Origin of the sequence: Streptomyces sp. Wb2n-11, assembly GCF_001049855.1 — a bacterium.
In the GTDB taxonomy this organism is placed as follows: Bacteria; Actinomycetota; Actinomycetes; order Streptomycetales; family Streptomycetaceae; genus Streptomyces; species Streptomyces altiplanensis.
In genome coordinates, this window is sequence record NZ_CVPB01000001.1 from 2,267,854 (window position 1) to 2,325,049 (window position 57,196).

Below are 57,196 nucleotides of genomic sequence, written 5' to 3' on the forward strand. Positions count from 1 at the left end.
TGGGAGAGCCAGAAGCCGAACAGGGCGATCACGACGGCGACCCAGAGGCGGACGCCGAGGAACTTGATCGCGGCCCAGGCGATGACGCCCAGGACGAAGACGAGCGGGAGCGAGACGGTCACGGAGTCTCCTCAGCGGATCAGCGCATCAGCGGACGCGGCAGCGGTGGGTGCGGGCGGCCAGCTCGGCGGCGGCGCGGCTGTCGTAGTCGGCGGAGAAGCCGCAGCGCGGAGCCGTGCACACGGCGGCGTGCTTCTCACGGCCCCGGCCGTCGTAGTACGTGCCGACCTTCACGGGGCCGATACGGACGACCCGGCGGAAACGCGGGTTGGCGGGCATCAGGGCAGCTCCTTCGAGTCGGGGTGGTTCTCGCCGGTGAAGTCGGCGACGTGGTCGAGCAGCCACCGCCGGATCTCCTCGCCCTCGTACTCGTCGGCGGTGATGATCACGGGTTCGGCGATGAGCATTGCTTCGGTGAGGCGGTTCTGGCGGGTCAGCTCGGCAGCGCGGTTGAGGGCGCGGAGCGTGGACGGACGCATGGGCGGAAGTGCTCCCGGTTCAGGTGAGTTGGGCGGCGATGGCTTCGGCGAGTGGTAGCGGGACGCCGAGCCGGGCGCGAAGGGTCGGAGTGTCGATGGGGGTTCCGGTCCGGGCGCGGTGGTCGTCGGCGACCTTGCGGGCGTGGGTGACGAGGGCCGGCGGAACGGGGGCGGCAGGCGACGGAGCCGGTTCGGGCACCGCTTCGACAGCGGGCCGCACAGGCGTCGAGGCCGAGGCAGGGGCAGGGGCCGCTTCAAGCTCTGTGGTCGGGCCGTGGGCAAGGAGCGTGCCGCCGAGGAAGGCGACCGCGGGCCATCCGGCGACGAGGATGCGCAGCCAGGCGGGTACGGCGTCCAGGTCGAGAAGGCCGGCCGTGGCGACGTTGGCCCCGAGCGACGCGGTCAGCGCGACGAGGAACCAGCACCACCCGGCCGCCTTCGACCCACCGGAGCGCAGTCGCCGCCAGGCCGCCACCAACAGCAGGTCGACGGAGACCGGGTAGGCCCACGCCTTCCAGCCGTCCTGTCCGGCGGCTGCGGCCAGGTCGTGCAGGTGGGCGAAGGACAGCGCGGCAGCGATCAGGGCTTGGACGAGTACGGCGTCGAGGCGGACGCACAGGGAACGCACGGCGCCACTCCTTCCGGTTCCGGGCATGGTGGGGTAGGGACACGGCGCGGTACGTCCACGCCGACCGATGGGGGCGTACGGCTACTCGGTCACCGGGCGGGGAACAGTCGCCGTCCTGGAGGCCTCTACGGGCACAGGCGGGACGTACGGCCGAAAGGGCGTGAGCGCCGGTACTTCCGGAGCGAGGTGCGCCGATTCCCGGCAGGTGGCCGCAGCATCGGCGAGGGACAGGTACGGGGTGCGGATGCGGGACCAGCCGCCGGAGGTGTCGCCGACGACGGCGAGGCCGGGCAGTTCGGGCGCGATGGAGCAGGCCGCATCGACCGCTTCGGGCGCGATGTCGCCGAGGGCCATCTTCGCGGAGGCTTCATCGTTGACGCGGTGGCAGACGCGGCCGGTGAGCTGGGCCCGGAGCATGGTCGCGCCCTTGCCGAGTTCGGCGCCGAAGCGCTGCCCGCACACTTCGAGGTAGATGCCAGCCGCGCGGCCGAGCTGGGCGAGGCGGATGAGCTGGGTGACCATCTCGTCTCGTCGTTCCTCATCCTTGCGGGTGGCAACGAGGAAGAGTTCCGCCACCTCGTCGACGAACAGCACGATGGGAACGGGGCGTTCACAGTCGGGCAGGCCCCAGACGTCCGAGGTGATCTCCTCGTCCGGGGTGCCGGGCGCGATGCCCTGCCGGGCCTTGATCAGGTCGTATCGGTCCTCCATTGCCTTGACCAGGACCGGCAGCAGCTCGGCCGCCTCGTCCGGGGCGGTCGCCAGCGCGGAGAGCCGCGGGGCGAAGGGCGCCAGCTCGACACCTCGCTTGCAGTCGATGCCGACCAGGGAGACGGGTTGCGCCGCGAGGCCGGTGACGAGGTGGCGCAGGTACATGGACTTGCCGGACAGCGTGGCGCCGAGGACGAGTTCATGCGGTACGGCGCGGTAGTCGCGGACGAAGGCGGTCGCGTCCTCCCGCAGGGCCACCGGCACTCGCAGAAGCCCGCTGTCGATGCGGCGCGGCATTCGCACCTTGCGTAAGACGTCGTAGCCGACGAGCCGGAGTTCGACGACACCGGGCTTGACGTCCCGCACGTACACGGCGTGAACACCCCAGGCATGCCGCAGTCGTTCGGCCGAGGCGGCCACGTCCGCCGGTTCCTGCCCGGGGGCGAGCCGCAGCCGTACGTGGAGGCCCGTCGAGTTGGGCCGGATCACTCCGCGGCGCGGGGGAACCGGCCGGATCTCCCGCCGGGTGGTAGCCCGGACGGCCAGCGCCCGCCAGCGGGACGGTTCGACGGTCAGCCCGCACGCGTCCATGGTCGAGGAGTACGAGGCCAGGAGCCGGGCCGCCGAGAGCGGCAGACCGACTGTGGACCAGTACGCCGCCGGGTGGGCGTGCCGGGCGTAGGCCGCGCCGCCTATCGCAGCGAGCGGTCCGCCCAGCTCTGCCAACGTCACCAGGTCGGTCACCTCGATCAGCCCGCCTGAGCCATCTGGAACGCGCCGGGCATGACGGCCGTGGCGCGGTAGGCGATGCCGTGCCGCTCCCGCCCGTTAAACACGCTCTGCCAGGGCCGTGCGACGAGGCCGGGGAGGGAGACCGGGGCGCCGACGGTCAGGCCGTCCGTCACACCGCTCTCAGGGATGGTGACCTGGATCAGCGACGACTCACCCTCGTCGATGTAGACGACGCCGATGGTCATCAGCGCCTCACCACTCACGGCGTCCTTGGCGATCTCACCGGTCTGCCGGTCGCGCACCTTCGGCGCCGGCGCTTCGGTGAGCAGGATCGTGGCGGTCGAGGCGTCAACACGGATCACACGCACAGAGGTTGCTCCTTCTGAGTCGATCAACTCGCTACCTGACAAGTTGACTTAGCAAGTTCGAAGTTAAGGATGCCAAGTTGACTTGTCAAGCTAGAACCAGCGGGTCGTAGTGTCGCTCCACAAACTCGGTTTGCTGGAGGAGCACGACCGGCCAAGCTGGGGCCATGCCTCGCCGAATCATGTTCGTACAGCTTAAAACGGGCTATGACACCGATCGCGGACCTTCGTGGATCGGGTGGGTGGACTTTTCCAAGAGCTGGAAGACCGCCTACTTCCACGGACGGACGCTGCGGCGCGCGACGGGCATCGGCTTGTTCGACGCCAACTTCTACGACGTCGGAACCGATGAGGCGTTCTGGATCTCCGGACCAAAGCGCGACCGGAGTGACACGCGGTACGGACCGACGGGTCCCACCGTGGAGGATGCCGCCACAGACGCCTACCGAGCATTCCTCCGGGGCGCGCCGCTTCCCGGCCGGGAGGCCGGTTAGCCCTTGATCGGGCTCAGTTCAGGCGGTAGGTGTCTTCCAGCTCCTGCCGATCGGCAGGAAGCAGCACGTCAGAGACCTGCAGCGCCTGCCCGGAGGCGTCGCACGCGACGACCAGGACGCTGAGGACGGGCACACCCTCCGAAAGCTCCAGAAGCTCCGCTTCCCCGCGCTCGGGCAGTCGAGCCGAGACCCGTTCCGTCACGTGGTCGAAGCGGACCTTCTTCCGCGACTCAAGGTGAGCACGGGCACCGCCGCTCAAGAGGTCGGCGCTCTCCAGCTCGGTGCCGTCGACCAGGCCGGCAGGGAAGTAGGACGAGACCAGCTCGACGGGTTCGCCGTCCTCCTCGACCAGAAACCGGCGCATGAGGACTTTCGCCCGCTTCGGCAGCCCGAGCGCGGAGGCGACGCGCGCCGGAACGGAGACACGACCGACCTCGACGAGCCGCCCCGCGGTCCGGGACTCGTCACGCGCGAGCGCCTCGCTCCCCCGGCGGTCTTTCTGCTCGACCCCTGCCGGCCGCCCGCGCACGATCGTGCCGTACCCCTGCCGGGACTCCAGCCAGCCGTCACGCTTCAGCAGTTCCAGCGCCCGGACGACGGTCGGGCGGGACATCCCGAAGGACTGCACCAGCTGGTTCTCACTGGGCACGCGGGTACCGGGTGGGTACGTGCCGTCCTCGATGCGCTGCTGAATCGTCTGAGCGAGGCGGACATACTTCGGTGCCTCCACTTCATACGCCATGAACGCCGCCGCCTGTCGAGATTGGCCAAGTCAACTGGTCAACCAGACTAGCGACGAATCCGCCGACGCAGTACCAACGGAAGGTGTTCCCCTCCTCACGACGGCCAGGCATCAGCGACCACGAAGGAGACCACCGTCCCACCGAAGCAGCTGGGTCCGGAGTTCCACGATTCGGCGATCGAGTCGACGAGCAGCAGCCCCCGCCCATGCGCGTCGTCGGCGTCCGGACACCGAAGCCTCACGCTCGCGGGAAAGCCGGGGTTGTGGACGTCAACCCGAAGTGAGGTCTCCTCACGGAACCACTCCACCCGCACGAGCCACGGTTCATCCGCCCGTCCGTACCGGATGGCGTTGGTCACCAGTTCCGAGATCATCAACACGCAGTCGTCGACCGAACAGGCCGGGTTGTATGGGGCGATGAACTTGCGGAACCATCGCCGGGCCCGGGGTACGGACTCCGGGGTCGGATGCAAGGTCATCGCCCCGAGACGCGGCGACTCCTCGCAGGGGTAGCGGTCGATCGTGTACGCCATCGGCTCTCACTCCTTGCCACTGCCGTCGCAATCGAGGCAGCGCCGCTTAGATGTGGCGCGGGCACGGTCGGCAGTGGCAGCGAGCGCCAGGGACGTACGCGAACTGACACGCTTCCAGCCACGCCCCCGGCAACCCCGGCAAGGTAAGTGCGCTCCCCGACGCCGCTGCTGACCCGTCACTCCGTGCCCCTCTCCCTCAAGTGGACTTAGCCACTTACTGGATAGTGGCATTAGCCACTCGGGCTCCGCAAGCAGTTCACCGAAGTGGCGACCTGTCAGGTGAGTGGGTACCCCTGCTCGAACGCCCAGCGCTGCGGCGGGTAAGTGGCTTCGGCGAACTCCAACGGCCGGTCCTGGAGGTCGAAGACGACGTGATGCACGATCAGCACGGCCGACCCCTGATCAAGCTGGAGGTCCGCCGCCTCATCGTCGGTCGCCTGCCGGGCGCACATGCGGTCCTCCGCGTAACTCCCCTGCCGTCCGGTCATGTTCTCGACGTACATCAGGGTGCCCTCTTGGATCCGTTCCGGCTCCAGAAGCTTGGGCGCCTTCCGCCCGACGCCGGGCGCGAACCACGAAGTGGACAGCGTGATCGGCCCGTCCTGGTTGTTGGTGACCCGCCGGCGGTGCACGGCACGACGGTCCTTCACCAGGCCCAGCGCCTCAACAACGTGATCCGGCGCATCCAGCCATCCGGCCGATGTGATCACCGCGTACTCGCCCGGTGTGTAGATCTTGCCTGTCTGCCGAGCACGCCCGTACAACTCGCGGGCTCGCCGGTTCACTTCGAGGCTCCGCACGTACGTGCCGGACCCCTGTCGCTTCTCGACGAGCCCTTGATGGCTCAGAGCCTCCAACGACCGTGCAGCCGTGGGCCGGGACACCCGCCAGTCCGCCGCCAGCTGCCGTTCCGAGGGAACCTCGTCCCCAGGCCGCAGGTCGCCCCGAAGGATCTGATCGCGGATGAAGTGCGCGATCTGGAGATACTTCGGCTGCGCCTCCTCAATCTGAGGCATGTCCCCTCCTCGTCCAAGTGGCTATAGCCTCTGGCCACTATAGAGTGAGTGGTCAAGGTGCTACCCCGTACTCTTAGGCCCATGACGCGGTTGATCGTCGCAGCAGGAGGAGGGGGCGACGCTGTCGCCGCCGCAATGCTTCACACCGCCCTGTACGGGGACGGCGACCAGGCGGTGATCCTCACGTACGCGTGGGACCGCTTGCTGATCGACCCGGTACCGGGCCCCCGAGGAGCCCACGACTTCACCGGCCTCGAACCGCTCACCCCGGCCGTCTGGAAGGTGCCCGGGGAAGCCCGTCCGATCGCACCGGCAGGTTCCACGCTTCCTCGACTCGCGGCGGAACTCCCGCACACCATCGCACTGATCGACCCGCGACACGGTGCCGAGGGCGTCACGCGCCAGCTCGAAGACCTGGTCACCCACCTCAGGCCGACTTCGATCGACCTCCTCGACGTAGGTGGCGACGTATTGGCCCGGGGCGATGAACCGACGCTGAAGAGCCCGCTCGGCGACTCCCTGACGCTGGCAGCGTGCTGCCAGGTGAACGCCCCCGTACGCCTGCTGGTCGCAGGCCCCGGCCTGGACGGCGAACTGTCGCACGAGGACCTGCGAGGCATACTCGGCCCCGTCGTCCATACCTTCACCGCTGCGGACACGGAGCCGATCAGCCAGGTCTTGGAGTGGCACCCCTCAGAGGCAACAGGCATGCTCGCAGCGGCAGCCCGAGGCGTACGCGGCACCTGCGAAGTCCGAGACGCCGGCCTTCCCATCCCCCTTACCGACGAGAGCCCGACGCTCCACGAGGTCGATCTGGACGAAGCAGTCAGCCGCAACGAGTTGGCCCGCGCCCTCATGTCGACCACCACCCTGGACGAGGCGGAGGCACTGAGCCGCGAGATCTGCGGCTTCTCCGAAATCGACTACGAGCGCAACAAGGCCCTCTGGCTCAAGGAACAGCGTCCGGCGAAGCTCAACGCCGAGTCGGTACTACCTAGGCTCGCGCAGTTCGAGGCAGAAGCCCGAAGCCGCGGAGTCACTCACACGACATTTCGCCGTCTCACAGAGGTCCTGAACCTCAGCGGATACCAGCGCGATGGCCTGCGCCAGCTCCTCATCGCCAGTAGTCCCGAGCAGTACGCGGCTCCCTTGTGGAGCCTGAAGCAATGAGCATGCACGCCAACCCAGCGCTGACTGAGTAACAATCTTCTCTACGGGTTCAAGGCCCGCGCACGGCGCGGGCGCGCGCCGCCTCTGCGGCGCGGCCTGCCTCCTGTCTCCGCCCCGGCTGGCCGCGCCCGGCGGCGCGCTACGTGCTGCGGGCTGAGTGGGAGAACCTCTCTGTGGCTGGGGCGGTCGGCTCCGCGGCTTTAGCCACCTCCCCAGTTCGGGTCCCGCGTCGAGCAAGACCAGGGGGCCACTCGTTCAAATTCCGGGCAGGTGCAAAGCATGCCCGAGTTGCCGGCCAGCGTACGGCCCCCTGATCATGCTCGACCCCAAACCGGGCAGGCCACCGGCCAAACCCGCTCCACCGCCCGCTGACGCAAACCTACTGCGGTCTCGTTCATCCCAGGGACGCCTCCAGGGCGGCGGAGAACTCCAACTCGCCATGATGCCGAGAGGTCCACCGCTGCCAGCGGGACGGATGCCTCGGCCCATCGCCAACCTGAAACGACCGACAGCCTGAGGCAACAAGCCTTTCAGCAACCCACCCCACTTGTTCGCGATGGTACTTCCGCGCCGCACCGGTTGGTTCGGATATGCCGAAGGCCAGCAGCACCCCATCACAGGCAGAGAATGCTGCTTCCATCTGCTGTCTAGCCTGCGCCCATCCATCTGGAGTCGCACCGAGTGTCGAGATGTCGGTGACGGTGCATGAGGGCACGGCGAACAGGTTCCTGATCGTGAAGGTCTCGAAGCCGAGAAGGTCACGAGCCAGCCCAAGCCGCGCTCTGGTGCGCTCGCCGCTCCCCAAGGGCGGATTGGCGAGGATGCACAGTAGCTCCCGCCTCGGAAGCGCCTCGTCAGTCGGTTCCGTCATTCGCATACAAGATGTCGGCGATGCGAGTGACTTCGCTGTTACGGACATCCTCGGCAAGCCTGACCAGGCCCAGACTCATAAGAGTCTCGGCGACCTCTGCCGGGTCATCACATTCCGGGTGGAATGCACGCACTAGGTCAAAGAGCTCGCCGCTTGGGTCAAAGGAGCCGACGTTCATGTTCTGCCCATCGCCGGCGCGGCCGAAGTCGCCTCCGCGTACCGGTTCAAGGTTGAGCCGAAGGGCGTAGGCGAGACCTAGGCGGACCAACTGCTGCTTCTCTCGGAATGGGAATCGGGCGCTGATCTCGTCTCGAGCGATCTCAGCGCGGCCAGTGAGGGCAATGTTCACGCGTCCGCGCGTGGTGCTTTCAGACACTGCGGAGCTCCTGGATGTTGGTCTCGTGCCCGGACGCTCCTCGAGACAACTCAAACTCGGCCAGCATTCGACCTCGGAGCAGGTCTCGTGCAGTCTCGCGAGGTAGCTCACGCTCGTGAACCAGAAGGAACACCTGGGAGCTGAGCTTGTCGAGGTTGGCGACGACGCCGTCAACATGGTGGTCGTCGAGGCGTGCAAACGGGGAGTCCATGACGAGTGGCCCGCTGATGGGGGAGCTGGCCTGCAGGCCGCCCAAGAGTGACAGCGCAACTAGGTGCTCGTAGCCAGCGCTCCGGTGTTTTACGGGGGTGCCGGATCGGTCAAGGATGCGCAAGCCGTAGGACTCGTTTATCGCAAGCTTCACGTAGTCCCTCTCGGATCGCATGCTCCGGAAGAGTTCGGTGGCCTTCTCCTGGATACTCTCCTTGAGCTGGTCGCGATAGATCACGATCGCCTTCTGGTAGAGATCCGCGAGGGCCTCCGCAGTCCGCTGCCGCTCGTAGACACTCGGGTCGGCCTGGCCCGCACCTGTCTTGCGAATCTGCTCTTCGATCTTGGCTACGTTCTTCTTGGCCTGCTCGTATTTCTCCCGCTCGTCCTTGTAAGCAGCCTTCGCTTGTCGCAGAAGAACGCTGACGTTCTTGGAGCGCTGGACGAGCTCGGTTAGCCCGGTGTCCTGCCCCTTCAGCTTGTCCTCAAAGTCGTCGATATCGTCCCGGTAATCCTCAATCTTCTGCTGCAGGTTCAGGTAGCCGTCTTCGACGGTTCTCAAATTGGCCCGAAGTTCGTGCCCGCGGCCCGATTCGCGCAGCCGCTTGAGGCTCGCCTTGAGGGCTGCCGCCTTGTCCTCTTTGACGCTCATCTCGCTAGAGTCTGACCTCTGGAGGTGTTGCTCGAGGGCAGCACGGTTGTTGGCATTCAGAAGGGACTCACACACCGGGCATGTATCCGCGCCCATGGCCTTGTAATGGCGGGCGAGGGTGGCCGCGAAGCGCAGCTCATCCAGCTGCTCTTCGATGGCCTCCAACGCCTTGGCGTCCTGTTCGATGCGGGCCTCGATCGGCTCCACGAGCACCGCCCTCCACGAGTCAGCGAGGAGGTTTTCGAACTCTTCCTTAGCCGTGTCGCACTGCGCCTTTGCCTCCTTGAGACGCTTGAGAGTCTCGTCGCGCCTGGCCTTGATTTCGAGCTTGCCTGACTGCTCCGCCAGCTGCTGGTCGAGCTGGGCCGACTCAGCTTCCAACTTCTTAGCCTTCTGGTCCTCCGCCTCGTAGTTCTGGCGGAACGCACGGAGACGAGTCTGCTCACGGCCAAGAGTCTGGCCAAGCTTCGTCGTCTTCGAGTCCCGCTTCGCAGCCGCAGCGATCAGCTCGCCGGCATGCTCAGCCACCCGAGCACTGTCTCGTGCCGCGTTCTCCAGAATGGGAAGTCCGAGGATGCGTTCGATGGCATCGCGGAGTGTGGAGCCAGCAGTGCTGTCGTCATCGAGGAGCTTCTCGTACTGATCGAGGAGCTCTCCATCGAACAGGAAGAACTGCTCAATCTCCCTGGGCATCAGTTCAGTCACCTTGCGCTCAGCATCGGAGACACTCAGAGCGACCGCATCGCGACGCAACATGAGATCGGTGAAGTACTCATCCCCCTTACGCATGAGGGAACGAGTGAGATCCCACTGCATGCCGTCCGCTTCGAACTCGAGGCGGACACGGCATCGGACTGAGTCGCCGGACGCCCCCGCAAGGGCAACCTTGTTAGTGATGTCCTCCAAGGGCAGCGGACGGGTGCTCCGCTTGCGAACTTCACCAGTCCAAGCCCAGCGGAAAGCGTTGAGCAGAGACGTCTTACCTTTGCCGTTCCGGCCGTAGATGACGACTACGCCGTCCTTGTCGGGGATGCTAATCTCCTGCTCGCCTATGAAGACGAGGAAGTTCTCAACGGTGAGCTTCTGGTATCTCAAACCTCAACGCTCCTATCCAGGTGCTCCTGGATGACGCGGGCCACGGCCTCCTGCGCGCGTGGTCTATCTTCGACGTACCGCTTCTCAATCTCCACGATGCGCTGAACCAGCACTGAATCGATGCTGCCGCCATAGAACCGTGAACGCACCGATTCGACCACTTGGGCAAGGTTGTCTCGCATGAGCTCTACTCCTACAGAAGTACTTGCGTTCACAGTGCCGCACGAAGTATGTGAAGCCACAGGCTAGTTGTCCGCCTCCTCGCCGGAGCCGAGGAACTCGTAGAGCGCCTCGAGATCGCCGCCAAGTCCTATAACTAGCCGCTCCAGCGGGTCACGAGCATCACTGTTCAGGGCATCTCGGGCGAAGTTGCCTGCGCGGGCGAGCTCACCCTGAAGCAGCGACATCCCCGACGCTTCCTCAAGGGTCTCGGGCTGCAGGATCGCGTCGTAGACGGTGGCGAGGTTCTTCCCTTCGACCTTGCGTAGCACTCGCCCGCGACGCTGGATGAACTCTCGAGGATTCCTGGACGACGCCAGGATCAAAGCGTGGTCCGCATTGGGGATATCAACACCCTCGTCCAAGCACTTGATCGAGACGATCACGCCACCGTTCTCGTCAAAGTGTCGCAGCGTTGCCGTCTTGTCTCCCGGCATGTCCGAAAAGTACTCATACGCGTCGATCCCGGCGGCGCGAAGGCTGTCAGCAACGTCATTCATCTGGCCGATATCATCACAATAGACGAGCCAACGCTGTCCAGGCTTGTAGCTCTTGGTCACCACCGACCTAGCTAGGGGCGTCTTGCCGGCAGCCTTCTTGGCGATCCGAGCTCGCTGCATCGTCAGCATCCTGATGCGTTCCGCCTGACTGCTAGTGGCACCACCAGGCGAGTTGTGGGACTGCGCGACCAGCCGTCCGATCTTTTTGCTCAATTCGTCCCATTGTCCCTGCTCCTGCGGGCTGAGCCGGACAAGCTGCGGATAGTAAAGGTAGTTGCAGAGAGCGCCGGCCTTCAGGGCGTCCCTGAGCGTGTAGCGGTGGATGACCCCACCGAAGTAGTCGAGAATCGCCGAGGTGCCTTCCGGATCTCCCGCACGTTCTGGCGTCGCCGATAGGCCTAGACGTGCCGCTGCATCAATCTCCAGAATCTTCTGGTACGACGCAGCCCCCAGGCGGTGAACCTCATCGCCGACGAGTAGGAGGTTCTTCGCGCGCGAAGCCTGGTTCACGAAGGGCCTCTGAGCTGCCGTGGGAGCAAGGGCAACTACCACGCGCTCCGAGGCAGGCTGTGTCAGCCAGTTGTGAAGCCTCGTCTTCCAGGCGGATTCACCGTCGCCACACAGATGCACCCGGCGACCCGTGTCCTCGATCTGTTCTTTCCACTGGCGCGCAACCAACCGCGAAGGGGCAACCACGAGAGCGGACCCTTCGTGTCCGACGATCGCGGTGATACCCGTGACCGTCTTGCCTGACCCAGTCGCGTGGGCGAGGATCCCTCGCTTACCGTGGAGCTCCCACTCGTTGAGTCCGGTGATCTGCTGCTCACGGAGGGGCCGACCATCTGGCGCAGTGCGGACGACGAGGTCCGGCTCCATACCCGCAGTGATCTCAGCCGCAAGCTCGCGCCAGTCAACGCCTTCGACCTGAGTCTCTAGCCAGTGCCGGAAGCGCGCGGGAAGGGCGAGGACTTCAACCCCATCGCTCTTACCGGCCCAGAGTCTCTCGAAACGTTCGATAGATCGCTGGACCCTGATGCTGTCATTGCGGCCCGTCCAGCTCGTCCACGCATCGAACGACTCGACGTTGCCGTCCGAGGCGATACCGAAGCGGGTCTCGTTCAAGGACCCACGGAAGCCTATGTGCTGCCCATCCCGATCAGTAAATAGTCCCACCTTGTCATGAAACATACGCCGATCGTCGAGTGAGGCGTTGGCGACCCGGGCAAGGCGGATATCAAGGAGTCTCTCTGAGATCAATGCGGCCAGAGCGAGCGCTGGTTTGCGGAGCTGGGTGGCGGCAAGCAACGCATCGAACTCGGCTCGCAGCACTGCAGCAAGAGAGTCGTCGTCGTGAGCTTCATAGCCGCGTTCGATGCCCTGTGCGTCTTTCTCGGTGATCCGAGGCGAGCAGAGAATCCGGATCTTTCCCCCGCGGTCCACGAACCCAGGCAGCGCTTCCCAGTACAGCGCCAGAGCGCCGCTGGCGAAGAAGCCCGTAATCCGGTCGTAGGCGACTGCCTCGCTTAAAGCACGCAGGTAAAACTCGCTGAGGATGTTCTCCCTATCGCTCGCATACTCCGGTTCGGGAGTCCATCCTGACTGGCCCCAGCCATCACCGCTCACGAGATGAGCCTCTCGATTGACAGTTGCCAACGCAGTTCTAGCGCTTCCAGCAAAGTGTCCGGACGTGACGCGACCACGGTCTCTGACTCGTCAGTGCCGCGGAGCTTCCTTGTCTGTCGAGCCACTCCAAGAGACATCGCCTCGAACAAGGTGTCCTCCAGGATCTGCACCCCCTTTGAGTAGGGCACACCTTTGCCAATGTCGTGGGCGTCCGCGTCCCACAGGGCAAAGATCTCCAAGGTTGGGTTGTAACCAGCGAGGATGATGTACGCGTCTTCGGTGGTGTCAAAGTGCCGCCCTTTGTTGGGCAGGATGAGCTGAATGCGGTAAGCACCCTGCTGCCGCTCCGACGGATGTGTCGTCATCGTAAACAAGTAGACGCGCATTAGAGGAGGCAACGGAACTGCTGCGCGCAGGTCAAACGGCCTCTTATCAAGCTCCCGAGTGTCACCAGGGCTGCAGGAGCCTGCGAGTGACGCGGCGAAGAGCCGGTTTGCGAGGCGAGTGCCAGCACCAGCTCTGGACCGCATCACCATGGGGGCCAGTGTGCCCAACGACTCCGGAAACAGGGTGAAGTCATCCTCAGCGTGCGCTGCCACGGCCTATTCCGCCGTGACGTCTTCTGCCGGGAAGTTCGTCTTGTAGAACGCCTCGAACTCTGTGAGCGCGGCGTGTGCTTGGTCCGCGAGCTTCCTCGCCTTGTTGAGCCGACGCTTCGCGTCACTGCGGGCTACGGCAACGTCGTCAGCCCACGCCTTCGCCCGCTCCACGGCAGCAGCCACGGCCTTCTCGGCATTCGCGTCGAGGGTTGCATCAGGATTCCATTCGGCGGCGAACTTGGCTTCCGCGAGGTTCTCGCCCGCACGCAGAAACTCTGCCTCGGCGGCGTCCAGAGCCGCTTCCGCAGACTCTACGGAAAGCGACGCCTCTGCAACGGCAGACTGCGCGGCAGTGGTAACGAGCGGCTGGCCAGCCTCTGGCAATGACACCGTCCCTGTCCGTGCTTTCTCGTAGAGGACCTGGGCGTCCTGAGGGTTCACTCCCGGCAAGAACCGCATTATAGAGAGCGCTGCGTAATCCCGACTGAGTTCGAACGAGTACCACTTGCGACCAAGTTGTTCCGCAACCATTCCTGTGGTGTTCGAGCCCGAGAAAATGTCGACGACGACGTCACCGGGCTTGGTGAGGAACTCGATGAAGAATCGCGGCAGCTCGCTCGGGAACCGGGCGGGGTGCGATTTGATGTCAAGCGCGCGGCACAGACGTAGGTAGTTCGAGTTCGATTCCGTGTTGGAGACCTGCAGCAGGTTCGGCGGGATGGATCCACCGTTATCGTTACCGAAATGCCTTGAGATCGAGTGCTCGCTGGGGCGGAGGGTAGCCTTGTAGTACTTTTCAGGGTCCTTGAGGAGACGCTCCATGTTCTTCGAGTACGGCAACAGCACCTGATTGACGTCTGCCTGCGGCCACTCAGTCTTCGAGAGCCACCAGACCGTATTTACGGCATCTTTAACACGAATCCGGCGCTTATTCACCCACTCGAGCGGACTGGGGAGCTTCGCTGGGTTATACCAGAAGAACTCCTCCGCGAGGTGGTACTCCAATTCGTCAACGAACTTCAGCAGGACACGGTAAGGGTAGAGGGATCGAGTCGGACTGCCCTTGCGGTAGGCGTTGCCGATGTCAACGACGAGGCTCCCTGTTGGCTTCAGGACGCGCTTCGCGGCCTCACCGAACTGGGCGAGCCAGTCGACGTACGCCTCCTGATCTTCGTTGCCGTACGCCTTCTTCCGCTGCAGGGCGAAGGGCGGGCTCGTGACGATCAAGTCCACACTCTCGTCGTCGAGGCCGTGGAGCAACCCCACGGAGTCCCCGTGCAACTGGGTGCCGTGGGGTGTCGTGTAGACCTTCTGGTCGTCCGTGAAGCTGGTCAACGCGTTCCTTGCCTCGGGTGTACTGCCCAACGTGTGTTCCGCTAGCGGAGATAGCATGCGCCAACTTCCGCAGGCAAGCAGGACCGGCCTGAGAGCTGTCCCGCAGCCAGACCCCTGCCGAGGTTCCGTTCGGCCGCCAGCCGACGATACACAACGTCCAGGTGGGCAGAGTTGGGGCTTCCATGTAATTGCCCCTGGTCTTCGCCCCGCCGCATCGGACACTTGGCCGGCAGCCCTGACCGCTAGCCTCCCACTTTCGCGAGGTGGAACGTCAGAGAGCTGACCAACAATCCCAGAGAAGCACTCCTGAACTGCAACGATAGAGTTCGTCGAGAGACCCGTACGTCGCGAGGAAAGAAGCAATCCTCAGGTGATGAATTCTAGCGGGTCCTACCCTCCTGTCCGCGTCGAGGGCGGCGGTCGGGGGTGTGGTCTCGCAGTCCGGCGGCGTGCTGCCGGTCGAGACCGTTCGAAAACCGGCCTGGATCGGGCAATACTGGCCGCGCTGGCGCCGTGGCGCCGTGCCCGGGCCATGCATGATCCAGGCAGGATCCTGTGCGATCTCGCGCTGCCGATCGCGCTGCGCGTCCCCCGTCAGACACCGAAAAGACCCTTCGGGACACCGCCAACGCTCCTATGCTCCGGTGTCCGGTCAGGTCCTTGAGCAAGCACTGCTCTGGCTAGCGTGGTGGACCTTCCGTGGACTGGTCCCGATCAGCCAACCGCAAAATCTGCTCTGACCTGCAATGTTTCGTAGGCCAGAAGCGGCCTCCGGAGCCGTGTGCGCAGGTTCGAATCCTGCCGGGGGCACAGAAGCCGGACCAGCGTGGAACACCCGCTGACTTGCGGAAGTGCCAGACATTGAGAGCCGGACCCAGTCCCACTGGGTCCGGCTCTTTGTCGTGGCGAGTGAACCTTCGGCGCCACTGCGCGGCCGCGGTACGCCTCGTTGAGCGGCGTGCGGGGGCTCGTGTCGCGGTCGCAGCGGTCGTGGTCGCCGTCCGCAAGCCGGCCTTGAGATGGTTCGGCCGGTTCAGACCGTCTTGACCGCGCCTCCGTCGATGATGTGGTCCGCGCCGGTGATGCTGCCCGCGAGGGGGGAGGCCAGGTAGGCGACGAGGGTGGCGACCTCGTCGGGGCGGACCAGCCTGCCGGTCACCATTCCCATGGCGGCCGGGAGCTGTGCCAGGAGCTGCTCCTGTTCCACGCCCATCGACCGGGCCAGCGCGGCTCCGTAGCCGTCGGGGCTTTCCCACAGGTCGGTGCGGACGGGGCCGGGCGAGACCGTGTTGACGCGTATGCCCTGAGGTCCGAACTCCTCCGCCAGCGCCTTGCCGAACGCGGTCAGTGCCGCCTTCGCGGTGGTGTAGGTGATGGGGCCGGCGTGCGGCGTCCGGGCGCCGTTGGAGGAGATGCTGACGACGGAGCCGCCGCCGTCCGCGAGGCGGGGCAGCGCCGCCCGGGTGGTGCGGACCGCGGCGAGGAAGTTCAGGTCGAACGCGTCGTGCCACTGCTGGTCGGTGAAGGTGAGGAAACCGCCCGTCTGGCCCTCGCCCGCGTCACCGCCCCCCACGTTGTTGACCAGGAGGTCCAGTCCGCCGAGTTCGGCCTCGGCCTCGGCGATGAGGCGGGCGGGGCCGTCGGGGGTGGAGAGGTCCACGGGCACGCCGATCGCGCCGGTGGCCTTGAGTTCCGGTGTGATCACCCGCGCTGCGGCCACCACCCGCATGCCCTCGCCCACCAGTGCGGAGACGGTGGCGAGGCCGATGCCCCGGCTCGCACCGGTCACGACAGCCGCCTTGCCGGTCAGTTGCAGGTCCATGGGTGCTCCTCTTAGAAAGAGTGACTTCGGGGATGCGGAAAGCTTAGGAGTTGCTACATCAGTGTTGCAAGTAATGGATGAATGGCAACTTCGACGTAGTCTTGTGGGGTGGAAGAGGGAAGGAGCTCCGTGGAACGCAAGAGTCAGCAGCGGCCGCTGCGCGCGGACGCCGAGCGGACGGTCAGGGGCATCCTGGAGGCCGCCGAACGCGTCCTCGGCGCCAATCCGGCGGCGACCATGGAGCAGATCGCGGAGGCCGCGGGCGTCGCGCGGACGACTGTGCACCGCCGGTTCACCAGCCGCGAGGCCCTGGTGGACGCCCTGACGGCATGGGCGACGCGGCAGTTCCACGAAGCCGTGACGAGCGCCCACCCCGACAGCGCCCCGCCACTGGTGGCCCTCTACCAGGCGACGGCCAACGTCCTCCGGGTCAAGATCGGCTGGGGGTTCGCGATGAGCAGGACGGTTCCGGAGGACCCGGAGGTGGCACGGGCGCACGCCGATGTGCTCGACCAGTGCGACCAGCTGTTCCGGCGGGCGCGCGACGCCGGCGTACTACGGCCCGACACGGACCTGGTGTGGGCCCGCCGCGTCTATTACGCCCTCATTCACGAAGCCGCTCTCGACCGGGCCGAGAGGGTCGACGAGGACGCCAACGATGTCGACGAGTTGGCGACTCGCGTGGTCGACACGCTGCTGCGCGGCATCGGGCGGCAGGGCGAGGGCGGCTTCCTCGGTCCTTGACGGCTTGCCCGGCTCCTGCACGGGCATGGCGCCGACCGCCGGCGCGATGGGCCGGTAGTCGGGGTGGCGTGCGCGGTCCGGCGGCTCGTACGCGGCGGTGTCGGGCAGTTCGGCGGAGCGCGGGTCGGCCGTACCGAAGTCGGAGGCCGAGGTGAGGTCGCCGCAGATCGCGCGGCGCCACGGGGAGATGTTCGGCTCGCTCACGCCGAAGCGGCGTTCCATGAAGCGGATGATCGAGGTGTGGTCGAAGACCTCGGAGCAGACGTAACCGCCGGTGCTCCAGGGCGAGACGACGAGCATCGGGACGCGCGGGCCGAGGCCGTAGTTGCCCGCCGCGTACGACGTGCCGCCCGCGTGGAGCTCGGTGGAGGTGTCGGCGGTGGACTCGCCCTGGGAGGAGGAGGTCGGCGGGCACGGGGGCACGACGTGGTCGAAGAAGCCGTCGTTCTCGTCGTACGTGACGAACAGGGCCGTCCTGCTCCACACCTCCGGGTCGGACGTCAGCGCGTCCAGGACCTGCGCGATGTACCAGGCGCCGTAGTCCGAGGGGAAGTCGGAGTGCTCGGTGGAGGCTTCCGGGGCGGCGATCCAGGAGATCCGCGGGAGCCGGCCGGCCCGCACGTCGGCCTTCAGGTCGTCGAGGTAGCCGTCGCCGTTCTTGACGCTGGTGCCGGTGCGGGCCTTGCCGTAGAGCGGGTCGCCGGGCCTGGCGTCGCGGTACTGGTGGAAGCAGAGGAGGGAGTTGTCGCCGTAGTTGCCGCGGTAGGCGTCGTTGGTCCAGCCCCAGTGGCCCGCGGCGTCCAGGCCGTCCCCGGTGTCCTGGTAGATCTTCCAGGAGATCCCGGCCTTCTCCAGGCGTTCGGGGTACGTCGTCCAGCCGTACCCCGCCTCCTCGTTGCCGAGGACGGGGCCGCCGCCGGTGCCGTCGTTGCCGGTGCGGCCCGTCCACATGGAGCAGCGGTTCGGGTCGGTGGCTCCGACGAACGAGCAGTGGTACGCGTCGCAGACGGTGAACCTGTCGGCGAGGGCGCAGTGGAACGGGATGTCCTCGCGCGTCAGGTACGCCATGGTGGTGGGTGTTTTGGCCGGCACCCACTGGTCGTACCTGCCCTTGTTGATCGCCTTGTGGCCGCCCGCCCAGTCGTGGTTGAGGCCCTGGAGGAACTGCATCCCCAGATCGTCGGCCGTCGGGTGGAACGGCAGCGTCACCTTCTTGCCGCCGTCCGTCTGGTGCCGGACCGGCTTTCCGCTCGGCAGCGTCACCGGTCGCGGGTCCCCGAAGCCCCGTACGCCCTTCAGCGGGCCGAAGTAGTGGCCGAAGGAACGGTTCTCCCGCATCAGGACGACGATGTGGTCGATGTCCTGGACGGTGCCGGAGCGGCGGGCGGCCGGGAGGCGGCCGGCGCGCCCGCGCCGCGTCGCGGTACCGGCTGTGGGCTCACCGGCGGTGGGCTCACCGGCGCCGCGTCACCGCACCGGCGCCGCGAGGGCCATGAGCCCCACCGGGCCGGTTGGTGCAGACTCGACAGCAGAGCAGACCGACGGGCAGCCGGCGCAGACAGGCACCGGCCGGCACGCACGGACACACGAGGGGACCATCGAATGATCATCTTCGGCAGCAAGAGCTACCTCTACCAACTGGCGATGCTCACGCTGGCGTGCGGGCGCTGCGGCAATCCGGCGGCGCACACGCTCAAGAAGCGCGTCAGCAAGTTCACGCTGTTCTTCGTACCGCTGTTCCCGTTCTCCACGAAGTACACGACACAGTGCACTTTCTGCGGCGCCGAGCAGCAGGTTTCCCAGGAGCAGGCGGAGCAGCTCCTGGCGCAGGGCGGCGGCCAGGGCGGGCAGGGGCACGGCAGCGGTTACGGGCAGGCGCCCCAGCAGCACCCCGGGCAGAATCCCTACCAGCGCTGAGCACGCAGAGTGACGGATTGCGATCAGCGGGTGGCGGAATTAGCGTGAACCGGGCGAGTCGAGGACCGGTTCGTCACGGACCGGATCCCCCGTCGGCCTTCGCCGCGGCGAAGGCCCCTCACCCTCCAGGAACCAGCATGCGCATGCCCCTGCTCCCCCGGTCCCCGCTTTCCGGACCTCCGCTCTCCAGGTCCCCGCTTTCCCGTTCTCCGTTCTCCAGGTCCCCGCTCTCCAGGCTCGGCCCGTACGCCGCCGCCGGTGCCGTCGCAGCGCTCCTCGCCGCGGGCCCGGCGCTCGCCGCCACGGACCCCGTCCAGCACCCGGAGCCCCCGGCCGGGAGTTCCCACACGTACAAGGGGCGTGTCACCGCCAAGTCGGGGCTGCTGCTGCGCGACAAACCCACCCGCGGCAGCAGGGTCATCGGCAGCAGGCCCTACGGCGCGGTCGTCCACATCTTCTGCAAGACCCACGGCGAGAACGTGTACGGCAACAGCCACTGGTACCTGCTCACCGACGGCACCTGGGCCTGGGGCTCGGCGCGCTACATCGCGGACATCGGGCCCGCCCCGCGCACGTGCTGACGCCTCGCGCGCCGAAGCCTCCGCGCACGTACTGAAGCCCACGCGCCGAAGCCCACGCACCGCGAAGCCCACGCACCGAAGTCTCCGCGCACGTGCCGACACCCCCGCGGCCGGCGGCTCTCCGTCCCCCGCCCGCGCCCCGAGGGGCCCGGCCCCGCCGCAGCGGGCCCCCGGGCGTGAGCGGCCGGCCGCACTCACCAGCCGGAACCCCTTGACATATACGGACATACGGCCTGCTTGCTTGCTACGTTGCCTGACATGACCGCAACGACGGTGGACGCTCCCCCGCCCGACGTACGCCTGCCCAAGCGACGCGGCGTCGAACTCTCGCTCCTCGTCTGCGCCGTCCTCATCGCCGCGTACGGCTACATCGCCGTCGGCCTCACCCAGGACGGCGCCGTGCCGCCCGGCGCCGCCGGTTACGGCGCCGGCCTCGGCGCCCTCGCGCTCCTCGCCCACCTCGCCGTCCGCTTCCGCGCCCCGTACGCCGACCCGCTGGTCCTGCCCATCGCGGTCCTCCTCAACGGCCTCGGCCTGGTCCTCATCTACCGCCTCGACCTGGAGACCCCCAGGGACCAGGCGGCCCCCACCCAGCTCATCTGGTCCACCCTCGGCGTCGCGCTCTTCATCGGCGTGGTCGTCCTGCTGCGCGACCACCGCGTCCTCCAGCGGTACGCCTATCTCTCGGTCGCCGCCGCCCTCGTCCTGATGATCGTGCCGATCTTCTTCCCGGCCATCAACGGCGCGAAGATCTGGATCCGCGTCGGCGGCTTCTCCTTCCAGCCCGGCGAGTTCGCGAAGATCCTGCTCGCCGTCTTCTTCGCCGCCTACCTCGCCGGGAACCGCAACGCCCTCGCCTACACCGGCCGCAGGATCTGGAAGCTCCAGCTCCCCACCGGCCGCGTGCTGGGCCCGATCGTCGCGATCTGGCTGCTCAGCGTCGGCGTACTCGTCCTGGAGCGCGACCTCGGCACCTCACTGCTCTTCTTCGGACTCTTCGTGATCATGCTGTACGTCGCGACCGGCCGCACCGGCTGGATCGCCGTCGGCCTGCTCCTCGCGGCAGTCGGCGCCTTCGTCGTCGGCTCGCTCGAACCGCACGTCCACAGCCGCGTCCAGGACTGGCTGCACCCCTTCGCGTCCATCGAGGCGGGCCGGGGAGCGAGCCAGCTCGCCCAGTCGCTGTTCGCCTTCGCGGCCGGCGGCATGCTCGGCACGGGGCTCGGCGCCGGCGACTCCATCCTCATCGGCTTCGCCGCCAAGTCCGACTTCATCCTGGCGACGGCGGGCGAGGAGCTCGGCCTGTCCGGGCTCACCGCGATCTTCCTGCTGTACTCCCTGCTCGTCGCCCGCGGCTACCGGGCGGGCCTCGCGCTGCGCGACCCGTTCGGGCGGCTGCTCTCGATCGGCCTCGCCTCGATCCTCGCCCTCCAGGTGTTCGTCATCGCGGGCGGTGTGACGGGGCTGATCCCGCTGACCGGCATGGCGATGCCGTTCCTGGCGCAGGGCGGTTCGTCCGTCGTCACCAACTGGATCATCGTGGCGCTGCTGATCCGGGTCAGCGACTCGGCCCGCCGTCCGCAGCCCGAGCACACCGAGACCGGCGTCATCGCCCCCGTCGTGGAGGACGACCAGTGATCCGCTACATCCGCCGCGCGGCCGGGCTGTGCCTGCTGCTGCTCGTCGCGCTGCTGCTGAACGCCGCCCGCATCCAGGTCTTCCAGGCCGAGTCGCTGAGCGACAATCCCGCCAACCGGCGTCAGACCATCGTCCGTTACAGCCAGCCGCGCGGCGACATCGTCGTGGACGGGGGGCCGGTCACCGGCTCCCGGGACAGCGGCGAGCAGCTGCGGTACGAAAGAACGTATCCGCACGGGCCGTTGTACGCGCCCGTCACCGGCTACGCCTCCCAGACGTACGGCACGACCCTCATCGAGAACGCCGCGGACGACGTCCTCTCCGGCACCGATCCGATGCTCGCCCCGATCCCCCTGTGGAACGAGGTCACGCGCTCGCAGCAGCCCGGCGGCGACGTCGTCACCACCATCAAGGGCGCGGTCCAGCGGGCGGCGTACGACGGGCTCGCCGGCAGGAAGGGCGCCGTCGCGGCGATCGAGCCCACGACGGGGAAGATCCTGGGGCTGGTCAGCAGCCCGTCGTACGATCCCGAGCGGCTCTCCGGGACCGGGAAGGCGGTCACGGACGCGTGGGCGCGGCTGACCGGCGCGGCGAGCCAGCCGATGCTCAACCGGGCCATCCGGCAGACGTATCCGCCGGGGTCCGCCTTCAAGATCGTGACAGCGGCCGCGGCGCTCGAATCGGGCGTGGTGGAGGACATCGACGCGCCGACGAGGACGCCCGATCCGTACGTCCTGCCCGGCACCACCACCAGGCTCCCCAACGAGGCGCGCGGCTGCCGCAACGCGTCGCTGGAGTACGCGGTCCGGGTCTCCTGCAACACGGTGATGGCGGATCTGGGCGTGCGGGTGGGGCTGGCCGGGATGCTGGACACCGTGAGCAGGTTCGGCTTCAACGACGACGGGCTGAGGATCCCGTCCGGGGTGTCCCGGAGCAACTTCGACACCAGCATGAGCGACGACCAGCTCGCGCTCTCCTCCATCGGCCAGTACGACACGACGGCGACGCCGCTCCAGATGGCGATGGTCGCCGCGGCCGTCGCCAACGACGGTGACCTCATGCACCCCTACCTGGTGGACAGGACGACCCGGGCGGACGGCGACGTCGTCTCGCGGACCCGTCAGAAGTCCCTGCACCAGGCGGTGAACCCGGCCACCGCCCTGCGGCTCCAGCAGATGATGGTCGACGTCGTGGAGGAGGGGACGGGCACGAACGCCGCCATCCCGGGGGTGACGGTGGGCGGCAAGACGGGCACGGCGCAGCACGGCATCGACAACACGGGCATGCCGTACGCCTGGTTCATCTCCTGGGCGCAGGAGGAGGGCGAGAGCCGGCCCGCGATCGCGGTGGCGGTGGTCGTGGAGGACGCGTCGGCGGACCGCGCCGACATCAGCGGCGGGGGAAGCGCGGCGCCGATCGCGCGGGCGGTGATGCGGGCGGCGCTGGACGGCTGACCTGCCGTCATGTCTCGGTGGGTGAAACGGCCCTGGGGGGTGTCGCCGTACGCGCTTATCGTGCGGCCATGACCACCGACTCCGCCGCTCCCGCCGCTCCCGCCGTTCCCGCCGTTCCCGCCGCGTACGAACTCGCCCAGGTGAACATCGCCCGCCTCAAGTTCCCGCTGGACTCCCCGGAGCTGAAGGACTTCGTGGACGCCCTGGACCCCGTGAACGCGGTGGCCGACGGCGCCGACGGCTTCGTGTGGCGGCTGCAGAGCGAGACGGGCAACGCGACGGACGTGCCGGTGTTCGGGGACGAGTGGCTGATCGTGAACATGTCGGTGTGGCGCGACCCCGACGCCCTGACCGCCTTCATGTACCAGGGGCAGCACCGGGAGCTGCTCGGCCGGCGCCACGAGTGGTTCGCGCGCGTGAAGGAAGCGATGACGGCGCTGTGGTGGGTGGAGGCGGGGAGCCGCCCGACGGTGGCGGACGCCGAGAAGGCACTCCTGCGCCTGCGCGAGCACGGCCCGACGCCGGAGTCCTTCACGCTGCGTACGCCGTTCCCGCCCCCCGGCGGCGCGTCCGCGTGATCAGCCGGTCCTGCGCCTGGCCTCTTCCCTGACCTCGACGGTGATCTCGGCGATCCTGCCGAGGTCCACGGACTCGGGGTCCTGCCGGGAGATCTCGGGGGTGACGACGGCCACCGAGGCGGCCGTGTTCCCGTCGGCCCAGGCGCACATCGGCAGGGTGACATCGGTGCCGTTCTGCGACGAGGTCAGGACCTGGCAGCTCAGCGTGACGGGGGAACCCGCCGGCTCGATCTCCTCGGCGGGCACGGCCAGCGTCGCTCCCCGGCCGTCCTCCGCGCCTTCCAGCATCTTCCTGCGTGCCTCGTCGGGCTCCTTGAACTGGCCGTACATGCCCGAGATCACCAGCACACTCGGCTCGGTCGGGGACCCGGAGGTGTACTGGCCGACGGCGGGCTCCGGATTGCGGACCTTCGAGTCGTACGCCCCTTCCAGGGCCTTCTCGCCCTCGGTCCGCGACATGTCCTGGGCCAGCTTGTACTCGCCGTCGAGCAGGGTCTTCGGCACGGTGAGCTCGTACTCGGCCTCGGGGAAACCGGCCCCGGAGGCCACGGCCCCGGCCTCGGACAGCTGCTTCACCGTGAACCCGAGGGCGCCGAGCGCGACCAGCGAGGCCGCGACGATGCCGATCACCATGCCGGTGCGGTTCCTGCGCGGCGGGGGCGGCCCCACGGGCGGCTGACCCCAGCCGCCCTGACCCGGCTGTCCCGGCCGACCCGGGTACGGCTGCTGCTGCGGGTAGGGCTGCCCCGGGTACGGCGGCTGCCCGCCGTACGGATTCGGCGGCTGCGGGGACCCGTACGGGCCGGGGGGCCGCTGGGGCGGCGGTGGCATGGTCATGACCGCACGCTACTTCACGCATGCGGCGAGCGCTTCGAGGCTGCGGCGGGCGGCCTGCGTGCTCGCGGTCGTGGTCATGACCGCCATCGTGCCGGGCCGGACGCCCGGCCGCACATCCCTTTCCGTACACCCCTTCGACATCCCTTCCCGCAGCCGGACGGCCCGTCCGCTCCTGCGGGGGCAGTACGATCCGCTCCGGCCGACGGCGTTTCCCCGCTCGCCCTCTGCACCCCTGTACCCCTTCGCGGAACCGGCAGTTGGCCGAATCACCCGTCGGCGGGCGGCCTGCCGGAGCGGCGGCCAACAAGTTCCGCGCGAGGGATTGACGGGCTTGCTGACAAGCAGTCTCATAAGAGGCGAGCACGGCTGTGACCGCCAGTAACCCACCCGTGAGGTGCCCCCCGCCATGACCGCAGTGACCGAACGCGACGCACTCAGGGACGCACTCGGCCTCCTCAAGGACCGCGAGCAGGTCGCCGAGCGCCTGCTGGAGTCGTCCGCCAAGCACTCCTTCGACCCCGAGACGGAACTCGACTGGGACGCCCCTGTCGAAGAGGGCAAGTGGTTCTGGCCGCCCGAGCTCGTATCGCTCTACGACACTCCGCTCTGGCGGAAGATGTCCGAGGAGCAGCGCATGGACCTGGCCAGGCACGAGGCCGCGTCGCTGGCCTCCCTCGGCATCTGGTTCGAGATCATCCTCATGCAGCTGCTGGTCAGGCACATCTACGACAAGTCCGTGACCAGCAACCACGTGCGCTACGCGCTCACCGAGATCGCCGACGAGTGCCGGCACTCGATGATGTTCGCCAAGATGATCCAGAAGGGCGGGGCGCCCGCTTACCCGGTGCCGCGGCTCTACCACAACCTCGCACGCGTCCTGAAGACCGTCTCGACGACGCCGGGTTCGTTCGCGGCCACGCTGCTCGGCGAGGAGATCCTCGACTGGATGCAGCGGCTGACGTTCCCGGACGAGCGCGTCCAGACCCTCGTGCGCGGGGTGACCCGCATCCACGTGGTCGAGGAGGCGCGCCACGTCCGGTACGCCCGCGAGGAGCTGCGCCGCCAGATGGTGACCGCGCCCGCGTGGGAGCGCGAGCTCACCAGGGTCAGTTGCGGCGAGGCGGCCCGTGTCTTCTCGACGTGCTTCGTCAACCCGAGGGTGTACGAGAACGTGGGCCTCGACCGCCGCGAGGCCGTCGCCCAGGTCAAGGCGAGCGGCCACCGCACGGAGGTCATGCAGAACGGCGCGAAGCGGCTCACCGACTTCCTCGACGACATCGGCGTGCTCCAGGGCGTCGGCCGCCGGCTCTGGAAGAGCTCGGGACTCCTCGCGTAGCCGGGCGCATACGGGGCTACGCTGCGGGCATGACCCCGGCAGCAGCCACCCCCGCGTACCGCAGGCTCAGCGTCGAGGAGCGTCGCAGCCAGCTCCTGGGCGCCGCCCTGTCGCTCTTCGCGCACCGGGCGCCCGAGGAGATCTCGCTGGACGACGTGGCGGAGGCGGCCGGGGTGTCCAGGCCGCTCGTGTACCGCTACTTCCCGGGCGGCAAGCAGCAGTTGTACGAGGCCGCGCTCGGCTCCGCCGCCGACGAGCTGAAACTGTGCTTCGCCGAGCCGCAGGCCGGGCCGCTCACCCGGCGGCTCGCCGCCGCCCTGGACCGCTATCTGGCCTTCGTCGACCAGCACGACGCCGGGTTCAGCGCGCTGCTCCAGGGCGGCAGCGTCGCCGAGACCTCCCGTACGACCGCGATCGTCGACGGGGTGCGGCGGGCCGCGGCCGAGCAGATCCTGGCGCACCTGGGCGCCGCGGAGACGGCCGGTCCCCGGTTGCGGATGATGGTCCGCACCTGGATCACGGCCGTCGAGGCGGCCTCCCTGATCTGGCTGGACGAGGACAAGCAGCCTCCGGCCGGCGCGTTGCGGGACTGGCTGGTCGACCACTTCGTCGCGCTGCTGGCCGTGACCGCGGCGACGGACCCGCAGACGGCGGCCGTGACGAGGGCGGCGCTGGCGACGGAGACGGCGGACGGCCCGGCGGGGGTGCTGGCGCGGCGGGTGATCCCGGTGATCTCCGAAGCGGCCCACCTCCTGTGAGACCTCCCGCGGTCTTCGCCCCTGCGAGACTGGCCGGGTGAGAAGCGAGAACACGCCCTTCGTGGGCGGCCCCCTGGACGGGCGGGTGCTGCCGGTGCTCGTCGGGCCGACCGGACACCCGCCGAAGTGGTACGAGGTGCCGGTGCCGGACGACGGCGGCGGACCGCCGACCGTGCACGCCTACCTGCGCGTCCCCGCCGGATACAGCAAGCGGCTGGGTCTCCGGCGCGGCTGGAAGTACGCGTACGCGCCGGACGGACGCGAGCGTCACCGCCCGAGGTGGCCCTGGTCGAAGCCGGACAGCACGCCATAAGATCGACGGCTGTGCAGGGTGTGGCCGCTGTGACCGAGGGAGCGGCCCCGGCACGGTGACCACAGGGGGTGCGCCTTGGAAGCGCTGCGTCAGGACGATCCACGCCGCATCGGGCCGTACGCCCTGCTGTCGCGCCTGCGGGAGACCGCGAGCGCCGTGCAGTACCTGGCACGCTCCGCCGACGGTACGACGGTCGTGGTCTCGGCCGCCCGCCCCGCTCTGGCCGGGCTGCCCGCCTTCCGCCGCCGCTTCCAGGCGGAGGCGCAGACCGCCCGGCGGCTGGCCGGCGGCTGGGTGCAGGCCCCGGCCGACTCGGGCGCCGGCGGCTCCGGGCTGTGGACGGCGGCCCCTTACGTACCCGCGCTGACGCTGGGCGAGGCGGTCGGGCTCGCCGGGCCTCTGCCGGAGCGGACCGTACGCACCCTGGGAGCCGCGCTCGCCGAGACCCTGGCCCGGGTGCACGCCACCGGCGCCGTACTCCACGGTCTCGCCGCCGACACCGTGCTGCTGGCCTCCGACGGGCCGCGCCTGACGGCTTTCGGCGCACTGGGGGCTTCGGTGGCCGCCGAAGCGGGCCCCGGCGGCCAGTTGTCCGTACGCCTCGGCTACCTCACCCCGGAGCAGCTGACCGGCCGGGAGCCCGGCCCCGCGTCCGACATCTTCGTCCTCGGCCTGCTCCTGGCGTACGCCGCGACCGGCGCGACCCCGCTGGCGGCGGGCCCCGAGGGCGCGGCCGCCGAGCGCATCGCGCACGCCGAGCCGGAACTGGCCGCCGTACCGCAGGAGTTGCGCGCGCTGATTGCCCGCTGCCTGGCCAAGTCCCCGACGGACCGCCCGGCCCCGGGCGTCCTGGCGGCGGAACTGGCCCTGGAGGGCGCGGCGGCCCTGACCCGCCACGGCTGGCTTCCGGACCGGCTGGTGTCGGCCCTGACGGACCAGGCGGCGAGGGCGCTGGAGCCGGGTGCGGGGACGGGTGCGCAGAACCTGGTTCCCCTGCCCGCCCCCTCCCACCACCTGGGCTCCGCTCCGGGCCCCGAGCCCCGATCGCCGGGCGGGCCGGGGGATCCGGCCCGCCACGGGGCCCCCTCCCCCGCCCCGGGGACCGCGGGGGAGACCGGGGACACGGGGAAGACCGGGGGCACAGGGGAGACCGGGGGCGCAGGGGTGACCGGGGGCACGCCCGCCGGTGCCGCGGACGTCGGCGGCGGGCCCACCCTGCACCTGCCGGCGCTGCGGCGCACCGCGGCGCCTGCCGTGAGCACAGGCGCGGCACCGGCCGTGACCGCGGCCGGAGGCGCACCGCAGCCCGGCCCCGCTCCCCTCCCCCACCCCGGGGCCGCGCTCGCCCTCCCGCACGCCACCGCCTCCGCGCCGCGGCCGCCCGCCCGGACCGCCGCCCCGCGCGGTCTCGGCGGTCTCAGCAGGCGTGGTCTGTTCACCGGGATCGCGGCGGGCGCCGCCGGGCTGGTGGTGGGCGGAGGTGCGGTGCTGGCCCTCTCCGGGGGAGAGGACGACGCGCCCGCGCGCCCGGCCGGCGGCTCCAAGCCCGTCGCCCGTCCCGAGCCGCTGCCCGGACTCGCTCCCGATCCGCTCTGGCACTACCAGCACCCGGTCGCGGCCGACGGCCCGCCGGCCCGCCTCTGGCGCGACCAGGTCCTCCTGATCCCGGGCGGGGAACTGACGACCGGGCTGGACCTGCGTACCGGCCGCCCGCTCTGGGAACAGAAGGCCGCCGGTACGGACTACGCCCCCGAAGCCGCCGACGGCACCCACTGCTTCGTCGTCACCCCGGCCGACTTCCTGTGGCTGTCAGCGAAGGACGGGCAGGTCAGGCACCGGGTGCCGTACGGGCCCCTCCTGACGAAGGGCCAGAAGGACGCCCGGGCCGTGCTCGGCGCGAAAGTGGCCGCGGACGGCCCCGTGGTCTGGTTCGCGGCGAAGGTCGACACCCTGGGCGGGAAGAAGGACAAGGTGACGCGCACGCGTTCCTACCTCTTCGCGTACGACATGGCCGCCCGCAAGGAGCTGTGGCGCACCGAGGTGCCGAACGGCCGCTCCGGCGCCCTCCCCCGCTACGAGACGGTCGGCATCCGCCCCGACAGCCTGCTCCTGCGCCGGAAGACCTCCTCCATGACCGCCGCCCAGCAGAAGAAGGCCAGGGACAGGGCGGCCTTCGTCCTCGTCGACCGCAGGACCGGCAGGACGCTGTGGAGCAAGTTCTTCGCCGGGGTACGGCCGAGCGCGGGCATCACCGACGACCCGTCCGGCCGCCTCTACGCGGCGGTGGAAGGCGACCTGCAGGCGTACGACACCCGCAGCGGCAGGAAGCTCTGGAAACTCAAGGCCGCCTCGGGCTCCTCCGACGACGCCCCCTACGGCTTCGGCCACGGCGTCGTGCGCGACAAGACGCTGTACGTCCCCGGCGACTCCAACGAGGTCTACGCCGTCGACAGGACGACCGGCGCCCAGCGGTGGAAGCGCGCCACGGAGTACCCCGGCCGGGCCGCCCCCCGGATCGCCCTCAGCAGCAGCGGCCGCACCGTCTTCGCGCTCAACGAGACGCAGGCCACCGCGATCGGCGCGCGCGACGGGCGGCGGCTGTGGAAGTTCCAGGACTCCGGTGTCACGGCGCCGGGCGCGGAGGAGGCCAGCGCCTCCTACCGGGCGGAGGCGTTCGGCAGCAGGGCCGTGCTGTGGCGCGGCCGCAACTTCTACGCGCTCCCTCTCGACTGAGGCACGGCGGCGAAGGTTGTAGCGGAACGCGTCTCGATTGGGTGCCTCTGCGATTGCACGGGTGTCACAATCCCGCCGACGGCCGGAATTCGTTGATCATCGTGCGGGCAGAGGCCGTAGATTCGGTGATCACAACAGATTCCGCGTGTCACCGGCTGAGTGGACTTCGCGCGGGGGGACCGTTGTTCACCGATCCAGAAGGAACTGTTCCATGCGCCGCACCACCGTTCGCCGTACCGCCGTCGCCGCCTCCGCGCTCTCGCTGGCCCTGCTCGTCGGCGCCTGCGGGGCCGACAAGACCGTCGACGCCGCCCCCGAGGGCAAAAACAAGGGCAAGGAGAGCGCAGCCGCCGCCGAGCCCGCGGCGAAGGCCCTGTCGCAGGCGGAACTGGACAAGCTCGTCCTGGCCGAGGCCGACCTGAAGAGCCACAAGGTCGCCGAGCCCTCCAAGGTGGACCTCGCCGCGGCGAAGGGCGCCACCGCCGACAAAACCGAGTGCAAGCCGCTCGTCGACGCCGTCGCGCTGCGGTCCGCGGGCACGCCCGTCGCGACCTCGGCGCGCAAGATCACCACTGTGCCCCAGAAGCCGGCCGAGGACGCCTCTCCCGAGGAGAAGCTGAAGGCCGGCCTGGCCGGTCTGAGCAGCACGACGCTCATGTCGGACACCCTCGGCTCGTACGAGGGCGAGGGAGCCCAGGACGCCCTCGCCGAGCTGCGCGCCGCGGGCAAGGCCTGCGCCGGCGGCTTCACCGTGGTCACCGGCTCGGACAAGACGAAGTACACCAAGGTCACCCCCGGTGCCTACGCCGGTGATGACGAGGCGGTCGCCTTCACCCTGACGATGGACCTGGAGGGCGAGCCCAGCACGTCCCAGCTGGTGACGGTGCGCAAGGGCAGCACGCTCGTGACCTTCTACGCCCAGAACTTCTCCGGCAAGACGGAGCAGCCGAAGGCCGAGATCGAGGCGCAGCTGGCCAAGCTGGGCTGAACGCCGCACAGCTGACCCCGCACCGCCCGTAACCCCGCACCCCCGTACGCCTCGCACCACCCCGTACACCCGCACCCCGCCCCGGCGCCTGCGCCGGGGCGGGGTCGCGCTGTGCAGCCACGCCGGTGGTACCGCGGATTACCTCTCGGCGGGTGACGGCGTTGGCCCAACCCGCCCAGCCGCCCGCTCACACCCCCGCCACCGGTGCACATCATCACCTTGAGGCCGGACCGCCCGGCCTCGAACCGGAGGTGATGACGTGTCAAGCAGACTCACCCAGTCCGTCTGCACGGTCGCACTGGCCGCCGCCGCAGTGCTCACGGCACTCCCCGCGCCGGCCACCGCGGCGGCACCGGGCACTCCCGCCCCTCCACCCGCCCCGGCCCCCGCCCCGCCCCGGCGGGCGGCGACCGTCACGGAACTGCTGACGGAACTTCAGAAGCTGTACCAGCGGGTCGAGGAGGCCGGCGAGACGTACAAGGCGACGGAGGAGTCCGTCAAGGAACAGCTGGGCGAGGTCAGGAAAGTGTCCGCGGGCCTGTCCAGGGCCCGGATCGCGCTCGCCGAGAGCCGGAGCGCGGCGGGCCGGCTGGCACGCGAGCAGTACCAGGGGCGGACCGGCCTCTCCCCCTACCTGCGACTGCTGCTGGCCCGGGACCCGGAGCGCGCGCTGGCGCAGGGCCACGTACTGCAGCGGGCGGCCGACGACCGGGCGGCGACGATCGCGCGGCTGGAGAGCGGCGAGAGGCGGGCGGACGAACTCGCGACCAGGGAGCGGTACGCGCTCGACAAGCAGCAGACGCTCGCCAGGAAGCAGAAGAAGCAGCGCGACGCGGTACGGGAGCGGCTGCGGGACGTGGAGGAGCTGCTGGCCTCGCTGACCGAGGAACAGCTGGCCGGCCTGGCACGGCTGGAGGAGCGGAACACCGGCAAGGCGCAGCGCGGTCTGCTGGCCTCGGGCGCGCTCGGCAGCCCGGGCGAGGCGGCGCGGCGGACACCTTCGCGACTGGGCGGCAAGGCGGTGGAGTACGCCGTCCGGCAGATCGGGAAGCCGTACGTGTGGGGCGCGGAGGGACCGGGTTCCTTCGACTGCTCGGGGCTCACGTCGCAGGCGTGGGCGCACGCGGGGCGGGAGATCCCCCGGACGAGCCAGGAGCAGTGGCGGCAGCTGCCGAAGGTGCCGTTGCGGAAGCTGCGGCCGGGCGACCTGGTGATCTACTTCCCCGAGGCCACGCATGTGGCGATCTACCTCGGCAACGGCATGGTCGTCCATGCCCCGCGCCCCGGGTCCCGCGTCAAGGTCTCCCCGATCGCTGCCAACCCCCTGCTGGGCGCCGTCCGCCCGGACCCGCGCCTGAAACCGCTGCCGTCCTACACACCGCCGAAGCTCCCGCGCGGCGCGACGGCGGGCTCCGACTGGGGGTACACGTCGGAGGCGGCGCCGGGGGCATGACCCCGCGGGGCCGTCCCCCCGCCCACCCGGCCCCGAAGCCGGGGCGAGCCCCTGGCGCCCGGACGGGCCGGGACTGGAAGACCGGCACCTCGTCCGTTACGACGTGCCGACCGCTCCCGGCCGTTCACGCACCGTCCACGGGGTACCAGAAGACCCTGACCGGCACCCGCGTCCTCGGCGAAGCGCGGTCCGAAGGCGCCGCACCGCATCAGGTCCGGTACGCGTCCTACGGCTCCAACACGCACCTGGACCGCCTGGCCTTCTACATCGCGGGCGGCCGTCCTCCGGGAGCCGCCAGGACTTATCCGGGATGCCGGGACAGGCGCGCACCGGCAGCGTCCGTCCCGGTGGAGCTGGAGGGCGCCCTCCACTTCGCCACGGAGTCCCCGGTGTGGGCCGGAGCGCGGGCCTTCTACGACCCCGGGGCGAGCGGACGTGTTCTTGCGCGGGCCCACCTGGTCACGGCTGAGCAGTTCTCCGACATCGCGGCTCAGGAGATGTACCGGAACCAGGCGTCGACCTCGGCCTGAGCGAGGTTCTGGCCAGGGGCAGGGCGACGCTCGGGGCGGGCGCTACGAAACGCTCGTCCGTCCGGGCGCGCTGGACGGCCTGCCCGTCCTCACCTTCACCGCCCCCTGGAGCCTCCACGGCACGGAGTGGAACAGGCCCTCCGCCGCCTACCTGCGGTATCTGTTCACGGGGCTTCTCGAAGCGGGCGCGTGGGACGCGCCCACGATCGCGGGCTACCCGGCGGCCTGCCCCGGCGCGGCGGGCCACTGGACCGCGCGAGAGCTCGAAGAGCTCATCAGCCGGTGGACCGGGCCGGGCCGCCGTCCGCCCCGGCTCGGGGGTCCGGAGGCCCGGTGCCGGGTCCGTGGCGGCGTACAGGGCCCGGTGGAACCAGGTGGTCCCGCCGGCGGCGGGGAGAGGGGGAGCGCCGTTCGGGTTCCGCTTCGAGCAGGTGTCCCACCGGCGTCCGTCACCTGCCGCTCCGTGCACGGGCCCGGTGGGTGATCGTCCGTCAAGCTCCGTTGTCAGTGCCTCCTCCTAGTGTGAGGACATCACTCGGGGAGCCTCGGAGAAGGAGCAGAAACGTGTCCGCCAACAAGATCCAGCACAAGGTGAATCACGTCGCGCTGGTAGTGGACTGTTCGGGTTCCATGCGTCAGCACCAGAGCCAACTCATCCGTGTCGTGGACGAGTTCGTGGCGGGTCTGAAGGCCGAGTCGGACAGCCTCGGCCATGAGACCCGGATCAGCCTCTACTCCTTCGACCACAAGGTGGAGAACCTGGTCTGGGACATGGACGTGAAGCACCTGCCGTCCATGCGGGGTCTGTACAAGGTCAACAACGGCGCCACGGCCCTCATCGAAGCCTCTCTGAAGTCCCTGGACGACCTGGGCCACATCTGGGAGGAGTACGGCGAGCACAGTTTCCTCCAGATCGTGGTGACGGACGGCGAGGAGAACGCCTCCGGCGGCGACCGGCGGCACGACGGCGACATGACCATCCTCGGCCCCTGGCTCGACAGGATCGCGGCGAAGATGGGTGCGCTTCCGGGCCACTGGACTTCCGCGATCCTCGTCCCGAACTCCCTGGCGAAGCGAACCGCCCAGAACTACGGCTTCCCGGCCGGGAACATCGCCATCTGGGACGCGGATTCCCAGGAGGGTGTCGAGGAGGCGATCGGTACCGTGCGCGCCGCCGCCACCAGCTTCCTCCGTGGCCGCGAGCAGGGAGTGCGCGGCACGAAGAACCTGTTCGCGGTCGGCCAGGACATATCGGTCGACGACGTGCGGGCGAACCTCGAACCGGTCCCGGCCGACAAGTACCGGCTCCTGAAGGTCGACACGGAGGTCGAGATCCGGTCCTTCGTCGATTCGCACCCGGGCGTGACGTACGAACGCGGTTCCTGCTACTACCAGCTGGGCACCCGGGTCCAGGTCCAGCCCGACAAGGAAGTCGTCGTGGTCGAGAAGGACACCGACCGCGCGTACACGGGCGACGCGGCACGCAGCCTTCTGTTCGGCACGGGTATCCAGGGCACCGTCTCCGTGAAGGCGGGGCGTAATCCCAAACTGGAGGTATACGTGCAGAGCCGATCGGTGAACAGGAAGCTCAAGCCGAACACGCGTCTGCTCATCATGCTCTGAGACTCACGAGAAGGGCGCGGAGCAGGCGGTCCAGGACCGGTGGCGAAGGGCCGGTGGGTGTCACGCCGGTGGCGCCGAGCGGCCCGCGGCCGGGCCCGCACAGCGGATGCCGGCGGTTCGAAACCGTCCGCCCCCACGAGCGGGAAGACCCCCGGCCGGCCGAGGCTGGGGGTCTTCGGTGCTCAGAGGTCCGTCAGGCTCCGGTGACCGAGGCCAGGTAGGCGTTCGTCTTCTCCGGGTCGTAGAAGAAGTTCTCGAAGTCCGCCGGGTCGTTGAAGCCGTTCGCGAAGCGGTCGGCCACCGGCTGGAGGCCGCTCGCCGCGCCGATCAGGTTCAGGACGTGCTCCGGCGGGACGCCGAGCATCGCGTTCGTCCACTTGGTGACGTGCTGCGCCGTGTCCCAGTACCGGTCGAACGTGGAGCGCATCCACGCCTCGTCGAACGGCTGGTCGCCGTGGGACGTGATGGAGGAGAGGTACGAGGCCGCGCACTTCGACGCGGAGTTGGAGCCCTGGCCCGTGACCGGGTCGTTCGCGACGACGACGTCGGCGACGCCCAGGACCAGGCCGCCGGAAGGCAGCCGGCCGACGGGGTTGCGTACCGTCGGGGCGTACCGGCCCGCCAGTGTGCCGTTCGCGTCGGTCAGCTCGGCCTTCGTCGCGCGGGCGTGCTCCCACGGCAGGAACTTCTCCATCAGTTCCAGGGTGAGGGACAGGTGCTCGGAGGGGTCCTTCACGCCCTTGAACGCGTCGACGGGACCGCCGGGAACGCCTTCCCAGAAGAGGATGTCCGCGCGGCCGGAGAGGGTCAGCGTCGGCATGACGAAGAGCTCGCCGACACCCGGGACCAGGTTGCAGCGGACCGCGTCGAACTCCGGGTGCTCGGGACGCGGGCCGAGCCCGTGGACGTACGCCACGGCCAGGGCGCGCTGCGGGGCGTCGTACGGGGAGCGGGACGCGTCGCGGCCGAACATCGAGACCAGTTCGCCCTTGCCCGCCGAGACCATGACCAGGTCGTACGTACGGGAGAAGTAGTCCAGGTCGGAAACGGCCGCACCGTGGATGACGAGCTGCCCGCCGCGCTGCGCGAACGTCTCCATCCAGCCGGCCATCTTCACGCGCTGGTCGACGGACTGGGCGTAACCGTCGAGCTTGCCGACCCAGTCCACGGCGCGCGAGGAGTCGGGCGCGGCGACGGAGACGCCGAGGCCCTCGATCCTCGGGGCCTGCGACTCCCAGAAGTTGATCTGGAGGTCGCGCTCGTGCTGGAGGGCGGTGTGGAACATGCACTGCGTCGACATGACCCGGCCCGACCGGATCTCGTCCGCCGTGCGGTTGGACATCAGGGTGACCTCGTACCCGCGGCTCTGGAGTCCGAGGGCGAGCTGGAGCCCGGACTGACCGGCTCCGACTATGAGTATCTTCCGCATGGCGGGGTTCTCCGTTGATTGGCTGTTCGGTGGTACGGCGCTACTCGGGCGTGGTCGTGAGCGCGTGGCCGACGAGGGCCAGCAGCGACTCGACCACCGAGAACCGCTTGCGCGCATCCATGATCACGACCGGTACGTGCGCCGGTACGGTCAGGGCCTCCCTGACGTCTTCGGCCTCGTACGCCGTCGTTCCCTCGAAGTGGTTGACGGCGACGATGTACGGCAGTCCGCAGCTCTCGAAGTAGTCGAGCGCGGGGAAGCAGTCGGACAGCCGGCGCGTGTCGGCCATGACGACCGCGCCGATCGCACCGCGTACCAGGTCGTCCCACATGAACCAGAACCGCTGCTGGCCGGGCGTCCCGAAGACGTACAGCACGAGGTCGTCGTCGAGGGTGATGCGGCCGAAGTCCATCGCGACGGTGGTCGTGGTCTTGTCGGGCGTCGCGGTGAGGTCGTCGCTCTCCTCGCTCGCGGTGGTCATCACCGCCTCGGTCTTGAGGGGGGTGATCTCGGAGACCGAGCCGACGAAGGTCGTCTTGCCCACGCCGAAACCTCCCGCGACCACGATCTTGGTGGCGATCGGGGCCCGGGTACGGTCCATCTGCCAGTCCTGGGCTCCTTCGTCCGCCTCCGGCGGCAGGACCGGGGCGGGCAGGGGCGGTTGTGTCCGGTCCGGGACCGACGGTATGGGCCCGGTGGTGCGGGCCTGGAAGGTCTCAGAGACGGCGGAGTCCACTCAGCACCCTTTCGAGCAGCGCGCGGTTGGGCTGGCCGGGGGCGTGCCCGGTCCCGTACACACGGATTTTTCCTTGGTCGGCCAAGTCACTGAGCAGTACACGGACCACGCCCAGCGGCATCTTCAGCAGCGCGGAGATCTCCGCGACCGTACGCATGCGGCGGCAGAGCTCGACGATGGCCCGCATCTCCGGCATGACACGCGTCTGGAGGCCGCCGTTGGTCAGCTCGCGCCGCTCCTCGGGGGCTTCGATCGCCGCCACGAAGGTCTCGACGAGCAGGACGTGCGTGAAGCGGGTGCGGCCGCCGGTGAGCGAGTACGGGCGTACGCGGGCGGGCCTGCGGCCCTCGCCCCGTACGGGGAGCTTGGCGGCGGACGTCGGAGTCGGCGTCACAGAGCACTCTCCATCGATTTGCGCAGCTCGCTGCGGAGTTCGGGGGTGAGGACGTGTCCGGCGCGGCCGACGAAGAGCGCCATGTGGTACGCGACGACGCTCATGTCGCAGTCGGGTGAGCCGTGCACGCCCAGCAGCGAGCCGTCGCTGATCGCCATGACGAAGACGCTGCCCTCCTCCATCGCGATCATCGTCTGCTTGACGCCGCCGCCGTCCATCAGCTTCGCGGCGCCCTGGGTGAGGCTGGCGATGCCCGAGACGATGGTCGCGAGGTCCGCGCTCGACCCTTTCGGGCCGTCCTGGCCGGCGGCCGGGGAGGCTGGTCCGGCGTTCCGCTCCGGGTCGGAGGAGAGGAGGAGCAGCCCGTCGGACGACACGACGGCGACCGAGAGAAGTCCTGGCACCTCCTCGACGAGATTGCTCAACAGCCAATGGAGATTGCGGGCTTCACTACTCAGCCCGAATGTGCTGGACGCAGTCAACTGCGTTCCTCCTCAACTGTGTCCCCCTTGGTTTCTGTACGTTCCCCGTTGCCTGAGATCTCTGCCTCGACGTCGCGACGGCCCTTGATCGCGCCCTGTTGGAAACCGCCGAGCCGGAGCCGCAGGGCGTCCGCGTCGACGCCGGTGGAGCGCTCCTTGGGCTGGGCGGGGCCGGACTTGACGATCTTGGGGGTGCGCTTGGGCAGTCCCTTGTCCGTGACCGGCTCGTCGGTGGCCGGGCTGCCCGCGGCCGACTCTCCGGAAGCCGGGCTGCCCGCGGCCGACTCTCCGGAAGCCGGGCTGCCCGTGACCGGCTCGTCGGTGGCCGGGTTGTCCGCGACCGGCTCTTCGGTGACCGACTCCGTTTCGGGTGCGGCGGGCTGCCTGGGCAGCCGCACCGTCCGGGTCGGCTCGTCGACCGGTGCCCCGGTGTCCGCGTCCCCGTCGGCGACGCGCTCGTGCGTGTCGGGTGCGATGGCGTAGGGCCCGGGAGCCGGCGCCTCGAGGTCGGCCTCCGCGGGCTCGGCGGGGCCGGCGGACTCGACGGACCCGGCGGGCTCCGCGTCCTGTGCCCACTTCTGCGCGTCCTCGCGGACCGACCGCTCGGCCGCCGCGACCAGCGGGTCCTCCAGCCTTTCCCGCGGCGGCTCACCGAGAACCGAACGCCTCTGCAGCGCATTGGAGTTGGCCTCCGCGACCGACCCCGGGAGGTTCAGCGTGGGCGCGTCCCCCGCCACCGGCACGGCGGGCGGCGCGCTCACCGGCGGCGCCTCGGGCAGCAGCGTGGCCGGCAGTACGACGACCGCGGCGATACCGCCCTGCTTCTGCTCTCGCAGCGTCACGCGTACGCCGTGCCGCGCGGCCAGCAGCGCGGCCACGTGCAGGCCGATGCCGCCGTCGGTGCCGTCGCCCGGCTCGTACGCACAGGGTTCGGCGAGCCGCGCGTTCAGCTCGGTGAGGCGGTCCTGCGTCATGCCGATGCCCTCGTCCTGGACGGAGAGCATCACCTCGCCGCTCTCCAGGAGCCAGCCGGAGAGCTCGACCTTGGCGTCCGGCGGCGAGAAGGAGGTGGAGTTCTCCAGGAGCTCCGCGAGGAGGTGGCTGAGGTCGTTGGCGGCGAAGCCCGCGACCTGGGCGTGCGGCGGGATCGACCGGATGTCCACCCGCTCGTACCGCTCGATCTCGCTGACGGCGGCGCGCAGTACGTCGACGAGCGGCACCGGGCCCTGCTGTCCCTGCCCGTGCTCGGTGCCGGCCAGGACCAGCAGGTTCTCGCCGTGGCGGCGCATGACGGTCGCCATGTGGTCGAGTTTGAAGAGGGTGGCGAGGCGCTCCGGGTCCTGCTCGCGCTCCTCCAGGTTCTCGATGATGCCGAGCTGGCGCTCCACGACGCCGAGCGTGCGCAGCGAGAGGTTGACGAACGTGGAGTGGACGGTGTGGCGCATCCGCTCCAGCTGCGTGGTGGCCTCGGCCACCTGCTCCTGGAGTTCGGCGCGCTGGGTGGCGAGGGTCTCGCGCTGGCCGATCAGGTGCGTACGGTCACCGGTCAGCTTCTCCACACGGGCGCCGGCCTCGGCGAGCCTGGCGTGCAGCGTGTTGAGGGACCGTACGACCTGGGCGAACTCGTCGTTGCGGCCGGTGAAGCGGATCGGCTCCACGGCGATCGCGCCCGCGGCCCCGCCGTCCCCGGTCCCGCCCTGTGCGGCCTCGGCGCCCGCGGCCTGCGGCCCTGCGGCCAGCCTCGCCGCGCCGAGCCGCAGTACGGCCAGCGGGCGGGTGAGCGTACGGGCGACGGCCGTGCTGGCGCCGACGGCGAACAGCAGGCAGGCGCCGGCCAGGGCGATCCGGAGCTCCAGCGCGGTGACATCGTCGTCGCGCAGCCGGGAGAGCCGGGTGACCTGCGCGGAACCGAGGGAGGACTCGACGCCGCGCATCAGGTCGATACGGGCCGACAGGGCGGCCTCGGCCTTCGCGCGGTCGGTGCCGAGCTCGGCTTCGGAGAGCCGGGGCTGGTCGGTGAGACGGGTGAGGTACTCCTCGGCGGTCCTGACCTCGGGGCCGGTGACGGTGGCCTTGAGCGACTCGCGGGCGGTGGACCCGGCGGCCTGGTCGAAGTCGGCGAGCGCGGCGAGTTCGCGTACCCGCGACTGCTGGGCCGCGGCGCTCAGCGCGTCGCGGGTGCGGGCGCTCGGGGAGTCCGGGTCCTCCTCGGCGGGGACGAGGAGTCCGGTGACCGGGTCGACGCGGTTGCCGGTGTTCTCGCGCGGCACGGACAGCGCGGCGAGCAGGAGTCCGCGGGTGGCGGCGGCCTGTTCGACGGCCCGGCTGAGCGCGGCGGGCGCCCGGGTGGCCTCGGCGGCGCGCGGAGGCGTCCTGTCGGCGAGCTCGCCGGCGAGGTCCTGGAGCTTCTCGATCGCCTCGGTGTACGCCTTGTGGGCCTCCAGCGCGGTGCCCTCGCCGGTCAGGGCCTCCCTGCGGATGCCGGGGATCCTGGCCAGGTCACGGCGCAGGCCGGCGGGGGCGACGAGTTCGATCTCGTCCATCTGCCGGTCGACGCGGGCGCTGTGTTTCTCCGACAGCCCCTCGGCCTTGCCGCCGCGTGCGGTGCCGTCCTGGGCACCGCCTCCGGCACTGTCCCCGGCGCCGCGTCCGGCCGCGATGTACGCGGTGACGTCGTCGCGTTCGTCGGCGAGGGAGTGGGCGAGGGTGACGGCCTGCCGGTTCAGTTCGGCAAGGGTGACCAGACGCTGGGAATCGGAGAGTTCGGAGGAGGCGCTGAGGATGGCGGGCGTACCGGCTGCGAGGACGGTGACGCCGACGACGGCCACGCCGGCGACCAGCCGACTGCGTACCCGTACGGTGCGTTCGGTCCGCTCGCCATTACCGCTATCGCCCCGAGGCCGCTTTTTCTGCACCGGTGCTCGCATTCTTGCTTGACTCGTCTGCTCATGTGGCCGAGGTGACGACTCGTCACACAAGAGAGCACCCCTACCCCAGGAATGGCTTCAGACCATTCCAGCGCTTTTGGGAAGAAGTCGCGCATCACCCGCTCCGCCACTTGAACGAGTGAACAACACTCGGGAGTTGACGAACAACTTCTGATCCGTCCTGCCTCGCGGGCGCGTAGTGCGCCGGTTGGAAGTTCCGCCCGGCCTTTGGCAGGATGCGCCCCCGCAGCTTCGCGGACTGTCTTATTCCGCCCATAAACCCGCGCCTCACCTGCTGGTACGGGCCAATTGGCGGTGCGGAGGAAGCCGTCGGGCGGCGCCCGGGGGCCTCATGCAGACTTGGCCGCATGCGCTTCGAACTGGCCACGACCCCTGGGGATCCCGAACGCCCCAACGAGGACTGGGCGTCTGTCGCCCTCCCCGCCACCGGCCGGGGCGGGGCGCTCGTCCTGCTGGACGGCGTGACCCCTCCGGCGGGCGACGACGGATGCCTGCATTCGGTTCCCTGGTTCACCGCCAGGCTCGGTGGCGCACTGATCGAATTGTCCACTTCTCGGCTGGACCTGCCCCTCGCCGAGATCCTCGCGGAGGCCATTCGCCGCACCGCCGACGCCCATCGGCACACCTGTGACCTTTCTCACGTCCGGACGCCGCAGGCAACAGTGGTTCTGGCGCGCTGGGGTGCGGAGGAGATCGAACACCTGGTGCTGTCGGACTCGGCACTGCTGCTGGAGTCCCCGGACGGCACGGTGCGCGCGGTGCTCGACGACCGCCTCGGCCTCGTCCCCCGCGAGGTGCTCTCCTCCCTCACCGCGACCGACGCCCTGCGCAACGCCGAGGGCGGTTTCTTCACGGCGGCGGCCGATCCGGCGGTGGCGGAGCGGGCGGTGACGGGCACGGATCCACGGGCCCGGGTACGGGCGCTGGCGGCGCTCAGCGACGGGGTGACGCGCTGGGTGGACATGTTCGGCGAGGGCGACTGGGCGGACTGCCTGGGCGTACTGCGCAAGGAGGGCGCCCAGGCCCTGATCGACCGCGTCCGGTCCCTGGAGGCCGACGACGCGAGGGCGCCGCTGGTACGCCGCTGGAAGCGGCACGACGACGCGGCGGTGGTCTACGCGGAGCTGTGAACGGCGCGGGCCGGGACGGCGGCGGAGGGCAGGGGGCAGAGGGCGGAGGGCGGAGGCGTGCCCGCCCGGGGGCCCTCCGGGGCCCGGCTCAGCTCTCCGCGCGGCTGTTCAACTGGTGCAGCAGGCGCGCGAGTTCGGCCACCTCCGCACGGTCCCAGTCGGCCAGCTTCCGTACGTAACGGGCGCGGCGCGCGTCCCGTACCCGCCGGAAGCGTGCGCGCCCCTCCTCGGTGAGCGCGACCAGCGAGGCCCGGCCGTCGGCCGGGTCGGGCTCGCGCGTGACCAGGCCGAGCTCCTCCAGGGCACGCAGCTGCCGGCTCATGGTCGCCTTGCCCACGCCGAACCACGAGGCCAGCTCGGTGGCCCGCTGCCGGTCCGCCTCGTCGAGCCGCACGAGCAGGCCGTACGCCGCCGGCTCCAGGTCGGGGTGGACCTCGCGGGCCATGTCGCCGGAGGAGGCGCGGGCCCGGCGCAGGAATACGGCCAGTTCGCGTTCCAGTGCCAGGAATTCGTGGTCCACACCACTCACCTCCGGAACGCGCCCGTCATCCGCTCTTCCACTTGCGTGCACGTCAGGACCCATCGCGCGCTTTCCTCACCCCTGAAGTTTTCTTTCACCAGCGGCCATTGCCGCAGCTCGGCCAGTATTTCGCAGGTTTAGACCAACGGCAGCCTCCGGCCCCCCTTCCGCACCGCCTGTCTACGTGCGTAGCTTCATTGCTGACATGTCCACACCAGTGGCTTTGTCGACAGGCCGCCCGACCGGGCCTGCCGGACCAGTCCTGTCCCCAGCACCAGCATCCCCACCGAGCCTTTCGGAGGCACGTACATGCCCGTGCACAGATCCGGAACGGCCCGCCGCCCGCACACCGCGGCGGCCGGGATTCTCCTCTCCGTCCTCTCCGCTCTCGCCCTCGTCCTGACCCTGCCGGGTGCGGTCACCGCCGCCGAGAAGCCCGAACGCGGCTCGGCCCGCATGGGCATGGGCGTCGTCAAGCACGACGGCCGGGGCGGCCTGCCGCCCGGCACCCGCGTCACGCAGACCGAAGGCGTGGACGTCAGCAGCCACCAGGGCAACGTCAACTGGTCCTCGCTGTGGACCAGCGGCGTGAAGTGGGCCTACGTGAAGGCCACCGAGGGGAACTACTACAAGAACCCCTACTTCGGACAGCAGTACAACGGCTCATACAACGTCGGCATGATCCGCGGCGCGTACCACTTCGCGACACCGCACGACTCCAGCGGCGCCAACCAGGCCAACTACTTCGTCGACAACGGCGGCGGCTGGTCGCGCGACGGCAGGACGCTGCCCGGCGTGCTGGACATCGAGTGGAACCCCTACGGCGCACAGTGCTACGGCAAGACGCAGAGCGGGATGGTCGCCTGGATCCGCGACTTCCTGAACACCTACAAGGCCCGCACCGGCCGCGACGCCGTCATCTACACGGCGACGAGCTGGTGGAAGACCTGCACGGGCAACTACGGCGGCTTCGGCTCCGTCAACCCGCTGTGGATCGCCCGCTACGACACCACCGTGGGCGAACTCCCGGCCGGTTGGGGCGTACAGACCATGTGGCAGTACACCTCCACGGGTCCCATAGTCGGTGACCACAACAAGTTCAACGGCGCCCTCGACCGCGTACAGGCCCTCGCCAACGGCTGACCGGCCGACCGCCGCCTTCCGTTTTCACGCAGAAGCAGAAGCAGCAGACGCACACGCAGAAGCCCCCTTCCCTCACAGCGAGGGAAGGGGGCGTTCCGCAGCCGGGCCACCGACAGGCGTCCGTCACGCCGCCATCGGCACCCGTACCTCTGCCGGAGCCAGTGCGATCTCCAGGACCTGGCGGACGTCCGTCACCGGGTGGATCTCCAGCTTGTCCAGGATCTCGGCCGGGACGTCGTCCAGGTCGGCCTCGTTCCGCTTGGGGATCACCACCGTCGTGGTGCCCGCCCGGTGCGCCGCCAGCAGCTTCTGCTTCAGGCCGCCGATCGGCAGGACGCGGCCGGTCAGGGACACCTCGCCCGTCATCGCCACGTCGGTGCGGACCAGCCGGCCGGAGAGCAGCGACGCGAGGGCCGTCGTCATCGTGATGCCCGCGCTCGGTCCGTCCTTGGGCACCGCGCCCGCCGGGAAGTGGATGTGCACGCTCCGGTCCTTCAGGTCGCCGACCGGCAGCTCCAGTTCCGCGCCGTGCGAGCGAAGGAAGGAGAGCGCGATCTGGGCGGACTCCTTCATGACGTCGCCGAGCTGGCCCGTGAGGGTCAGGCCCGCTCCGCCCGTCTCCTTGTCCGCCAGCGACGCCTCGACGAAGAGCACGTCGCCGCCCGCACCCGTGACCGCGAGACCCGTGGCCACGCCCGGAACCGCCGTGCGGCGCTCCGCCGGGTCCTGGGCGGACTCGGGGACGTGGTGGGGCCGGCCGATCAGGGCGCGCAGGTCGCCGTCCGTGATCGTGAACGGCAGCTTCCGCTCGCCCAGCTCGCTCTGCGCCGCCACCTTGCGCAGCAGGCGCGCCACCGACCGCTCCAGGTTCCGTACGCCCGCCTCACGGGTGTACTCGCCCGCCAGCTTGCGCAGCGCCGAGTCGTCGAGGGCGACCTCGCCGGGCTCCAGACCCGCCCGCTCCAGCTGGCGCGGGAGCAGGTGGTCGCGGGCGATGACGACCTTCTCGTCCTCCGTGTAGCCGTCGAGCCTGACCAGCTCCATGCGGTCCAGCAGCGCCTCCGGGATGGCCTCCAGGACGTTGGCGGTGGCGAGGAAGACCACGTCGGAGAGGTCGAGTTCGACCTCCAGGTAGTGGTCGCGGAAGGTGTGGTTCTGGGCGGGGTCGAGGACTTCGAGCAGCGCCGCGGCCGGGTCGCCGCGGAAGTCGGAGCCGACCTTGTCGATCTCGTCGAGGAGGACGACGGGGTTCATCGACCCGGCCTCCTTGATCGCGCGCACGATCCGCCCGGGAAGAGCCCCCACGTACGTACGGCGGTGTCCGCGGATCTCCGCCTCGTCGCGTACGCCGCCGAGCGCGACCCGTACGAACTTCCGGCCCATGGCGTGGGCGACGGACTCGCCGAGCGACGTCTTGCCGACGCCGGGCGGGCCGACGAGGGCCAGCACCGCGCCGCCGCGACGGCCGCCGACGACGCCCAGGCCGCGCTCGGCCCGGCGCTTGCGGACCGCCAGGTACTCGGTGATGCGCTCCTTCACGTCGTCCAGGCCGGCGTGCTCGGCGTCCAGGACCGCCTTGGCGCCCTGGATGTCGTACTGGTCCTCGGTCCGCTCGGTCCAGGGGAGTTCGAGGACGGTGTCGAGCCACGTCCGGATCCACGACCCTTCCGGGGACTGGTCGGAGGACCGTTCCAGCTTGTCGACCTCCTTGAGGGCGGCCTCGCGCACCTTCTCGGGCAGGTCGGCGGCCTCGACGCGCGCCCGGTAGTCGTCGGACTCGTCCTCGCCGTCCTTGCCGTTGATCTCGCGCAGTTCCTTGCGCACGGCGTCGAGCTGGCGGCGCAGCAGGAACTCGCGCTGCTGCTTGTCCACGCCCTCCTGGACGTCCTTGGCGATGGACTCGGCGACGTCCTGCTCCGCCAGGTGCTCGCTCAGCCACTTCACGGCGAGCTTCAGACGGGCCACCGGGTCGGCGGTCTCCAGCAGCTCGACCTTCTGGGCGGTGGTGAGGAACGGCGAGTAGCCGGAGTTGTCGGCGAGGGCGGAGACGTCCTCGATCTGCTGGACACGGTCCACGACCTGCCAGGCGCCGCGCTTCTTCAGCCAGCTGGTGGCGAGCGCCTTGTACTCCTTGACCAGCTCGGTGACCGCTCCGGGGAGGGGGTCGGGCAGCGTCTCCTCGACGCTCGCGCCCTCGACCCAGAGCGCCGCGCCGGGCCCTGTCGTCCCCGCGCCGATCCGGACGCGGTCGCGGCCGCGGATCAGGGCGCCGGGGTCGCCGTCCGAGAGCCGCCCGACCTGCTCGACGGTGCCCAGGACGCCGATCGCGGCGTACGTGCCGTCGATACGCGGAACGAGAAGGACCTGCGGCTTGTTGCCGCTGGAGCGGGCGGCGGCCTGCGCGGCCTCCACCGCGGCGCGTACGTCGGCGTGGGAAAGGTCCAGGGGCACCACCATTCCCGGCAGCACTACCTCGTCGTCGAGCGGCAGCACGGGCAGGGTGAGCGGATTGGACGTCGATGCCATGATCTCCCCTTCGGCAGTGAACTTGAGCTATGCCGACTCAATGCTTGTGAGCTTCCGAATGTTCCCGAGCGCGCGTTCGCTGTGAGCGATCAGCGCACGGCACGGGTACCGGCGCCGGCGTCCCCGAGGGCTACACGCTCAAGTCCTGGCGGCGCGGCGGCGTGACGCGCCTGTTCGTCGCCGCCCCCGACGGCGGGTTCGCCGCGCGCGGCCAGGTCGCCCCGACCGGCAGGACGGCAGTGGTGGACCAGGTGGAGACGGCCCCCGCGCACCGGCGCAAGGGCCTGGGCGCGCTGGTGATGCGTACGCTCCAGGACACGGCGCGCGAACAGGGTGCCACGGCCGGGATCCTGGGCGCGACGACCGACGGACGGGGGCTGTACGAGTCGCTGGGCTGGCAGGCGTGCGCCCCGTTGACCGGCGTGACGTACGCGGCCGGGACGGTCCGGGGGGCAGGGGCCCCGGCATGACGGCGCACCCCGGCTCCGGCGGCGTCCTCGGCCCGTACACCGAGGCACCGGCGCACGGCGGCATCGGCCGGGGTGACCGCGGCCGATGCCGTGCTGCTCGGGGCGCGGCTGAGCCGGCTGCCGATGACGGCGTACGGAGGCGCGGTGCACCTGGCCGCGCCCGGCGGTGCGGCCGCCGTGTGGGCGTGGTCGATGCAGCGGGGGCCGCAGGTGGCCGCCCGGGTGGTGGCGGGTGCGGCGTTCGTGGCGGGGGTGGCGCTTTGCGTACACCGCGGGGCGCGCCCCGAAGGACCGCGCGGCTGACCGGCACCCGGCGTGCGCCGCCCGTCCGGGTCCCGGCGGGCGAAAGGGTTTGATCCCGCTGCCGCCCGGCGCCAGGATGACGCCGACGACAACAGGAAGCACTCGGACCGTCCCGGAGGTTCCCCATGGCCGTCCAGGCCCACCCCCAGACTCCGCACGCCACCACCATCGACCGGCGCGAGGGCCCGTACGGGGAAGTCGTTCTGCGGGAGCGCGGGGAGCACTTCGAGATCATCGCCAACGGCTGCTTCCTGATGGACACCTCCGACGGCCGCTCCGAGCGCCTCCTCGTCGACGCCGCCCTCGACGCGCTCCTCGCCGGAGCCGGCCGCCCCTCCCCCGACCTCCTCATCGGCGGCCTCGGCGTCGGCTTCTCGCTCGCCCGCGCCGCCGCGCAGCCGCGCTGGGGGCGGATCACGGTCGTCGAACGCGAGCAGGCCGTCATCGACTGGCACCGCGAGGGGCCGCTGGCCCGGATCTCGGGCGAGGCTCTCGCCGATCCACGATGCGAGATCATTCACACCGACTTGGTGGATTACGTTCGGGAAAACCGGATCGGGAACGCTGGTACGTACCAGGAAACCTACGACGCGCTCTGTCTCGACATCGACAACGGCCCCGACTGGACCGTGACCGACGACAACGCCAATCTCTACTCCCCGCAAGGGCTCGCGGGGTGCATGAGGCGACTGAGGCCCGGCGGGATCCTCGCCGTCTGGTCGGCCGGGCCGTCCCCGGAATTCGAGGACGCGTTGCGGAATGCCGGATTCAACTTGGTTGGGACGGAAGAGATCCAAGTTGCCCGAGGCGTTCCTGACGTGGTCCATCTCGCGGTTCGCCCTGCGTAGCCGGGACGCTGCCAGTGCCTCTACGCTGCTCCCTTACACGTGGGAATAGAGAAGAGAACTCCCAGGGGCGGGACAATGGAGCAGACACACACCAGCCACAACGGCCTCGCGGCCACTCCGGGCGCCCAGCGCCGGGTGCTGGTCGTCGAGGACGACGCGACCATCGTCGACGCCATTGCAGCGCGACTGCGCGCCGAGGGCTTCCAGGTGCAGACGGCCGTCGACGGACCGGCGGCGGTGGACGCCGCCGAGGCGTGGCAGCCCGACCTGATGGTTCTCGACATCATGCTGCCCGGTTTCGACGGCCTCGAGGTCTGCCGCCGCGTCCAGGCGCAGCGGCCCGTGCCGGTACTGATGCTGACGGCACGCGACGACGAGACCGACATGCTGGTCGGCCTCGGTGTCGGCGCCGACGACTACATGACCAAGCCGTTCTCGATGCGCGAGCTCGCGGCCCGCGTCCATGTCCTGCTGCGCCGCGTGGAGCGGGCGACGCTCGCCGCCTCCACGCCGCGCAGCGGCATCCTGCGCCTCGGCGAGCTGGAGATCGACCACGCGCAGCGCCGCGTGCGGGTGCGCGGTGACGACGTACACCTGACGCCCACCGAGTTCGACCTGCTGGTGTGCCTGGCGAACACGCCGCGCGCCGTGCTCTCGCGCGAGCAGCTGCTCGCCGAGGTGTGGGACTGGGCGGACGCGTCGGGCACCAGGACCGTCGACAGCCACATCAAGGCGCTGCGCCGCAAGATCGGCGCCGAGCGGATCCGCACGGTCCACGGCGTGGGGTACGCGCTGGAGACCCCGCCGGCATGACGCGGCAGCGGGAGCAGGGGGGGAACGCGCTGCGTCCCTTCTCGATCAAGACCAAGCTCGGCACCCTCGTCGTCGTCTCGGTCTTCATCACCACGGGCCTGATCCTGGTGGCGCTGCGCACCAAGACGGAGCTGCGCTTCATCACCGTCTTCTCGGTCATCGCCTCGATGCTGATCACCCAGTTCGTGGCGCACAGCCTGACCTCGCCGCTGGACGAGATGACGACGGTGGCCCGGTCCATCGCGCACGGCGACTACACGCGGCGGGTGCGCGGCGCGGGCCGCCGGGACGAACTGGGCGACCTGGCGGCCACGATCAACCACATGGCGGACGACCTGGAGGCCGTGGACCGCCACCGCAAGGAATTGGTCGCCAACGTCTCGCACGAGCTGAGAACCCCCATCGCGGGGCTCAGAGCGGTGCTGGAGAACGTCGTGGACGGCGTGTCCCAAGCGGATCCCGAGACGATGCGCACGGCGCTGAAACAGACCGAGCGCCTGGGCCGGCTGGTCGAGACGCTGCTCGACCTGTCCCGGCTGGACAACGGCGTCGTACCGCTGAAGGCGCACCGCTTCGAGGTCTGGCCGTACCTCTCGGGCGTGCTGAAGGAGGCGAACGTGATCGCCTCGCAGCGCGGCCTCGCCTCGGGGTCCGGCAGTCATACGCGTACCGATGTGCATCTGCACCTGGACGTCTCTCCGCCCGAGCTGACCGCGCACGCCGACGTCGAGCGGCTGCACCAGGTCGTCGCCAACCTCCTCGACAACGCGGTCAAGCACAGTCCGCCGCACGGCCGCGTCACCGTGCGCGCCCGGCGCGGCCCGCAGCCGGAGAGCCTGGACCTGGAGGTCATGGACGAGGGCCCCGGCATTCCGGAGGCCGAGCGGCACCGGGTCTTCGAGCGCTTCAACCGCGGCAGCCTGCCCGCTCCGCACGGTCCGGGCAGCGACGGCGGTACGGGACTCGGCCTCGCGATCGCGCGCTGGGCGGTGGATCTGCACGGCGGACGGATCGGAGTGGCCGAATCCGCACGCGGCTGCCGCATCCAGGTCACCCTTCCGGGGAGCCTCCGGACCGGCAGTTGACGTAGGGTTCGAACCGGAGGCACACGTTCCTGCGTGTCGTCCACCGGGGGTGCGGTCCACAGGGGCCGTGGCCGCCTTCAGTGCTACCCGGATACAGCGGAACCAAGCTTGTTTCCCGCCATTCCCAGCGCCGAAACCAGCTCCTCAATGTGACTTACGCGACGGATGGACGGCCCGGCCTGCACGTCCCGGCCTGGGAGGCGTAGCCTTTATTTCCGCTGTCCATCACCTTGCGAAGCGGAAGAGGGCGGTTAACGCCGTGTCGTCTCAGTCCCCCAGTAGCCCGAGCGTCTCGACCGACCAAGACGGGCAAGGGAAGAACCCTGCCGCTGCCTTCGGTCCCAATGAGTGGCTCGTCGACGAGATCTACCAGCAGTACCTCCAGGACCCGAATTCGGTCGACCGCGCCTGGTGGGACTTCTTCGCCGACTACAAGCCCGGTTCCACCCCCGCGGCGGAGAAGACCGCCACCCCCGACGCCGAAGAGAGCGCCGGGGCCGCCGCACAGCCGGCCCAGGCCGCTCCGGCGCCTGCCGCGCCCGCCGCCCCGGCGACGCCCGCGGCCACCCGGCCGGCCCCCGCCGCGGCGCAGCCCGCGGCCCAGGCCGCGGCCCCCGCCAAGGCCGCTCCGGCCGCGGCCCCCGCCAAGCCCGACTCCGCCCCCGCACCGGCCGCCGCACAGCAGGCCGGCGCGAAGGCGGAGGCCGCGCCCAAGGCGGAAGCCGCCAAGGAGGCCCCCGAGGGCCCCGAGTACGTGACGCTGCGCGGCCCGTCCGCGGCGGTCGCCAAGAACATGAACGCCTCGCTGGAACTTCCCACGGCCACGTCCGTGCGCGCCGTCCCGGTGAAGCTGCTGTTCGACAACCGCATCGTCATCAACAACCACCTCAAGCGCGCCCGGGGCGGGAAGGTCTCCTTCACGCACCTCATCGGGTTCGCGATGGTGCAGGCCCTCAAGGCCATGCCGTCGATGAACTACTCCTTCGCGGAGAAGGACGGCAAGCCGGTCCTGGTCAAGCCCCCGCACGTCAACCTGGGCCTGGCCATCGACCTGGTGAAGCCCAACGGCGACCGCCAGCTCGTCGTCGCGGCCATCAAGAAGGCCGAGACGCTCAACTTCTTCGAGTTCTGGCAGGCGTACGAGGACATCGTCCGCCGCGCCCGCGCGAACAAGCTGACGATGGACGACTTCACCGGCGTCACCGCGTCGCTGACGAACCCGGGCGGCATCGGCACCGTCCACTCCGTGCCCCGCCTGATGCCCGGACAGGGCCTCATCATGGGCGTCGGCGCGATGGACTACCCGGCCGAGTTCCAGGGCACCTCGCAGGACACCCTGAACAAGCTGGGCATCTCCAAGGTCATGACCCTGACCTCGACGTACGACCACCGGGTCATCCAGGGCGCCGCCTCCGGCGAGTTCCTGCGCATCCTCGCCAACCTGCTCCTCGGCGAGGAGGGCTTCTACGACGACATCTTCGAGGCCCTGCGGATCCCCTACGAGCCGGTCCGCTGGCTCAAGGACATCGACGTCTCCCACGACGACGACGTCACCAAGGCGGCCCGCGTCTTCGAGCTGATCCACTCCTACCGGGTCCGCGGCCACGTCATGGCCGACACCGACCCGCTGGAGTACAAGCAGCGCAAGCACCCCGACCTGGACATCAACGAGCACGGCCTCACGCTCTGGGACCTGGAGCGCGAGTTCGCCGTCGGCGGTTTCGCCGGCAAGTCGATGATGAAGCTGCGCGACATCCTCGGCGTGCTGCGCGACAGCTACGTCCGCACCGTCGGCGTCGAGTTCATGCACATCCAGGACCCGAAGCAGCGCAAGTGGATCCAGGACCGCGTGGAGCGCCCGCACGCCAAGCCGGAGCGCGAGGAGCAGCTGCGCATCCTGCGCCGCCTGAACGCCGCCGAGGCGTTCGAGACGTTCCTCCAGACGAAGTACGTCGGCCAGAAGCGCTTCTCCCTGGAGGGCGGCGAGTCCGTCATCCCGCTGCTCGACGCGGTCATCGACTCCGCCGCCGAGTCGCGCCTGGACGAGGTCGTCATCGGCATGGCCCACCGCGGCCGCCTGAACGTCCTGGCGAACATCGTCGGCAAGTCGTACGCCCAGATCTTCCGGGAGTTCGAGGGCAACCTCGACCCGAAGTCGATGCACGGCTCCGGCGACGTCAAGTACCACCTGGGCGCCGAGGGCACCTTCACCGGCCTGGACGGCGAGCAGATCAAGGTCTCACTCGTCGCCAACCCCTCGCACCTGGAGGCGGTCGACCCGGTCCTGGAGGGTGTCGCCCGCGCCAAGCAGGACGTCATCAACAAGGGCGGCACGGACTTCACGGTCCTGCCCGTCGCCCTCCACGGCGACGCGGCCTTCGCCGGCCAGGGCGTCGTCGCGGAGACTCTCAACATGTCGCAGCTGCGGGGCTACCGCACCGGCGGCACGGTCCACATCGTCATCAACAACCAGGTCGGCTTCACCGCCGCCCCGGAGTCGTCGCGCTCCTCGATGTACGCGACCGACGTGGCCCGCATGATCGAGGCGCCGATCTTCCACGTGAACGGCGACGACCCGGAGGCCGTGGTCCGCGTCGCGCGCCTGGCCTTCGAGTTCCGCCAGACGTTCAACAAGGACGTCGTGATCGACCTCATCTGCTACCGCCGCCGCGGTCACAACGAGGGCGACAACCCGCAGTTCACCAACCCGCAGATGTACACGCTGATCGACGTGAAGCGCTCGGTGCGCAAGCTCTACACCGAGTCGCTCATCGGTCGCGGCGACATCACGCTGGAAGAGGCCGAGCAGGCGCTCCAGGACTTCCAGGGCCAGCTGGAGAAGGTCTTCGCGGAGGTCCGCGAGGCCACCTCGAACCCGGCTCCCGCCCACGCCCCGGAGGTCCAGGCGGAGTTCCCGGTGCCCGTCGCCACGGCGGTCTCCCAGGAGGTCGTCAAGCGGATCGCCGAGTCCCAGGTCAACATCCCCGACCGGATCACCGTCCACCCCCGCCTGATGCCGCAGATGCAGCGCCGCGCGGCCTCGGTGGAGGACGGCACGATCGACTGGGGCATGGGCGAGACCCTCGCCATCGGCTCGCTGCTGATGGAGGGCGTCCCGGTCCGGCTGTCCGGCCAGGACACCCGCCGCGGTACGTTCGGCCAGCGCCACGCGGTGCTCGTCGACCAGAACACCGGCGAGGACTACACCCCGCTCCAGTACCTCTCCGAGGACCAGGCCCGCTACAACGTCTACGACTCGCTGCTCTCCGAGTACGCGTGCATGGGCTTCGAGTACGGCTACTCGCTCGCCCGGCCCGAGTCGCTGGTCATGTGGGAGGCCCAGTTCGGTGACTTCGTCAACGGCGCGCAGACCGTCGTCGACGAGTTCATCTCCTCGGCCGAGCAGAAGTGGGGCCAGACGTCCGGCGTCACGCTCCTGCTCCCGCACGGTTACGAGGGCCAGGGACCGGACCACTCGTCCGCCCGTCCCGAGCGCTTCCTCCAGATGTGCGCGCAGGACAACATGACGGTCGCCATGCCGACCCTGCCGTCGAACTACTTCCACCTGCTGCGCTGGCAGGTCCACAACCCGCACCACAAGCCGCTCATCGTCTTCACCCCGAAGTCGATGCTGCGTCTGAAGGCTGCGGCGTCGAAGACGGAGGAGTTCACCACCGGCGGCTTCCGCCCGGTGATCGGCGACACCGCCATGGAGCCGGCGGCCGTCCGCAAGGTCGTCTTCTGCTCCGGCAAGGTCTACTACGACCTGGAGGCCGAGCGGCAGAAGCGCGACAACACGGACACGGCGATCATCCGTCTGGAGCGCCTCTACCCGCTGCCGGGCAAGGAGCTCCAGCAGGAGATCGCGAAGTACCCGAACGCCGAGAAGTACCTGTGGGCGCAGGAGGAGCCGGCGAACCAGGGTGCGTGGCCGTTCATCGCGCTCAACCTGATCGACCACCTCGACCTGGCGGTCGGCGCCGACATCCCGCACGGCGAGCGGCTGCGGCGCATCTCGCGCCCGCACGGCTCGTCCCCGGCGGTCGGCTCGGCCAAGCGCCACCAGGCCGAGCAGCAGCAGCTGCTCAACGAGGTCTTCGAGGCCTGATCAGCGCCTGTACGGTCACCGTCCGTACGGCCCCGGAGGGCCCGGCCCCGCAGCGATGCGGGGCCGGGCCCTCCGGCGTACGGCGCGAGGGGGCGGCTCAGCCGAGGTAGGCCTCGAAGTCCCAGTAGGGGCGGTTGCGCTGGCGTGCGGAAAGGGTGTGCGGGTGCTGCGCGCCGAGCGTACGCGTGAGCGTGAGCAGCGCGTCCGCCTCGACCTTGTCGGCCTCCTCGTACTCGCGCAGGGCCCGGAGGTCGGCGGCCAGCGCGGTCTGGCAGGACAGGGTGAGCGGATGTTCGTCCCCGAGGACCTGGCGGGACCTGCGCAGTGTGTCCCGGCTCAGTTCCGCGGCGTCCCCGACGCGGCCGTTGAAGTTGCGGCCGCCCGAGGCGTTGAGGGCGCAGCCCAGCACCCACGGGTGGTCTCCCCCGAGGGTGGCGGTCAGGCCCGCGAGCGCGGACTCGAACATGGACATGGCCTCGCTCCGGTCGCCGGTCGCCTGCATCACGAGCCCGGTGTTGGCGAGCATGCCGGTGGCGACGGGGTGCGCCGGGCCGAGCAGCGCCCGGTACCCGGCCTCCGCCTCGGTGATCAGGTCCCTGGCCTTCGCCAGGTCGCCGTGCTCGCGCTGGAAGTTCCCGTAGTCGTTGATGAACGACAGGGTGGTGTGGTGGGTCCGGCCGTGGACCTGCTCCAGTTGTTCCATCAGGCTGTCCATCAGCGGCCCGATGTCCTGCTGGAAGCCGCCCTCGCGCCGCCGGGCGAGCGCCAGGTGCACGCGGGCGACCAGCGTCTGCGGGTGCAGCGGCCCGAGCACCTGCACGTGGAGCCGCACGACGGGCTCCTGCCGGGCCACGGAGTCGCGGTACTGGCCCAGCAGCCGAAGCCCGTGGGCCACCGCGTTCCCGGAGTTGAGCGTGGTGATGTGCCGGGCGCGCAGTACGGTCTCGCGCCGGCTGAGGGTCTCCAGGTCGAGTTCGTACGCCTCCCGGTAGCGGCCCAGCAGCCGCAGTCCGACGCTGAGGTTGTGCCGCGCGTTGATGGAGGTCAGCTCGTTCTCGCCGAGCAGCCGTTCCGCGTCCTCCAGCACCTGCCACTGCAGTTCCAGCGCCTCGCCGTACCGGCCGAGCCGGCGCAGGCTGCTGGCGAGGGCGCCGTTGACGCCGAGTTCGCCGAGTTCGTTGGCCGGCTCGGCGGTCCGCAGCCTTTCCCGCAGGGCGCGTTCGAGTTCGTACGCCTCCCGGAAGCGGCCGGAGGAACGCAGCAGGTTGCCCTGCTGGATGGTCAGGTCCAGCATGTGCTGGGCCAGCGGGTCCATGAACGCCGTCCAGTGCGTGCGGATCTTCTCGGCGAGCCGGTTGCCGGCCGTGTACTCGCCGCTGCGCACGCAGTAGCGCAGGCAGTTCAGCACGGCGGCCTGGACCCGGCTGTTGGAGCTGCTGAGCGCTCCCGACGGTTCCAGGTGGGGCAGCAGCTCGGCGTACCGGGGCCACTGCCTGCTGTCGACCGGGTTGCCGGGGTCGGCCTCGGCCAGCAGCGTGCGGACGGCTTTGCGGTGGGTGTCACGGCGCTCGTCGGTGGTGAGCCGGGACACGATGTCGTGGACGAGCCGGTGCATGTGCACGGACTCCTGGTGCGGGCCCATCTCGGCGTTGACGGGTCCGCGGCTCTCGCGCGTGAGCACCGAGTAGTTGACCAGGGTGTCCAGGGCCCGGGTCCAGGCGGGCAGGTCGGTGCTCATCCACCGCAGGTCCTCGGGCAGGTCGGCCTGCGGATAGGCGCGGGCCAGGCCGAGGGGGATGCGGCCGGGGGCGAAGGAGGCGCACAGGCTGAGCACTTCGACGGCCTGCGGCTGGGTGCGCCTGAGCCGGTTGATGAGGATCGACCAGGAAGTGAGCGAGGAGTGCGGGAAGCCGTCGCCGGCGGGCTCCTCGACGGTGGACAGCCTGCCCTCACGGACCATGCGCAGGTACTCGGGGACCTCCATCCGGGACTCGCCCAGCCAGGAGGCGGCCTGCACGAGCGGCAGCGGTACGTCGCCGAACTCGGCGGCGACCTCGTCGGCCTGCCCCGCGGTCACGTGCGGGGCGCGGCGCATCAGGTAGCCGGTGGACTCGGCCCGGTCGAAGCTGGGGACCTCGAGTACGTCGGTGTAGTCGCCCCAGCCCCTGTTCCGGGAGGTGACGATGGTGTGTCCGGGGCCGTGCGGCAGCAGGACGTTCGCGCCCTCCGTGTCGTCCCAGCCGTCGAAGATGACGAGCCAGCGGCCGTACGGTTCACCGCGCCGCAGCGCCTCGCGCACCGCGCGGATGCGCTCGCCGGGCTCGCTGCCGCTGTGCAGGCCCAGTTCGACGGCGAGCTCGCCGAAGCGGTCGCGCTGGATGTTGCGGTCGTCGGAGTTGACCCACCAGATGACGTCGTAGTCGGTGCTGAAGCGGTGGGCGTACTCCGCGGCGAGCTGGGTCTTGCCGATGCCGGACATGCCCAGGAGCGTGCAGGCGGAGTTGCCTCGTTCGGCCTCGGCCAGACGTTCCTGGAGTTCGGTGAGGAGGTCGTCGCGGCCGGTGAAACGGCCGTTGCGGCGCGGCACCTCTCCCCAGATCTCGGGGGGCGTGTTCGGGAAGCGCGAGCCGGTGGCCTGCGGGCGGCGGCCGGATGCGCGCCGGAAGTCGATGCCGAGCCTGCCGAGCAGCCGTTCCTCGGCCTCCTGCTCACCCGCGCTCCACAGGCTGACCGGTTCGAGCACGGCGGTGGCGGGCGGCAGCTGGCGGTTGGTGAGGTTGACGGCGGCGAAGCGCTCGGCGTGCGCGGCCACGTATCCCCGCAGGACGTCGTTCCACTCGCCGGGCGCCCGGGGCCCCAGCTCGAAGAACCAGTCGTTGAGGACGAGCAGGATCCGCCCGCTGGACAGCAGCAGGTCGCCGAGCGACTCCTCCAGCGGCACCTCGCGGGGCGGGTCCCAGCGCTGGAGCGTGACCCGCTGGCCGTGGGCTTCCAGGCGTTGCCCGATCCAGTTGGCCCAGGGCCGGTGGTAGCCGGGGAAGACCACGAGGAAGTGTTCCGGCCCGCCCTGGCCGCCACGGTCCGCCGCACCGGCCCCGCCCGAGCGCCGCTGATCCACCATCTGCACGTCTCCCTGTCCTACTCCGCCAGTGCCCGTCGACCGACCGTCACGGCCGGTCGACACAGTGTCACTCAAAGCCCTGCCGAGCCGCACCGAGGCTCGCGTGGTGTTCTCGCATGCCCCCGGTGAACTCCCTTCCCGCAATGGTCAGTTCATCGGATTCAAGCAGTACGGACAATGCCTGTGCCACTTGTCCGCGATGCCGGCCGAACTGTTCGGCGGCCCGCCGCCGCCAGGGAGCCGGGACATCGGCGGCGGTGGCCGCCCGCCGCCACAGATCGGTGAGCGCCAGATGGGCGTACGCGCCCTGGAGCACGCCCGCCACCGGCCGGGGGTCGGGCCGCCAGGCGACCCGGTGCAGCTCCCCGCCGCCGGGCCGGTACAGCGGAACGCGTTCGTGCAGGGCGGCCAGCTTCGTGTGGTGGGTCTCGTGGACCAGCACCTCGGCCAGTTCGTCGGCCCCGGCCGGCAGGGACGTCAGTACGCCGCCGGGCGCGGCCCGCAGCGTCGCGCTCATCGGGCGGGGCCCGTCGTACGCGGCGGGGTCCACGGGGGCGAGGGGCACGACCACCCGCTGCACGGCCAGGATTTCGGAGACCCGCCCGGGGTCCGTCCCCCCGATCAGGGCGAGGGCCTTCCTCCACAGCCGCGGCCAGGGTTCGCGGGCGACGGTGGCGCGGTCCGCGGCGGGCATCGTGGCGGCGCCGGGCGGGACCCGGTAGGGGTCCAGGTCGTCGAGGACGATGCCGGTTCCGGGCAGGGTGCGCAGCCCCGACCAGCCCGGTCCGCCGCCGGCGGACCGGCCCGGCCGGCCGGTGGTGCGCCGCAGCAGGAGGGCGCCGGTCCGGCCGCCTCCGGTGATCCGTACGGTACGGCCGCGGGCGTGCAGTTCGGCCCGGTGTGCCGGGCAGCGCAGGGCGCCGAGGCCGGGGAGGGAGAGCACACCGCCGGGAGCGTCGAGCGTGAGGCGCAGGTCGCAGCCCGCGCGCACGGCCGCGGTGGCCGCCACCCCCCCGAAATACGCGAGGTGCCGGTCGAGGGAGGGGCCTTCGGGGGCGGTGAGGGCCCCGGCCAGCCAGGCACCGGTCAGCGGGTAGTCGACCGCGTCGCGGACCACCGCGGGGTCGCGCCGTTCGGCGTGCTCCAGCAGGGCCCAGTGCCGGTGGAAGCGTTCACGCGTGAACGGGTCGGTGCCGGTCCGCTGCCGGTCCACGCGCGTCAGCAGGGACTTCAGGAGCAGCAGCCGGCGGGCGTGCAGCCCGGCCCGCAGCGCGGCGGTGCAGGCGGAGCCGGGTCTGGTGCGGGCGAGCTGGGTGAGGAGGGCGGAGGACAGAGGGGCCGGCGTCATTCCGGTCCCCCTTCGCCGGCGTCCGCGCCCCGGCATCGGCCCGCATCAGTCGACGGTGCTATCCATCTGTCCGGAAA

The 57,196-nt window shown here is 70.0% G+C and carries 50 protein-coding genes and 3 pseudogenes (1 of these 53 cut by a window edge); 25 read left to right on the forward strand and 28 right to left on the reverse strand.

All coding sequences use genetic code 11. The features are described 5' to 3' along the window. The 6 genes from BN1555_RS09960 to BN1555_RS09985 all read right to left on the reverse strand — a co-directional run. A protein-coding gene (locus BN1555_RS09960) for a hypothetical protein (protein ID WP_093799042.1) crosses the window boundary here: on the reverse strand, positions 1 to 122 show its 5' portion. Its footprint begins 73 nt before the window's first position; 122 of the gene's 195 nt are visible here — the first part of the coding sequence; its start codon is at positions 120 to 122; its stop codon lies beyond the left edge, outside the window. A gap of 25 nt (positions 123 to 147) precedes the next feature. After that, positions 148 to 339: a mobile element transfer protein gene (locus tag BN1555_RS09965; protein ID WP_093799043.1), complete on the reverse strand. Its 192-nt coding sequence runs from the start codon at positions 337 to 339 to the stop codon at positions 148 to 150. Then, positions 339 to 539 carry a hypothetical protein gene (locus tag BN1555_RS09970; protein ID WP_069926933.1) on the reverse strand — a complete coding sequence of 67 codons (201 nt, stop codon included), beginning with the start codon at positions 537 to 539 and terminating at the stop codon, positions 339 to 341. The genes BN1555_RS09965 and BN1555_RS09970 overlap by 1 nt, the downstream gene beginning before the upstream one ends. A gap of 19 nt (positions 540 to 558) precedes the next feature. Next, a complete protein-coding gene (locus tag BN1555_RS09975) occupies positions 559 to 1,167 on the reverse strand; it encodes a DUF2637 domain-containing protein (protein ID WP_093799044.1) in 609 nt (202 codons plus the stop codon). 81 nt (positions 1,168 to 1,248) lie between these two features. Beyond that, the gene (locus tag BN1555_RS09980; RefSeq protein ID WP_093799045.1) at positions 1,249 to 2,622 is read right to left on the reverse strand and encodes an FtsK/SpoIIIE domain-containing protein; all 1,374 of its coding nucleotides are present in this window, start codon (positions 2,620 to 2,622) and stop codon (positions 1,249 to 1,251) included. 5 nt (positions 2,623 to 2,627) lie between these two features. Next, a complete protein-coding gene (locus BN1555_RS09985; RefSeq protein ID WP_093799046.1) occupies positions 2,628 to 2,978 on the reverse strand; it encodes an SCO3933 family regulatory protein in 351 nt (116 codons plus the stop codon). Between the two features lie 239 nt (positions 2,979 to 3,217). Between BN1555_RS09985 and BN1555_RS09990 the strand changes: the two genes are divergently transcribed. After that, positions 3,218 to 3,469 carry a hypothetical protein gene (locus tag BN1555_RS09990; RefSeq protein ID WP_255305957.1) on the forward strand — a complete coding sequence of 84 codons (252 nt, stop codon included), beginning with the start codon at positions 3,218 to 3,220 and terminating at the stop codon, positions 3,467 to 3,469. Between the two features lie 13 nt (positions 3,470 to 3,482). Here BN1555_RS09990 and BN1555_RS09995 read toward each other — a convergent pair whose 3' ends face one another. The 3 genes from BN1555_RS09995 to BN1555_RS10005 all read right to left on the reverse strand — a co-directional run bounded on the left by BN1555_RS09995 (position 3,483) and on the right by BN1555_RS10005 (position 5,760). Beyond that, a complete protein-coding gene (locus tag BN1555_RS09995; RefSeq protein WP_093799048.1) occupies positions 3,483 to 4,211 on the reverse strand; it encodes a GntR family transcriptional regulator in 729 nt (242 codons plus the stop codon). A gap of 95 nt (positions 4,212 to 4,306) precedes the next feature. After that, the gene (locus BN1555_RS10000) at positions 4,307 to 4,744 is read right to left on the reverse strand and encodes an ATP-binding protein (RefSeq protein WP_093799049.1); all 438 of its coding nucleotides are present in this window, start codon (positions 4,742 to 4,744) and stop codon (positions 4,307 to 4,309) included. Positions 4,745 to 5,019: 275 nt separating this feature from the next. After that, entirely contained in the window at positions 5,020 to 5,760 is a 741-nt protein-coding gene (locus tag BN1555_RS10005; RefSeq protein ID WP_093799050.1) for a GntR family transcriptional regulator, read from the reverse strand. Between the two features lie 81 nt (positions 5,761 to 5,841). Between BN1555_RS10005 and BN1555_RS10010 the strand changes: the two genes are divergently transcribed. Beyond that, the gene (locus BN1555_RS10010; protein ID WP_093799051.1) at positions 5,842 to 6,930 is read left to right on the forward strand and encodes a DUF1152 domain-containing protein; all 1,089 of its coding nucleotides are present in this window, start codon (positions 5,842 to 5,844) and stop codon (positions 6,928 to 6,930) included. A 394-nt stretch (positions 6,931 to 7,324) separates the two neighbouring features. On the opposite strand, the gene BN1555_RS39635 is transcribed toward BN1555_RS10010, so the two are convergent. From BN1555_RS39635 to BN1555_RS10040, 7 genes are all read right to left on the reverse strand, one after another. After that, positions 7,325 to 7,801, reverse strand: coding sequence for a DUF1643 domain-containing protein (locus BN1555_RS39635; RefSeq protein ID WP_141662833.1), 477 nt, complete (start codon positions 7,799 to 7,801; stop codon positions 7,325 to 7,327). Next, positions 7,785 to 8,177 carry a hypothetical protein gene (locus tag BN1555_RS10015; protein WP_141662834.1) on the reverse strand — a complete coding sequence of 131 codons (393 nt, stop codon included), beginning with the start codon at positions 8,175 to 8,177 and terminating at the stop codon, positions 7,785 to 7,787. Before BN1555_RS10015 ends, BN1555_RS39635 begins: the two co-directional genes overlap by 17 nt. After that, positions 8,170 to 10,134: an AAA family ATPase gene (locus BN1555_RS10020; protein ID WP_093799053.1), complete on the reverse strand. Its 1,965-nt coding sequence runs from the start codon at positions 10,132 to 10,134 to the stop codon at positions 8,170 to 8,172. The genes BN1555_RS10015 and BN1555_RS10020 overlap by 8 nt, the downstream gene beginning before the upstream one ends. Further along, the gene (locus BN1555_RS10025) at positions 10,131 to 10,316 is read right to left on the reverse strand and encodes a hypothetical protein (protein WP_093799054.1); all 186 of its coding nucleotides are present in this window, start codon (positions 10,314 to 10,316) and stop codon (positions 10,131 to 10,133) included. Before BN1555_RS10025 ends, BN1555_RS10020 begins: the two co-directional genes overlap by 4 nt. Positions 10,317 to 10,379: 63 nt before the next feature. Further along, positions 10,380 to 12,476: a DEAD/DEAH box helicase family protein gene (locus BN1555_RS10030; protein ID WP_093799055.1), complete on the reverse strand. Its 2,097-nt coding sequence runs from the start codon at positions 12,474 to 12,476 to the stop codon at positions 10,380 to 10,382. Continuing rightward, positions 12,473 to 13,075, reverse strand: coding sequence for a hypothetical protein (locus BN1555_RS38470; RefSeq protein ID WP_141662835.1), 603 nt, complete (start codon positions 13,073 to 13,075; stop codon positions 12,473 to 12,475). The genes BN1555_RS10030 and BN1555_RS38470 overlap by 4 nt, the downstream gene beginning before the upstream one ends. 3 nt (positions 13,076 to 13,078) lie before the next feature. Beyond that, positions 13,079 to 14,410, reverse strand: coding sequence for a DNA-methyltransferase (locus tag BN1555_RS10040; RefSeq protein ID WP_255305962.1), 1,332 nt, complete (start codon positions 14,408 to 14,410; stop codon positions 13,079 to 13,081). A 370-nt stretch (positions 14,411 to 14,780) separates the two neighbouring features. Here BN1555_RS10040 and BN1555_RS40265 point away from each other — a divergent pair. After that, a pseudogene (locus BN1555_RS40265) lies at positions 14,781 to 14,993 on the forward strand (IS1380 family transposase); the annotation flags it as partial. 450 nt (positions 14,994 to 15,443) lie between these two features. Here the strand turns inward: BN1555_RS40265 and BN1555_RS10050 are convergent. Continuing rightward, a complete protein-coding gene (locus tag BN1555_RS10050) occupies positions 15,444 to 16,232 on the reverse strand; it encodes an SDR family oxidoreductase (protein WP_093799058.1) in 789 nt (262 codons plus the stop codon). 129 nt (positions 16,233 to 16,361) lie between these two features. Between BN1555_RS10050 and BN1555_RS10055 the strand changes: the two genes are divergently transcribed. After that, the gene (locus tag BN1555_RS10055; protein ID WP_093799059.1) at positions 16,362 to 16,976 is read left to right on the forward strand and encodes a TetR/AcrR family transcriptional regulator; all 615 of its coding nucleotides are present in this window, start codon (positions 16,362 to 16,364) and stop codon (positions 16,974 to 16,976) included. Here BN1555_RS10055 and BN1555_RS10060 read toward each other — a convergent pair. After that, positions 16,971 to 18,371, reverse strand: a pseudogene (locus tag BN1555_RS10060) (phosphocholine-specific phospholipase C); the annotation flags it as partial. The gene BN1555_RS10055 and the pseudogene BN1555_RS10060 sit on opposite strands and share 6 nt — an antisense overlap. Positions 18,372 to 18,578: 207 nt before the next feature. On the opposite strand from BN1555_RS10060, the gene BN1555_RS10065 reads away from it, so the two are divergent. The 5 genes from BN1555_RS10065 to BN1555_RS10085 all read left to right on the forward strand — a co-directional run bounded on the left by BN1555_RS10065 (position 18,579) and on the right by BN1555_RS10085 (position 23,144). Beyond that, complete coding sequence (locus BN1555_RS10065; RefSeq protein WP_093799060.1) at positions 18,579 to 18,893, forward strand: zinc-ribbon domain-containing protein; 315 nt, start codon at positions 18,579 to 18,581, stop codon at positions 18,891 to 18,893. A gap of 137 nt (positions 18,894 to 19,030) precedes the next feature. Further along, the gene (locus tag BN1555_RS10070; protein ID WP_255305963.1) at positions 19,031 to 19,474 is read left to right on the forward strand and encodes an SH3 domain-containing protein; all 444 of its coding nucleotides are present in this window, start codon (positions 19,031 to 19,033) and stop codon (positions 19,472 to 19,474) included. Positions 19,475 to 19,732: 258 nt separating this feature from the next. Further along, on the forward strand, positions 19,733 to 21,112 hold the full coding sequence (locus BN1555_RS10075) for an FtsW/RodA/SpoVE family cell cycle protein (protein ID WP_093799061.1): 1,380 nt from the start codon (positions 19,733 to 19,735) through the stop codon (positions 21,110 to 21,112). Then, entirely contained in the window at positions 21,109 to 22,566 is a 1,458-nt protein-coding gene (locus BN1555_RS10080) for a peptidoglycan D,D-transpeptidase FtsI family protein (protein ID WP_093799062.1), read from the forward strand. The genes BN1555_RS10075 and BN1555_RS10080 overlap by 4 nt, the downstream gene beginning before the upstream one ends. Before the next feature lie 68 nt (positions 22,567 to 22,634). Continuing rightward, positions 22,635 to 23,144 (forward strand): DUF3291 domain-containing protein, encoded by a 510-nt coding sequence (locus tag BN1555_RS10085; protein WP_093799063.1) that lies wholly within the window; start codon positions 22,635 to 22,637, stop codon positions 23,142 to 23,144. Here the strand turns inward: BN1555_RS10085 and BN1555_RS10090 are convergent, their stop codons facing one another. Continuing rightward, complete coding sequence (locus BN1555_RS10090) at positions 23,145 to 23,981, reverse strand: hypothetical protein (RefSeq protein WP_093799064.1); 837 nt, start codon at positions 23,979 to 23,981, stop codon at positions 23,145 to 23,147. Positions 23,982 to 24,387: 406 nt separating this feature from the next. On the opposite strand from BN1555_RS10090, the gene BN1555_RS10095 reads away from it, so the two are divergent. The 8 genes and pseudogenes from BN1555_RS10095 to BN1555_RS10130 all read left to right on the forward strand — a co-directional run bounded on the left by BN1555_RS10095 (position 24,388) and on the right by BN1555_RS10130 (position 33,715). Further along, the gene (locus tag BN1555_RS10095) at positions 24,388 to 25,317 is read left to right on the forward strand and encodes an AurF N-oxygenase family protein (RefSeq protein ID WP_093799065.1); all 930 of its coding nucleotides are present in this window, start codon (positions 24,388 to 24,390) and stop codon (positions 25,315 to 25,317) included. Positions 25,318 to 25,346: 29 nt separating this feature from the next. Further along, positions 25,347 to 26,075: a TetR/AcrR family transcriptional regulator gene (locus BN1555_RS10100; RefSeq protein WP_093799066.1), complete on the forward strand. Its 729-nt coding sequence runs from the start codon at positions 25,347 to 25,349 to the stop codon at positions 26,073 to 26,075. A gap of 37 nt (positions 26,076 to 26,112) precedes the next feature. Further along, positions 26,113 to 26,388: a hypothetical protein gene (locus BN1555_RS10105; protein ID WP_093799067.1), complete on the forward strand. Its 276-nt coding sequence runs from the start codon at positions 26,113 to 26,115 to the stop codon at positions 26,386 to 26,388. A 75-nt stretch (positions 26,389 to 26,463) separates the two neighbouring features. Next, a complete protein-coding gene (locus BN1555_RS10110; protein WP_093799068.1) occupies positions 26,464 to 29,121 on the forward strand; it encodes an outer membrane protein assembly factor BamB family protein in 2,658 nt (885 codons plus the stop codon). 211 nt (positions 29,122 to 29,332) lie between these two features. Next, the gene (locus tag BN1555_RS10115; RefSeq protein WP_093799069.1) at positions 29,333 to 30,109 is read left to right on the forward strand and encodes a hypothetical protein; all 777 of its coding nucleotides are present in this window, start codon (positions 29,333 to 29,335) and stop codon (positions 30,107 to 30,109) included. Between the two features lie 259 nt (positions 30,110 to 30,368). Then, positions 30,369 to 31,562, forward strand: coding sequence for a C40 family peptidase (locus tag BN1555_RS10120; RefSeq protein ID WP_093799070.1), 1,194 nt, complete (start codon positions 30,369 to 30,371; stop codon positions 31,560 to 31,562). A gap of 155 nt (positions 31,563 to 31,717) precedes the next feature. Next, positions 31,718 to 32,369, forward strand: a pseudogene (locus tag BN1555_RS10125) (histone deacetylase); the annotation flags it as partial. A gap of 287 nt (positions 32,370 to 32,656) precedes the next feature. Next, complete coding sequence (locus tag BN1555_RS10130; protein WP_093799071.1) at positions 32,657 to 33,715, forward strand: vWA domain-containing protein; 1,059 nt, start codon at positions 32,657 to 32,659, stop codon at positions 33,713 to 33,715. Between the two features lie 193 nt (positions 33,716 to 33,908). Here BN1555_RS10130 and BN1555_RS10135 read toward each other — a convergent pair whose 3' ends face one another. From BN1555_RS10135 to BN1555_RS10155, 5 genes are all read right to left on the reverse strand, one after another. Beyond that, positions 33,909 to 35,144 carry a styrene monooxygenase/indole monooxygenase family protein gene (locus BN1555_RS10135; protein ID WP_093799072.1) on the reverse strand — a complete coding sequence of 412 codons (1,236 nt, stop codon included), beginning with the start codon at positions 35,142 to 35,144 and terminating at the stop codon, positions 33,909 to 33,911. A 40-nt stretch (positions 35,145 to 35,184) separates the two neighbouring features. Then, positions 35,185 to 35,745, reverse strand: a complete 561-nt coding sequence (locus BN1555_RS10140) for a GTP-binding protein (RefSeq protein WP_093803315.1) — start codon at positions 35,743 to 35,745, stop codon at positions 35,185 to 35,187. 115 nt (positions 35,746 to 35,860) lie between these two features. After that, the gene (locus BN1555_RS10145) at positions 35,861 to 36,274 is read right to left on the reverse strand and encodes a DUF742 domain-containing protein (RefSeq protein WP_093799073.1); all 414 of its coding nucleotides are present in this window, start codon (positions 36,272 to 36,274) and stop codon (positions 35,861 to 35,863) included. After that, entirely contained in the window at positions 36,271 to 36,756 is a 486-nt protein-coding gene (locus tag BN1555_RS10150; protein ID WP_093799074.1) for a roadblock/LC7 domain-containing protein, read from the reverse strand. Before BN1555_RS10150 ends, BN1555_RS10145 begins: the two co-directional genes overlap by 4 nt. Next, the gene (locus BN1555_RS10155; RefSeq protein ID WP_093799075.1) at positions 36,753 to 39,683 is read right to left on the reverse strand and encodes a sensor histidine kinase; all 2,931 of its coding nucleotides are present in this window, start codon (positions 39,681 to 39,683) and stop codon (positions 36,753 to 36,755) included. The genes BN1555_RS10150 and BN1555_RS10155 overlap by 4 nt, the downstream gene beginning before the upstream one ends. A 368-nt stretch (positions 39,684 to 40,051) precedes the next feature. Between BN1555_RS10155 and BN1555_RS10160 the strand changes: the two genes are divergently transcribed. After that, on the forward strand, positions 40,052 to 40,834 hold the full coding sequence (locus tag BN1555_RS10160) for a protein phosphatase 2C domain-containing protein (RefSeq protein ID WP_093799076.1): 783 nt from the start codon (positions 40,052 to 40,054) through the stop codon (positions 40,832 to 40,834). 88 nt (positions 40,835 to 40,922) lie between these two features. Here BN1555_RS10160 and BN1555_RS10165 read toward each other — a convergent pair whose 3' ends face one another. Next, positions 40,923 to 41,417 carry a MarR family winged helix-turn-helix transcriptional regulator gene (locus tag BN1555_RS10165; protein WP_093799077.1) on the reverse strand — a complete coding sequence of 165 codons (495 nt, stop codon included), beginning with the start codon at positions 41,415 to 41,417 and terminating at the stop codon, positions 40,923 to 40,925. A gap of 246 nt (positions 41,418 to 41,663) precedes the next feature. Here BN1555_RS10165 and BN1555_RS10170 point away from each other — a divergent pair, with 246 nt between their 5' ends. Then, entirely contained in the window at positions 41,664 to 42,497 is an 834-nt protein-coding gene (locus BN1555_RS10170) for a lysozyme (RefSeq protein ID WP_093799078.1), read from the forward strand. Between the two features lie 123 nt (positions 42,498 to 42,620). Here BN1555_RS10170 and lon read toward each other — a convergent pair whose 3' ends face one another. After that, entirely contained in the window at positions 42,621 to 45,023 is a 2,403-nt protein-coding gene (lon, locus tag BN1555_RS10175; RefSeq protein ID WP_093799079.1) for an endopeptidase La, read from the reverse strand. 161 nt (positions 45,024 to 45,184) lie between these two features. On the opposite strand from lon, the gene BN1555_RS10180 reads away from it, so the two are divergent. The 6 genes from BN1555_RS10180 (at position 45,185) to BN1555_RS10205 (ending at position 52,650) form a co-directional block, all read left to right on the forward strand. Next, positions 45,185 to 45,493, forward strand: a complete 309-nt coding sequence (locus BN1555_RS10180; protein ID WP_093799080.1) for a GNAT family N-acetyltransferase — start codon at positions 45,185 to 45,187, stop codon at positions 45,491 to 45,493. Positions 45,494 to 45,565: 72 nt separating this feature from the next. After that, complete coding sequence (locus BN1555_RS10185; protein WP_176710010.1) at positions 45,566 to 45,796, forward strand: hypothetical protein; 231 nt, start codon at positions 45,566 to 45,568, stop codon at positions 45,794 to 45,796. Between the two features lie 125 nt (positions 45,797 to 45,921). After that, positions 45,922 to 46,644 (forward strand): spermidine synthase family protein, encoded by a 723-nt coding sequence (locus BN1555_RS10190; protein WP_093799081.1) that lies wholly within the window; start codon positions 45,922 to 45,924, stop codon positions 46,642 to 46,644. A 75-nt stretch (positions 46,645 to 46,719) separates the two neighbouring features. Next, positions 46,720 to 47,457: a response regulator transcription factor gene (locus BN1555_RS10195; protein ID WP_069926973.1), complete on the forward strand. Its 738-nt coding sequence runs from the start codon at positions 46,720 to 46,722 to the stop codon at positions 47,455 to 47,457. Further along, positions 47,454 to 48,542, forward strand: coding sequence for a HAMP domain-containing sensor histidine kinase (locus BN1555_RS10200; protein WP_093799082.1), 1,089 nt, complete (start codon positions 47,454 to 47,456; stop codon positions 48,540 to 48,542). The genes BN1555_RS10195 and BN1555_RS10200 overlap by 4 nt, the downstream gene beginning before the upstream one ends. 259 nt (positions 48,543 to 48,801) lie before the next feature. After that, the gene (locus BN1555_RS10205) at positions 48,802 to 52,650 is read left to right on the forward strand and encodes a multifunctional oxoglutarate decarboxylase/oxoglutarate dehydrogenase thiamine pyrophosphate-binding subunit/dihydrolipoyllysine-residue succinyltransferase subunit (RefSeq protein WP_093799083.1); all 3,849 of its coding nucleotides are present in this window, start codon (positions 48,802 to 48,804) and stop codon (positions 52,648 to 52,650) included. Positions 52,651 to 52,747: 97 nt separating this feature from the next. Here BN1555_RS10205 and fxsT read toward each other — a convergent pair whose 3' ends face one another. Together fxsT and BN1555_RS10215 are read right to left on the reverse strand one after the other, a co-directional pair. Continuing rightward, positions 52,748 to 55,771, reverse strand: coding sequence for an FxSxx-COOH system tetratricopeptide repeat protein (gene fxsT / locus BN1555_RS10210; protein ID WP_093799084.1), 3,024 nt, complete (start codon positions 55,769 to 55,771; stop codon positions 52,748 to 52,750). 67 nt (positions 55,772 to 55,838) lie between these two features. Further along, entirely contained in the window at positions 55,839 to 57,119 is a 1,281-nt protein-coding gene (locus BN1555_RS10215; RefSeq protein WP_176710011.1) for an aKG-HExxH-type peptide beta-hydroxylase, read from the reverse strand. Between the last annotated feature and the right edge of the window lie 77 nt (positions 57,120 to 57,196).

Coding starts and splice junctions, on each gene's coding strand:
- BN1555_RS09970 (WP_069926933.1), bottom strand. CDS start 539: ATGCGTCCGTCCACGCTCCGCGCCCTCAACCGCGCTGCCGAGCTGACC.
- BN1555_RS10065 (WP_093799060.1), top strand. CDS start 18,579: ATGATCATCTTCGGCAGCAAGAGCTACCTCTACCAACTGGCGATGCTC.
- BN1555_RS10200 (WP_093799082.1), top strand. CDS start 47,454: ATGACGCGGCAGCGGGAGCAGGGGGGGAACGCGCTGCGTCCCTTCTCG.
- fxsT (WP_093799084.1), bottom strand. CDS start 55,771: ATGGTGGATCAGCGGCGCTCGGGCGGGGCCGGTGCGGCGGACCGTGGC.
- BN1555_RS10005 (WP_093799050.1), bottom strand. CDS start 5,760: ATGCCTCAGATTGAGGAGGCGCAGCCGAAGTATCTCCAGATCGCGCAC.
- BN1555_RS10025 (WP_093799054.1), bottom strand. CDS start 10,316: ATGCGAGACAACCTTGCCCAAGTGGTCGAATCGGTGCGTTCACGGTTC.
- BN1555_RS10135 (WP_093799072.1), bottom strand. CDS start 35,144: ATGCGGAAGATACTCATAGTCGGAGCCGGTCAGTCCGGGCTCCAGCTC.
- BN1555_RS10215 (WP_176710011.1), bottom strand. CDS start 57,119: ATGACGCCGGCCCCTCTGTCCTCCGCCCTCCTCACCCAGCTCGCCCGC.
- BN1555_RS10010 (WP_093799051.1), top strand. CDS start 5,842: ATGACGCGGTTGATCGTCGCAGCAGGAGGAGGGGGCGACGCTGTCGCC.
- BN1555_RS10050 (WP_093799058.1), bottom strand. CDS start 16,232: ATGGACCTGCAACTGACCGGCAAGGCGGCTGTCGTGACCGGTGCGAGC.
- BN1555_RS39635 (WP_141662833.1), bottom strand. CDS start 7,801: ATGACGGAACCGACTGACGAGGCGCTTCCGAGGCGGGAGCTACTGTGC.
- lon (WP_093799079.1), bottom strand. CDS start 45,023: ATGGCATCGACGTCCAATCCGCTCACCCTGCCCGTGCTGCCGCTCGAC.
- BN1555_RS10115 (WP_093799069.1), top strand. CDS start 29,333: ATGCGCCGCACCACCGTTCGCCGTACCGCCGTCGCCGCCTCCGCGCTC.
- BN1555_RS10160 (WP_093799076.1), top strand. CDS start 40,052: ATGCGCTTCGAACTGGCCACGACCCCTGGGGATCCCGAACGCCCCAAC.
- BN1555_RS10155 (WP_093799075.1), bottom strand. CDS start 39,683: ATGCGAGCACCGGTGCAGAAAAAGCGGCCTCGGGGCGATAGCGGTAAT.
- BN1555_RS10075 (WP_093799061.1), top strand. CDS start 19,733: ATGACCGCAACGACGGTGGACGCTCCCCCGCCCGACGTACGCCTGCCC.
- BN1555_RS10070 (WP_255305963.1), top strand. CDS start 19,031: ATGCGCATGCCCCTGCTCCCCCGGTCCCCGCTTTCCGGACCTCCGCTC.
- BN1555_RS10000 (WP_093799049.1), bottom strand. CDS start 4,744: ATGGCGTACACGATCGACCGCTACCCCTGCGAGGAGTCGCCGCGTCTC.
- BN1555_RS10085 (WP_093799063.1), top strand. CDS start 22,635: ATGACCACCGACTCCGCCGCTCCCGCCGCTCCCGCCGTTCCCGCCGTT.
- BN1555_RS10095 (WP_093799065.1), top strand. CDS start 24,388: ATGACCGCAGTGACCGAACGCGACGCACTCAGGGACGCACTCGGCCTC.
- BN1555_RS09995 (WP_093799048.1), bottom strand. CDS start 4,211: ATGGCGTATGAAGTGGAGGCACCGAAGTATGTCCGCCTCGCTCAGACG.
- BN1555_RS10190 (WP_093799081.1), top strand. CDS start 45,922: ATGGCCGTCCAGGCCCACCCCCAGACTCCGCACGCCACCACCATCGAC.
- BN1555_RS09965 (WP_093799043.1), bottom strand. CDS start 339: ATGCCCGCCAACCCGCGTTTCCGCCGGGTCGTCCGTATCGGCCCCGTG.
- BN1555_RS10100 (WP_093799066.1), top strand. CDS start 25,347: ATGACCCCGGCAGCAGCCACCCCCGCGTACCGCAGGCTCAGCGTCGAG.
- BN1555_RS10140 (WP_093803315.1), bottom strand. CDS start 35,745: ATGGACCGTACCCGGGCCCCGATCGCCACCAAGATCGTGGTCGCGGGA.
- BN1555_RS10170 (WP_093799078.1), top strand. CDS start 41,664: ATGCCCGTGCACAGATCCGGAACGGCCCGCCGCCCGCACACCGCGGCG.
- BN1555_RS10165 (WP_093799077.1), bottom strand. CDS start 41,417: ATGGGTCCTGACGTGCACGCAAGTGGAAGAGCGGATGACGGGCGCGTT.
- BN1555_RS10195 (WP_069926973.1), top strand. CDS start 46,720: ATGGAGCAGACACACACCAGCCACAACGGCCTCGCGGCCACTCCGGGC.
- BN1555_RS10090 (WP_093799064.1), bottom strand. CDS start 23,981: ATGACCATGCCACCGCCGCCCCAGCGGCCCCCCGGCCCGTACGGGTCC.